Annotated in this window: 60 protein-coding genes and 1 pseudogene (2 of these 61 only partly in view); 11 read left to right on the forward strand and 50 right to left on the reverse strand. The window is 70.9% G+C overall.

All coding sequences use genetic code 11. The features are described 5' to 3' along the window. The 4 genes from ACZ6X9_RS20615 to ACZ6X9_RS20630 form a co-directional block, all read left to right on the forward strand. Positions 1-545 carry the 3' portion of a Uma2 family endonuclease gene (locus tag ACZ6X9_RS20615; protein ID WP_469779441.1) on the forward strand. Its footprint begins 88 nt before the window's first position, so the window shows 545 of its 633 coding nt (coding positions 89-633); its start codon lies off the left edge, out of view; its stop codon occupies positions 543-545. A gap of 147 nt (positions 546-692) precedes the next feature. After that, positions 693-5,327 carry an RHS repeat-associated core domain-containing protein gene (locus tag ACZ6X9_RS20620; protein ID WP_469779442.1) on the forward strand — a complete coding sequence of 1,545 codons (4,635 nt, stop codon included), beginning with the start codon at positions 693-695 and terminating at the stop codon, positions 5,325-5,327. Next, entirely contained in the window at positions 5,303-5,683 is a 381-nt protein-coding gene (locus ACZ6X9_RS20625; protein WP_469779443.1) for a hypothetical protein, read from the forward strand. The genes ACZ6X9_RS20620 and ACZ6X9_RS20625 overlap by 25 nt, the downstream gene beginning before the upstream one ends. Positions 5,684-5,897: 214 nt before the next feature. Continuing rightward, complete coding sequence (locus ACZ6X9_RS20630; protein WP_469779632.1) at positions 5,898-6,692, forward strand: DUF7919 family protein; 795 nt, start codon at positions 5,898-5,900, stop codon at positions 6,690-6,692. Between the two features lie 26 nt (positions 6,693-6,718). Here the strand turns inward: ACZ6X9_RS20630 and tsaD are convergent, their stop codons facing one another. From tsaD to tsaB, 3 genes are all read right to left on the reverse strand, one after another. Continuing rightward, a complete protein-coding gene (gene tsaD / locus ACZ6X9_RS20635; protein WP_469779633.1) occupies positions 6,719-7,870 on the reverse strand; it encodes a tRNA (adenosine(37)-N6)-threonylcarbamoyltransferase complex transferase subunit TsaD in 1,152 nt (383 codons plus the stop codon). Continuing rightward, a complete protein-coding gene (gene rimI, locus ACZ6X9_RS20640; protein ID WP_469779634.1) occupies positions 7,863-8,372 on the reverse strand; it encodes a ribosomal protein S18-alanine N-acetyltransferase in 510 nt (169 codons plus the stop codon). The genes tsaD and rimI overlap by 8 nt, the downstream gene beginning before the upstream one ends. A 65-nt stretch (positions 8,373-8,437) precedes the next feature. After that, complete coding sequence (tsaB, locus tag ACZ6X9_RS20645) at positions 8,438-9,151, reverse strand: tRNA (adenosine(37)-N6)-threonylcarbamoyltransferase complex dimerization subunit type 1 TsaB (protein WP_469779444.1); 714 nt, start codon at positions 9,149-9,151, stop codon at positions 8,438-8,440. A 178-nt stretch (positions 9,152-9,329) separates the two neighbouring features. Here tsaB and ACZ6X9_RS20650 point away from each other — a divergent pair, with 178 nt between their 5' ends. Next, on the forward strand, positions 9,330-9,917 hold the full coding sequence (locus tag ACZ6X9_RS20650) for a hypothetical protein (protein WP_469779445.1): 588 nt from the start codon (positions 9,330-9,332) through the stop codon (positions 9,915-9,917). Between the two features lie 46 nt (positions 9,918-9,963). Here the strand turns inward: ACZ6X9_RS20650 and ACZ6X9_RS20655 are convergent, their stop codons facing one another. From ACZ6X9_RS20655 to alr, 4 genes and pseudogenes are all read right to left on the reverse strand, one after another. Further along, positions 9,964-10,188 (reverse strand): hypothetical protein, encoded by a 225-nt coding sequence (locus ACZ6X9_RS20655; protein WP_469779446.1) that lies wholly within the window; start codon positions 10,186-10,188, stop codon positions 9,964-9,966. A 301-nt stretch (positions 10,189-10,489) separates the two neighbouring features. After that, the gene (gene tsaE / locus ACZ6X9_RS20660; protein ID WP_469779447.1) at positions 10,490-11,065 is read right to left on the reverse strand and encodes a tRNA (adenosine(37)-N6)-threonylcarbamoyltransferase complex ATPase subunit type 1 TsaE; all 576 of its coding nucleotides are present in this window, start codon (positions 11,063-11,065) and stop codon (positions 10,490-10,492) included. Positions 11,066-11,186: 121 nt separating this feature from the next. After that, on the reverse strand, positions 11,187-12,362 hold the full coding sequence (locus tag ACZ6X9_RS20665) for an alpha/beta fold hydrolase (protein WP_469779448.1): 1,176 nt from the start codon (positions 12,360-12,362) through the stop codon (positions 11,187-11,189). Positions 12,363-12,571: 209 nt separating this feature from the next. Continuing rightward, positions 12,572-13,738: pseudogene (gene alr, locus ACZ6X9_RS20670) on the reverse strand (alanine racemase); the annotation flags it as partial. Between the two features lie 204 nt (positions 13,739-13,942). Here alr and ACZ6X9_RS20675 point away from each other — a divergent pair. Next, complete coding sequence (locus ACZ6X9_RS20675) at positions 13,943-15,409, forward strand: NAD(P)H-hydrate dehydratase (RefSeq protein WP_469779449.1); 1,467 nt, start codon at positions 13,943-13,945, stop codon at positions 15,407-15,409. Positions 15,410-15,514: 105 nt separating this feature from the next. On the opposite strand, the gene ACZ6X9_RS20680 is transcribed toward ACZ6X9_RS20675, so the two are convergent. The 5 genes from ACZ6X9_RS20680 to ACZ6X9_RS20700 all read right to left on the reverse strand — a co-directional run bounded on the left by ACZ6X9_RS20680 (position 15,515) and on the right by ACZ6X9_RS20700 (position 22,161). Further along, positions 15,515-18,829, reverse strand: a complete 3,315-nt coding sequence (locus ACZ6X9_RS20680; RefSeq protein WP_469779450.1) for an NACHT domain-containing protein — start codon at positions 18,827-18,829, stop codon at positions 15,515-15,517. A gap of 275 nt (positions 18,830-19,104) precedes the next feature. After that, a complete protein-coding gene (locus ACZ6X9_RS20685) occupies positions 19,105-19,527 on the reverse strand; it encodes a RidA family protein (protein ID WP_469779451.1) in 423 nt (140 codons plus the stop codon). 51 nt (positions 19,528-19,578) lie between these two features. Beyond that, entirely contained in the window at positions 19,579-19,947 is a 369-nt protein-coding gene (locus tag ACZ6X9_RS20690; RefSeq protein ID WP_469779452.1) for a holo-ACP synthase, read from the reverse strand. Further along, positions 19,944-21,791, reverse strand: coding sequence for a glutamine--fructose-6-phosphate transaminase (isomerizing) (gene glmS / locus ACZ6X9_RS20695; protein WP_469779453.1), 1,848 nt, complete (start codon positions 21,789-21,791; stop codon positions 19,944-19,946). The genes ACZ6X9_RS20690 and glmS overlap by 4 nt, the downstream gene beginning before the upstream one ends. 58 nt (positions 21,792-21,849) lie before the next feature. Continuing rightward, on the reverse strand, positions 21,850-22,161 hold the full coding sequence (locus ACZ6X9_RS20700; RefSeq protein WP_469779454.1) for a hypothetical protein: 312 nt from the start codon (positions 22,159-22,161) through the stop codon (positions 21,850-21,852). 189 nt (positions 22,162-22,350) lie between these two features. Between ACZ6X9_RS20700 and coaA the strand changes: the two genes are divergently transcribed. Beyond that, positions 22,351-23,358, forward strand: a complete 1,008-nt coding sequence (gene coaA, locus ACZ6X9_RS20705; RefSeq protein WP_469779455.1) for a type I pantothenate kinase — start codon at positions 22,351-22,353, stop codon at positions 23,356-23,358. 14 nt (positions 23,359-23,372) lie between these two features. After that, positions 23,373-24,326 (forward strand): DUF389 domain-containing protein, encoded by a 954-nt coding sequence (locus tag ACZ6X9_RS20710; protein WP_469779456.1) that lies wholly within the window; start codon positions 23,373-23,375, stop codon positions 24,324-24,326. Between the two features lie 180 nt (positions 24,327-24,506). On the opposite strand, the gene glmM is transcribed toward ACZ6X9_RS20710, so the two are convergent. The 10 genes from glmM to ACZ6X9_RS20760 all read right to left on the reverse strand — a co-directional run bounded on the left by glmM (position 24,507) and on the right by ACZ6X9_RS20760 (position 33,761). Further along, the gene (gene glmM / locus ACZ6X9_RS20715; RefSeq protein ID WP_469779457.1) at positions 24,507-25,865 is read right to left on the reverse strand and encodes a phosphoglucosamine mutase; all 1,359 of its coding nucleotides are present in this window, start codon (positions 25,863-25,865) and stop codon (positions 24,507-24,509) included. 270 nt (positions 25,866-26,135) lie between these two features. Next, positions 26,136-26,639 (reverse strand): 30S ribosomal protein S9, encoded by a 504-nt coding sequence (gene rpsI, locus ACZ6X9_RS20720; RefSeq protein ID WP_223769818.1) that lies wholly within the window; start codon positions 26,637-26,639, stop codon positions 26,136-26,138. A gap of 39 nt (positions 26,640-26,678) precedes the next feature. Then, complete coding sequence (gene rplM, locus ACZ6X9_RS20725; protein WP_004951311.1) at positions 26,679-27,125, reverse strand: 50S ribosomal protein L13; 447 nt, start codon at positions 27,123-27,125, stop codon at positions 26,679-26,681. A gap of 438 nt (positions 27,126-27,563) precedes the next feature. Next, positions 27,564-29,183 carry an ABC-F family ATP-binding cassette domain-containing protein gene (locus ACZ6X9_RS20730; protein WP_469779458.1) on the reverse strand — a complete coding sequence of 540 codons (1,620 nt, stop codon included), beginning with the start codon at positions 29,181-29,183 and terminating at the stop codon, positions 27,564-27,566. 56 nt (positions 29,184-29,239) lie between these two features. Further along, positions 29,240-29,908, reverse strand: a complete 669-nt coding sequence (locus ACZ6X9_RS20735) for a contact-dependent growth inhibition system immunity protein (RefSeq protein WP_469779635.1) — start codon at positions 29,906-29,908, stop codon at positions 29,240-29,242. A gap of 14 nt (positions 29,909-29,922) precedes the next feature. Further along, complete coding sequence (locus ACZ6X9_RS20740; RefSeq protein WP_469779459.1) at positions 29,923-30,315, reverse strand: RNase A-like domain-containing protein; 393 nt, start codon at positions 30,313-30,315, stop codon at positions 29,923-29,925. Then, positions 30,248-31,297 carry a hypothetical protein gene (locus tag ACZ6X9_RS20745; protein ID WP_469779460.1) on the reverse strand — a complete coding sequence of 350 codons (1,050 nt, stop codon included), beginning with the start codon at positions 31,295-31,297 and terminating at the stop codon, positions 30,248-30,250. The genes ACZ6X9_RS20740 and ACZ6X9_RS20745 overlap by 68 nt, the downstream gene beginning before the upstream one ends. 48 nt (positions 31,298-31,345) lie before the next feature. Beyond that, complete coding sequence (locus ACZ6X9_RS20750) at positions 31,346-33,064, reverse strand: RNase A-like domain-containing protein (RefSeq protein ID WP_469779461.1); 1,719 nt, start codon at positions 33,062-33,064, stop codon at positions 31,346-31,348. Continuing rightward, positions 33,061-33,360 carry a WXG100 family type VII secretion target gene (locus tag ACZ6X9_RS20755; RefSeq protein WP_469779462.1) on the reverse strand — a complete coding sequence of 100 codons (300 nt, stop codon included), beginning with the start codon at positions 33,358-33,360 and terminating at the stop codon, positions 33,061-33,063. The genes ACZ6X9_RS20750 and ACZ6X9_RS20755 overlap by 4 nt, the downstream gene beginning before the upstream one ends. 11 nt (positions 33,361-33,371) lie before the next feature. Next, positions 33,372-33,761, reverse strand: coding sequence for a WXG100 family type VII secretion target (locus ACZ6X9_RS20760; protein ID WP_469779463.1), 390 nt, complete (start codon positions 33,759-33,761; stop codon positions 33,372-33,374). Positions 33,762-33,903: 142 nt separating this feature from the next. Between ACZ6X9_RS20760 and ACZ6X9_RS20765 the strand changes: the two genes are divergently transcribed. After that, positions 33,904-34,767, forward strand: a complete 864-nt coding sequence (locus tag ACZ6X9_RS20765) for a hypothetical protein (protein WP_469779464.1) — start codon at positions 33,904-33,906, stop codon at positions 34,765-34,767. A gap of 130 nt (positions 34,768-34,897) precedes the next feature. Here the strand turns inward: ACZ6X9_RS20765 and ACZ6X9_RS20770 are convergent, their stop codons facing one another. After that, entirely contained in the window at positions 34,898-35,692 is a 795-nt protein-coding gene (locus ACZ6X9_RS20770) for a helix-turn-helix domain-containing protein (protein ID WP_469779465.1), read from the reverse strand. A gap of 63 nt (positions 35,693-35,755) precedes the next feature. Here ACZ6X9_RS20770 and ACZ6X9_RS20775 point away from each other — a divergent pair, with 63 nt between their 5' ends. Then, the gene (locus ACZ6X9_RS20775) at positions 35,756-36,562 is read left to right on the forward strand and encodes an SDR family oxidoreductase (protein WP_469779466.1); all 807 of its coding nucleotides are present in this window, start codon (positions 35,756-35,758) and stop codon (positions 36,560-36,562) included. Between the two features lie 309 nt (positions 36,563-36,871). Here ACZ6X9_RS20775 and ACZ6X9_RS20780 read toward each other — a convergent pair whose 3' ends face one another. Then, a complete protein-coding gene (locus ACZ6X9_RS20780; RefSeq protein WP_469779467.1) occupies positions 36,872-37,714 on the reverse strand; it encodes a hypothetical protein in 843 nt (280 codons plus the stop codon). A gap of 465 nt (positions 37,715-38,179) precedes the next feature. On the opposite strand from ACZ6X9_RS20780, the gene ACZ6X9_RS20785 reads away from it, so the two are divergent. Beyond that, positions 38,180-40,282, forward strand: coding sequence for a glycosyltransferase (locus ACZ6X9_RS20785; protein WP_469779468.1), 2,103 nt, complete (start codon positions 38,180-38,182; stop codon positions 40,280-40,282). A gap of 21 nt (positions 40,283-40,303) precedes the next feature. Here the strand turns inward: ACZ6X9_RS20785 and truA are convergent, their stop codons facing one another. The 26 genes from truA to rpsS form a co-directional block, all read right to left on the reverse strand. Then, positions 40,304-41,164: a tRNA pseudouridine(38-40) synthase TruA gene (gene truA / locus ACZ6X9_RS20790; protein ID WP_469779469.1), complete on the reverse strand. Its 861-nt coding sequence runs from the start codon at positions 41,162-41,164 to the stop codon at positions 40,304-40,306. Positions 41,165-41,240: 76 nt separating this feature from the next. Then, entirely contained in the window at positions 41,241-41,705 is a 465-nt protein-coding gene (gene rplQ, locus ACZ6X9_RS20795) for a 50S ribosomal protein L17 (protein WP_223769824.1), read from the reverse strand. A gap of 177 nt (positions 41,706-41,882) precedes the next feature. Further along, a complete protein-coding gene (locus tag ACZ6X9_RS20800; protein ID WP_030209023.1) occupies positions 41,883-42,905 on the reverse strand; it encodes a DNA-directed RNA polymerase subunit alpha in 1,023 nt (340 codons plus the stop codon). Positions 42,906-43,048: 143 nt separating this feature from the next. Then, positions 43,049-43,453: a 30S ribosomal protein S11 gene (rpsK, locus tag ACZ6X9_RS20805; protein WP_003948617.1), complete on the reverse strand. Its 405-nt coding sequence runs from the start codon at positions 43,451-43,453 to the stop codon at positions 43,049-43,051. Positions 43,454-43,522: 69 nt separating this feature from the next. After that, positions 43,523-43,903 carry a 30S ribosomal protein S13 gene (rpsM, locus tag ACZ6X9_RS20810; RefSeq protein ID WP_004946638.1) on the reverse strand — a complete coding sequence of 127 codons (381 nt, stop codon included), beginning with the start codon at positions 43,901-43,903 and terminating at the stop codon, positions 43,523-43,525. A 203-nt stretch (positions 43,904-44,106) separates the two neighbouring features. Further along, positions 44,107-44,220, reverse strand: coding sequence for a 50S ribosomal protein L36 (gene rpmJ / locus ACZ6X9_RS20815; protein ID WP_003956441.1), 114 nt, complete (start codon positions 44,218-44,220; stop codon positions 44,107-44,109). 60 nt (positions 44,221-44,280) lie between these two features. Then, the gene (gene infA / locus ACZ6X9_RS20820) at positions 44,281-44,502 is read right to left on the reverse strand and encodes a translation initiation factor IF-1 (RefSeq protein ID WP_003956442.1); all 222 of its coding nucleotides are present in this window, start codon (positions 44,500-44,502) and stop codon (positions 44,281-44,283) included. Between the two features lie 279 nt (positions 44,503-44,781). Continuing rightward, on the reverse strand, positions 44,782-45,621 hold the full coding sequence (gene map, locus ACZ6X9_RS20825) for a type I methionyl aminopeptidase (RefSeq protein ID WP_469779470.1): 840 nt from the start codon (positions 45,619-45,621) through the stop codon (positions 44,782-44,784). A 127-nt stretch (positions 45,622-45,748) separates the two neighbouring features. Next, a complete protein-coding gene (locus ACZ6X9_RS20830; protein ID WP_469779471.1) occupies positions 45,749-46,408 on the reverse strand; it encodes an adenylate kinase in 660 nt (219 codons plus the stop codon). After that, entirely contained in the window at positions 46,408-47,724 is a 1,317-nt protein-coding gene (secY, locus tag ACZ6X9_RS20835) for a preprotein translocase subunit SecY (RefSeq protein WP_469779636.1), read from the reverse strand. Before secY ends, ACZ6X9_RS20830 begins: the two co-directional genes overlap by 1 nt. Before the next feature lie 227 nt (positions 47,725-47,951). After that, positions 47,952-48,407, reverse strand: a complete 456-nt coding sequence (rplO, locus tag ACZ6X9_RS20840; RefSeq protein ID WP_185943965.1) for a 50S ribosomal protein L15 — start codon at positions 48,405-48,407, stop codon at positions 47,952-47,954. Between the two features lies 1 nt (position 48,408). Then, entirely contained in the window at positions 48,409-48,591 is a 183-nt protein-coding gene (gene rpmD / locus ACZ6X9_RS20845; RefSeq protein ID WP_171169730.1) for a 50S ribosomal protein L30, read from the reverse strand. Beyond that, positions 48,591-49,193: a 30S ribosomal protein S5 gene (gene rpsE, locus ACZ6X9_RS20850; protein ID WP_190066381.1), complete on the reverse strand. Its 603-nt coding sequence runs from the start codon at positions 49,191-49,193 to the stop codon at positions 48,591-48,593. The genes rpmD and rpsE overlap by 1 nt, the downstream gene beginning before the upstream one ends. Positions 49,194-49,239: 46 nt before the next feature. Next, positions 49,240-49,623, reverse strand: a complete 384-nt coding sequence (gene rplR, locus ACZ6X9_RS20855; RefSeq protein ID WP_004946663.1) for a 50S ribosomal protein L18 — start codon at positions 49,621-49,623, stop codon at positions 49,240-49,242. A 3-nt stretch (positions 49,624-49,626) separates the two neighbouring features. After that, positions 49,627-50,166 carry a 50S ribosomal protein L6 gene (gene rplF, locus ACZ6X9_RS20860; protein WP_469779472.1) on the reverse strand — a complete coding sequence of 180 codons (540 nt, stop codon included), beginning with the start codon at positions 50,164-50,166 and terminating at the stop codon, positions 49,627-49,629. A 22-nt stretch (positions 50,167-50,188) separates the two neighbouring features. Continuing rightward, positions 50,189-50,587, reverse strand: coding sequence for a 30S ribosomal protein S8 (gene rpsH, locus ACZ6X9_RS20865; RefSeq protein WP_004946667.1), 399 nt, complete (start codon positions 50,585-50,587; stop codon positions 50,189-50,191). A gap of 245 nt (positions 50,588-50,832) precedes the next feature. Next, positions 50,833-51,018 (reverse strand): type Z 30S ribosomal protein S14, encoded by a 186-nt coding sequence (locus tag ACZ6X9_RS20870; protein ID WP_004946670.1) that lies wholly within the window; start codon positions 51,016-51,018, stop codon positions 50,833-50,835. A gap of 5 nt (positions 51,019-51,023) precedes the next feature. Beyond that, positions 51,024-51,584, reverse strand: a complete 561-nt coding sequence (rplE, locus tag ACZ6X9_RS20875) for a 50S ribosomal protein L5 (RefSeq protein WP_344031017.1) — start codon at positions 51,582-51,584, stop codon at positions 51,024-51,026. Further along, entirely contained in the window at positions 51,584-51,907 is a 324-nt protein-coding gene (rplX, locus tag ACZ6X9_RS20880) for a 50S ribosomal protein L24 (protein ID WP_004946679.1), read from the reverse strand. The genes rplE and rplX overlap by 1 nt, the downstream gene beginning before the upstream one ends. A gap of 2 nt (positions 51,908-51,909) precedes the next feature. Further along, entirely contained in the window at positions 51,910-52,278 is a 369-nt protein-coding gene (gene rplN / locus ACZ6X9_RS20885) for a 50S ribosomal protein L14 (RefSeq protein ID WP_004946682.1), read from the reverse strand. Between the two features lie 115 nt (positions 52,279-52,393). After that, positions 52,394-52,675, reverse strand: coding sequence for a 30S ribosomal protein S17 (gene rpsQ / locus ACZ6X9_RS20890; protein ID WP_004950457.1), 282 nt, complete (start codon positions 52,673-52,675; stop codon positions 52,394-52,396). After that, positions 52,675-52,899: a 50S ribosomal protein L29 gene (gene rpmC, locus ACZ6X9_RS20895; RefSeq protein WP_030368408.1), complete on the reverse strand. Its 225-nt coding sequence runs from the start codon at positions 52,897-52,899 to the stop codon at positions 52,675-52,677. Before rpmC ends, rpsQ begins: the two co-directional genes overlap by 1 nt. Beyond that, a complete protein-coding gene (rplP, locus tag ACZ6X9_RS20900; protein ID WP_106677952.1) occupies positions 52,899-53,318 on the reverse strand; it encodes a 50S ribosomal protein L16 in 420 nt (139 codons plus the stop codon). Before rplP ends, rpmC begins: the two co-directional genes overlap by 1 nt. A 5-nt stretch (positions 53,319-53,323) precedes the next feature. Then, positions 53,324-54,139: a 30S ribosomal protein S3 gene (rpsC, locus tag ACZ6X9_RS20905; protein ID WP_469779473.1), complete on the reverse strand. Its 816-nt coding sequence runs from the start codon at positions 54,137-54,139 to the stop codon at positions 53,324-53,326. Then, a complete protein-coding gene (gene rplV / locus ACZ6X9_RS20910; protein ID WP_004950444.1) occupies positions 54,139-54,486 on the reverse strand; it encodes a 50S ribosomal protein L22 in 348 nt (115 codons plus the stop codon). The genes rpsC and rplV overlap by 1 nt, the downstream gene beginning before the upstream one ends. Positions 54,487-54,528: 42 nt before the next feature. Continuing rightward, a protein-coding gene (rpsS, locus tag ACZ6X9_RS20915) for a 30S ribosomal protein S19 (RefSeq protein WP_004950443.1) crosses the window boundary here: on the reverse strand, positions 54,529-54,691 show its 3' portion. Its footprint extends 119 nt past the window's final position; the window shows 163 of its 282 coding nt (coding positions 120-282); its start codon lies off the right edge, out of view; its stop codon occupies positions 54,529-54,531.

Raw genomic sequence — 54,691 nt, forward strand, 5'->3', positions numbered from 1 at the left:
AGGCGCCGATCCGGCCGGAGTACGTCGAGGGGATGGTGATCGTGCCGCCTCGGCCGGACTACGCCCACGGCGTGGTGCGGCTCGGCATCTCCTGCCGGTTGCGCTCCGCGGGGGTTCGGTGGGCGGGGATGGGAATGGGCTTCCGCGCGGCCGCGGGCAAGGATGATGACGGCGGTACCCGCACCCTGGTCATCCCCGACTTCCACGTCCTCAAGCACCGGCCCACCGAGCGGGACGAGGCGTACTACGCGACCCACAAGGGCTGGTACCCGATGGGTCTGCTCGCCCTCGTCGGCGAGGTGACGTCCGACGGCCACGAGATGGACGCCGGCCCCAAGCACCGGGCCTACGCCGCCTCGGAGATCCCCGTCTACGTCCTCGTCAACCGGGAGGACGAGCGGGTGTACGTCCACTCGGAGCCCGGCGAGGACCCGCGGCGCCCGGGCCGGAGCCGCTACCGGACCACCACGAGCACCGAACTCGGCGGAAGGGTCGCCCTCCCGGACCCCTACCCCGTGCTGGACACCTCCGGCCTGCTTCCCTGACCTCAGCGGCCCCCGGCGCGGAAGCGGGCCCCGGTCACCCCAAACTCCCCCGCCTGCAAGCCGGTTGATGTGACGCCCACCCATCCCTAGAGTCGACCCGCTCGCCTGATACAGCAGAGGTGCCCGTATCCGTAGGGGGGTTCCGGGATGGGTGTCGTCCTGCCCGACAAGCTGGCGTTCGTCCTCGATCTGATCGGTGTCACCTGGCCGAACGTCGACGAGGACGACTACCGGGACATGGCCCGGTCGTTACGGAGCTTCGCCACCGACGTCGACACCGGGCGCGGGAACGCCCAAGTGGCGCTGAACCGCCTCCTGTCGACCAACAAGGGGCAGATGACGGAGGCGATCGACGCACACGTCCGCAAGCTCAACGGCAAGCACCTGCACAACCTCGCGGAGGCCGGACGGCTGCTGGCCGGTGGGCTGGACGCGGCGGCGGTGGTCGTGGCGGGCGCCAAGGGTGCGGCGATCGCGCAGTTGGTGGCGCTGGCGGCCGAGGTCGCCGCCGCGCAGGCGGCGGCACCGTTCACGCTCGGCTTCTCCGAACTCGGCGCGGTGAGCGGCGTGGCCGCCACCCGCACGGTGGTGAAGCGCCTGCTGAAGGAGGCCGCGGAAGCGGCGGCGCGGGAAGTCCTGTCGGTGGTCACCGGGCCGGTCTTCGCGGCGCTCGACGCGATGGCCACGGACCTCGTCGTCCAGGTGGTCTCCGACGGGCTGGGCGCGCGGGACGGCGTGGACCTCCGGCAGACCGCCCGGGCGGGCCGGGAGAACCTGCGCCTCGCGAGCGCCGACGGGCCCGGCGGCGGGCCCGGCGGCGGGCCCGGCGGCGGGCTCGTTCTGGCGAGCGCCGGGGGCGGCGCGGGCGGAGGCGGCGACCTTGTCTTCGACGAACACGAGCACAACACCTTCACCGGCAGCGTCCACGACCACTCCCGTCACCTGGGGGAGAAGGGCGGACACCACCTCGGCACCACCCGTCACCACTTCAACCGCACCCGGGGCCGCGGCTCTCTCGCCAAGGCGATCGAGGAGGCCGCCGAGAAGGCGCTGCGGTCCCTCGGCACGGCCCACGGCCAACTGCGGACGCACCTGGACGATGTCGGCAAGGGGCTGGCCGAGGCGGGACGGGCGCAGCGGAAGCAGGACCGGCACGTCCACGACACGTTCGCCCGGACGCACGGTCGTCCGGATGTCATCGGCTCGCCCACCGGGACCTCGGGGAGCACCGCCCGCACCCGCCCCACCGGCGCGGCCCGCGCCCAGACGGCGGAGCACCCGCGCCACAACTCCCGTTCCGAGCACGCCCGGTGCGTCAACGGCGACCCGGTCGACATGGCGACCGGCAGGATGGTGCTGCGTCAGACGGACGCCACGCTGCCCGCGTCCCCGCCGCTGGTCTTCCGGCGGACGACGGAGTCCGGTTACCGGGCGGGCCGGTGGTTCGGCCCGTCCTGGGCGAGCACGGTCGACCAGCGGCTGGAGACCGACGCCGCCGGGCTCGTCCTCGTCCTCGACGACGGTCTGCTGCTCGACTACCCGCACCCCGGCCCGGGCGGGCGCTCGCTGCCCGTCGAAGGCCCCCGGTGGCCGCTGGAGGAGCGGCCCGGGGAAGACGGCTACGTCGTCTCGGACCCGCTCACCGGCCGCACCTGGCACTTCACCCGCTTCGGCACCGGCCTCGCCCTGCTCCGCCGCCTCACCGACCGCAACGGCAACGGCGTCACCTTCGAGTACACGCAGGACGGCGCCCCGGCCGCGATCACCCACGACGGTGGCCCCCGTGTCCGCGTCACCGTCTCCGGCGGCCGCGTCACGGCTCTGCATCTGGGCGAGGCGGAACTCGTCCGCTACGGCTACCGCGACGGTGATCTCACGGAGGTGGTCAACTCCTCCGGCCTCCCCCTCCGGTTCGCCTACGACGACCGCGGGCGCGTCACCTCCTGGACCGACCGCAACGACCACGCCTACGCGTTCGCCTACGACGCTCACGACCGCTGCGTCCACCAGGCGGGGGCCGAGGGGCACATGGGGTTCTCGTTTACGTACGGCGCCCCGGATCCCGAGACGGGATCGCGTCTCACCACGGCGACCGACTCCCTCGGCGCCACCACGCGCTACCTGGTCGACGCCGCGTTACGGGTCGTCGAGGAGACCGGCCCCACCGGCGCGGTGACCCGCTCCTCCTGGGACCGGTACGACCGGCTGCTGTCCCGGACGGACCCGCTCGGCCGGACGACGTCCTTCCGCTACGACGCGCACGGCGATCTCGTCGGGGTCGTCCGCCCGGACGGCGGCGAGCTGACCGCCCGGTACGCGGCACCGGGGCTGCCGGAGACGATCACCCGGCCGGACGGCACGGTCGTACGGCAGGAGTACGACGCGTCCGGCAACCTCATCCGCCACACCGATCCCACGGGTGCCACGACTTCGTACACCTACGACACCGCGGGCCGGCTCACCTCCGTCACCGACCCGCTCGGTGCGGTGACACGCGTCCGCTGCGACGCGGCCGGGCTGCCGGCGGAGATCACCGATCCGCTGGGCGCCGTCACCCGGTACGAGCGGGACGCCTTCGGCCGGGTCACCGCCGTCACCGACCCGCTCGGCGCGACCACCCGCCTCACCTGGACCGTCGAGGGCCTCCTCGCCTCGCGCACGGCACCGGACGGAGCGCGGGAGAGCCGGGAGTACGACGGCGAGGGAAACCTCGTCGCCCTCACCGACCCGCTGGGCGCGGTGACCCGCTGGACGTACACGGCGTTCGACCGGCCGGCGAGCCGCACCGACCCCGACGGCACCCGCCACGAGCTCACCTGGGACACCGCCCTCCGCCTCCGCCGCGTCACCAACCCACAAGGTCTGACCTGGACGTACGACTACGACCCGGCCGGCCTGCTCGTCGCGGAGACCGACTTCGACGGCCGCGCGCTCCACTACGCGTACGACGCGGCGGGCCGGCTCGTCTCCCGCGTCAACGGCCTCGGCGAGACGATCGCCTACACCCACGACGTGCTCGACCGCGTCGTCGCGCGGGACGCGGCGGGGCGGGTCACGACGTACACCTACGACGCCGCGGACCGGCTGCTCACGGCGACGGGACCGGACACCGCCCTGACGTTCGCGTACGACGCGGCGGGCCGCGTGCTGGCCGAGACGGTGGACGGCCGCACGCTCCGCTCGGCGTACGACGCGGCGGGCCGGCGGACCGGCCGGACGACGCCGGCGGGCGCGGTCAGCACCTGGACCCACGACGCCGCGGGCCGCCCGACGGCCCTGACCGCCTCCGGCCACACCGTCACCCTCGACCACGACGCGGCGGGCCGCGAGACCGCCCGCCGCTTCGGCGCGGACGTCACCCTCGCCCGGGACTGGGACCCGGCCGGGCGCCTCCTCGCCCAGACCCTGACCGCCCCGCCCGCCCGGCTCCACCGCACGTCCTACACCTACCGCCCGGACGGCCACCTCACCGGCATCACGGACACCTCCGGTGGCTCCCGCACCTTCGACCTGGACGCGGCGGGCCGCGTGACCGCCGTCCACGCGGCCGACTGGACGGAGCGGTACGCGTACGACGCGGCGGGCAACCAGACGGAGGCGCACTGGCCCGACGGCCATCCCGGCGCGGAGGCCCGCGGCGACCGCGCTTACACCGGCACCCGCATCCGCCGCGCGGGCTCGGTCACATACGAACACGACGCCGCGGGCCGCGTCGTCCTCCGCCGCAAGAAGCGCCTCTCCCGCGGACCGGACACCTGGCGGTACGAGTGGGACGCCGAGGACCGCCTGACCGGGGTGACCACCCCCGACGGCACCCGCTGGCGCTACCTGTACGACCCCCTGGGACGCCGCACGGCGAAACAGCGCCTGGGCCCCTCGGGGGAGGTCAGCGAACAGGTGGACTTCACCTGGGACGGCCCCACCCTCGCCGAGCAGACCACCCGCTCCCCCGCCCTCCCCCACCCCGTCACCCTCACCTGGGACCACCGGGGCCTCCACCCCCTCACCCAGACCGAACGCGTCACCCCCTCCACCCCCCAGCCCGAGATCGACCACCGCTTCTTCGCCATCGTCACCGACCTCGTCGGCACCCCCACCGAACTCCTCGACGAAAACGGCACCACCACCTGGCACACCCGCACCACCCTCTGGGGCACCACGACCTGGTCGACAACCAGCACGACCTACACCCCCCTCCGCTTCCCGGGCCAATACTTCGACCCCGAATCCGGCCTCCACTACAACGTCCACCGCCACTACGACCCGGAAACGGCGCGGTACGTGTCCCCGGACCCACTGGGGCTGACGGCGGGGCCGAATCCGGTGGGGTACGTGGCGAACCCTCATCACTGGACCGACCCGCTGGGTCTCACGTCGTGCGAGAACGAAGACGGACCCACGCATCTGGACTTCGCCCATGGAACGTCCCTCAGACACGCTCAGAACATCCTCGCCAACGGATTGGACGAGGAGGCGGCCCGGACCGCCACGCATGGAGGCTCCATGAGCCGACCGGGTTCGTTCTTCACACACCAAGTGGACGGCCCTAGCCATCCCGGGATTCAGTCGGCCTACGAGTGGGGACTGCGTGTGGACCGGAACTCGCCGTCATCCGTTCTGGTGGGGCGACTCCCCGCCAAAACCTTCCAGAAGCTGAAGGACGCCGGCCTGGTCACCGTGCGAGAGGTGGGCGAGGGCGTGCCGGATGAAACCATCTTCCATCCGGGAGCGTTCAAGACACTGAATCAGGAGATGAAATGGTTTCCCCCGATAACTCCATGACGCCTGGGCTTCCCGAATACGATGCCTCGGCGATCCGCAAGACGAGATGGGGAACCGTCACAGAATTGGATGACGGGACGTGGGAAACGGTATGGACGATGTCGGTCTCGGCTCCGTCCGCGAAGGAACCCGTCACCGTCTTGCAGGACGCCGAGGCCGGTTTCCGGGCGATCCTCGATCTCACCGATCCCCGGGAGGCCCGCCTCCGGGTGGTCACCCGAGAACATGCCATGTCCGCGATCCACTACCCCCTGACCTATACGACGTTCCGTCTCGTCAACGATGAGGTAGGGGAAATCGGAGAGATCGAGGGTCTACCGAGGGACTGGTACGCCCCGTTCCGTGATCGGCGATGAGGTGGGCGAGCGCGATCGCGGGCAGGCACGGGCAGCTCTTCGCATTCAGTTCGTCGGGGACGTGCAAGGTGACGGGGTGATCTACACCGTCCGATGTGTCGACGGGGAGGTCTGGCCCGGAGCGCGCCTCCGCATTGTGATCGGCACCGAGGGCGACGCCGGCCGGACGCGGCCTTTACGGTGCGGTGGATCGAGCGCTTCGGCCAGCAGGTGGATGTGCTCGTCCCGCCGCACAGGGCGAGAGCCGGACCGGCCTCCGAGGGGCCGGCGAGCCAGCCGGAAGGCTCGATGCTCAGAGAGACCGACCGGCCGTACTGGTCACCGGACAGCGAGGTACCAGGTGACTGAATACCCGGATCGATCCCCCTATGCCGACGAGCAATACCCGTTGGCCATGAGGAACGTCGGCTGGTTGGGGCCGGAGAGAGAACTGCGAGGGACTCCCTCCGAACCGTCCGCGTCTCTCCTCGACGCCTTGCGTGGTGAAGTCCGCAAGGTGCGGAGCATGACGCTGGGCCTGCACGCATGCGAGCTCTGCGCGCCGGAGGAACCGGAGGTCGGGAACGGCGAGATTCACGTCTACGCCCGGACAGGGCTTACCTACGCGGCGCCTTCACTCCTGCTCCATTACGTCGAGCGTCACCATTACGCCCCGCCGGAGGAATTCGTCTCCGCTGTCACGGACGGACGGCCGCTTCCGTGGGATGAGCGCGCGCAGTTCCTGCACGACACTCTCGTGGACGCGGGGGCGGACCCCGTGTGGCGTGTCAACGCCCTGCTCGATCTTCCCCGGTGGGATGACGAGCGGGTCGAACGGGCCCTTGGGGAAGCGGCCCGTGACGAGGAACTGGGGCTGGTCGCGGATCAGGAGCTGGCCGTCGCGCTGGCCGGTTGCTGGCTGCGCTCGGGTTGCTTCGACAGGGAGTTGTTCGGGCTGGTCGGCCCCGCCGTGCGGGAGGGTGTCCGGGGCGAGTACCGCAGGCGTGGGGTTCCCTTCCCGCCGCGGTGAGCGGGGAGGGGACCCCACGTGAACCCCTACGCGTCGTACAGGTTCTGCTTGCTCAGCTCGTGTACGTGGTCGTGGTCGTGGCCATGCCCGTGGGAGTGGCCGTGGCCGTGGGAGTGGCCGGTGGGCTCCTCGGGTGTGCCCGGCACGTGTGGTTCCGTGACCGGGAGGGACGAGTCCGCCGGCAGGTCCCAGGAGGAGGCGGAGCGGCCACGGGCGACCATTTCGGCGCCGAGGGCCGCGACCATGGCGCCGTTGTCGGTGCAGAGCTTGGGGCGGGGGACGCGGAGGGTGATGCCGGCGTCCTCGCAGCGGCGTTCGGCCATGGCGCGGAGGCGGGTGTTGGCGGCGACGCCGCCGCCGATCATGAGGTGGTCGACGCCGTGGTCCTTACAGGCGCGGACGGCCTTGCGGGTGAGGACGTCCACGACCGCCTCCTGGAAGGAGGCCGCGACGTCGGCGACGGGCACCGTCTCGCCCGCGGCGCGCTTCGCCTCGATCCAGCGGGCGACGGCGGTCTTGAGGCCGGAGAAGGAGAAGTCGTAGATGGGGTCGCGGGGACCGGTGAGGCCGCGGGGGAAGCGGATGGCCTCGGGGTCGCCCTCGCGGGCGTAGCGGTCGATGACCGGGCCGCCCGGGAAGCCCAGGTTGAGCACGCGGGCGACCTTGTCGAACGCCTCGCCCGCCGCGTCGTCGATGGTCGAGCCGAGCGGGCGGACGTCGGAGGTGATGTCCGGGGCGAGGAGCAGCGAGGAGTGGCCGCCGCTGACCAGGAGGGCCATGGTCGGCTCGGGCAGGGCGCCGTGCTCCAGTTGGTCGACGCAGATGTGCGAGGCGAGGTGGTTGACGCCGTAGAGCGGCTTGCCGAGTGCGTAGGCGTACGCCTTCGCCGCCGAGACTCCGACGAGCAGGGCGCCGGCGAGGCCGGGGCCGGCGGTGACGGCGATGCCGTCGAGGTCCTTGGCGGTGACGCCGGCTTCCTTCAGCGCCCGCTGGATGGTGGGGACCATCGCCTCGAGGTGGGCGCGGGAGGCGACCTCGGGGACGACGCCGCCGAAGCGGGCGTGCTCGTCGACGCTGGAGGCGACCGCGTCGGCGAGCAGGGTGTGGCCGCGGACGATCCCGACGCCCGTCTCGTCGCACGAGGTCTCGATGCCGAGGACGAGCGGTTCGTCAGTCAGTGGAGCCATGGGTCATTCCCTCTTGCACTGCGTTGATGTCCGCGGCGGGGCCGCTGTCGGATTCCGTGGGCAGGCGCATCACGAGCGCGTCGACGTTGCCCGGTTGGTAGTAGCCGCGCCGGATGCCGACGGGCTCGAAGCCGAAGCGCTCGTAGAGGCGCTGGGCGCGGGTGTTGTCCACCCGGACCTCCAGCAGCACCTCGCGGCACTCGAAGGCGGTGGCGGCGGCGAGCAGTTCGCGGAGCAGCCGGGAGCCGAGGCCGGTGCTCCAGTGGTCGGTGGCGACGGCGATGGTCTGTACGTCGCCCGTGCCGTCGACGGCGGCGAGGCCCGCGTAGCCGACGACGCGCCGGTCACGGGTCTCGGCGACGACGTAGCGGCGGTTGGCGCCGGCGCCGCGCGCGTGTGCCAGCTCGGACCAGAACAGGCCCTTGGACCAGGCGTCGTGCGGGAACAGCGCGCGCTCCAGCTCCAGCACGGCCGGGATGTCCCACCAGCGCATCTCCCGGACGCGCACGGTCTCCGCCCCGGGTTCCGAGGGGCCTGCCGACGGGCTCGCTGAAGGACTCACTTCGGTGTGACCACCTTGTAGTTGGCCGGTACCTGGGCGTCCGGGCGGCGCAGGTACAGCGGCTGGACGGGCAGGAAGCCCGCGTCGGCACCTGCCGCGCCCCCCAGGCCTTCCGCGTCCCCCGCGGCCCCCGCGCGCAGCTTCTCCGCGGCGAGCGCGGCGAGCGCCGCCGCCGACTGGTGCTGCGGCAGGTCGGACCGGACGTCCGTGAAGGCGTCGGCGTACAGGACGGCGCCCGCGCCGACGGCCGTCAGCCCGGCCAGCGGCTCGGTCAGCTCTGCGGGCCGGTCGACGGCGGGCTCGGTGACGCGGGTCCGGGCGTCGGCGTAGCGCGCCCAGTAGACCTCCTTGCGGCGCGCGTCCGTGGCCACCACGAACTCGCCGGCCAGCCCGGCGGCGCCGGCCGCGTAGGCGATGCCGTCCAGCGTGCACAGGCCGTGCACGGGCACGGAGAGCGCCGCGCCGAAGGTCAGGGCGGTGACGATGCCGACGCGCAGACCGGTGTAGGGGCCGGGGCCGACGCCGACCACGATGCCGGTCAGCTCGTCCAGCGTGCGACCGGCCTCGGCGAGCACCCGGTCGACGGCCGGCAACAGGAGCTCGCCGTGCCGGCGGGCGTCCACCTGGTGGGACTCGGCGACGACGGAGTCACCGTCGTGGAGGGCTACGGTGACGGCGGGCGTGGCGGTATCAAGAGCGAGCAGCAGCACAATGACAAGCCTACGGCGCGCCGTGGGGCCGCCGGTGCCCGCGGGGGCCGGGTTCAGGGGTATCCCAGGGGCGCCCCGGAGGCGCCTCGGGGGCGCGTCGGTGGTGCGCCCGAGTGCTACGGTCGGGGCGGATGACCGTACGCCGCATGGCCGTACGGGGGACGAAAGGGTGCGCAGGGTGGCACGCAGCAGCTCCGGGGTCTTCGTGACCGGGCTCACCGCGGCGGCACTGGCCGTGGTGGGTTACCTCGCCTACGAGGCGTCGGCCGCGCCCCACCGCGTCCACCGTTCGTCCGCCGCCGCCTCCGCGACGCCCGGCGACGCCAAGGGCTCCGGCAAGGACGACAAGGGCAAGGGCGGCGGCGCGCACAAGGACGCCCCGCCGGCCGTGCCGGGCGGCTCGGGCACGGGCAAGCGGGTCGTCTACTCGGTGGGCCAGAAGCGGGTGTGGCTGGTGGGCGCCGACAACAAGGACCTCCGGTCCTTCGAGGTCACGCCCAGCACCGTGAACCCGCAGCCGGGAACGTACTCGGTGACCTCCCGCGACCTCAACGGCCCGGGGTCGGACGGCGTGCGCCTGGAGCACATCGTCCGGTTCCTCACCGACGCCAAGGGGGTCGTCTTCGGCTTCAGTGCCGCCGTGGACGGTTCCCCGCCGCAACCGGACCCGGCGAAGAAGACGGGCGGCATCCGCGAGAAGCCCGCGGACGGGCTGGCCCTGTGGGAGTTCGCGCCCAAGGGCAGCAAGGTGGTCGTGGTTCCGTAGGTTCCGCGGCGACGGCAGGTTCCGCGGCGACGGCGGCGGACGGCGGTCAGGCCGCGGCCCGGCGGTCCGGGCCGCCCGGCTCCTCCCCGTCGTCCGCCTCCGTGACGGGCGCGGGTGCCCGCGGCGGTGTGGAGACCGCGTCGGCGGCGGCGCAGGCGGCCAGCAGGTCGCGCACCGAAGGCGTGCGTTCGTCGGTGCCGCCCTCCGCGCGGGGCGTACCGGCCGAACGCGCACCATGGTCCACGGCTGCTGCGGGCTCTTGGGCCGACATGAACGCCTCCTAGGGCAGCCGGTCAAGGTCAGGCATGCCTAACCATGTCTCTCTCCCCATGTCACCACGCCCGGCGGCAACATCGCAACATCTTCCCGACACCTTGTCGGTTACTTCTCGCGGGAGGGCTTTGACGGGCGATGCGGAGGCGACAATTCCGGCTCGCGGGCGAGTGCGGGCACGGGCATCCGCCCTGCCGTCCCGGTGAACGGACCGTGGCCATCCGGCCGGGCGATGCGGGCCCGGCCGTCCCGGTGTGCGGCCGTGGGCGGGAGAAGGAGCGTGACGGGTACGGGCGCGATCAGCCCGCCGTCAGCGGGGACAGGTCCGCCGCCGCCCAGCGCTCGCCCACGCCGCTGACCGTCACCGTCCGGACGTCGTCCGCGGCCTCGTCGTCGCCCGGCGCCGGCGCCTCCGCGCCCACCGCGCGCTCGATGACGACGCGCAGCCGGTCCTCCGACAGGTCCTCGACCTTGCCGTCGCCCCACTCCACCACGGTCACCGACTCCGGCAGCGAGACGTCGAGGTCCAGGTCCTCCATCTCGTCGAGCCCGCCGGACAGCCGGTAGGCGTCGACGTGGACGAGGGCGGGGCCGCCGGACAGCGACGGGTGGACGCGGGCGATCACGAAGGTCGGGGACGTGACGGCGCCCCGGACCCCGAGCCCCTCGCCGAGCCCGCGCGTCAGCGTCGTCTTGCCCGCGCCCAGCTCGCCCGAGAGCAGCACCAGGTCACCGGCGCGCAGCAGCCGGGCGAGTCTGCGGCCCAGCTCCCGCATGTCCTCGGACGTCCGGACGGTGAGCTGCGCGGCGGCCGTGCGGGGGGCGTCGGAAGTACCGGGGACGGGCACGGCGGAGGAGTCGAGCGGGACGTTCATACCGCCCGATGGTACGGGGGGTGAGGCCGCGGGCCGAAGCGGCGGCGCGGGCCGGGCCGCGCCCCGGATACGGCGGGGCACCCCGCCCCCGCCCTCAGCCCTCCCCCCCCACCTGTCCCCCTCAGCTCTCGCCCCGCGCCCCCGCCGCGTCCCGGCGGACCGCGTCGCCCGCGCCCGCCGTCGTGAGGAGGTCGGCCAGGCGGGCGTCGACCGTCGCGGGCTGTTCGAGCATCACCAGGTGGCCCGCCCCGGGGACGAGGACCAGCTCGGCGTCGGGGAGGGCGGCGGCCATGGCCTCGCTGTGGGAGGCGGGGGTGATCAGGTCCTTCTCACCGGCGAGTACCAGTACCGGCAGGCCCCGGAAGACCTCGAGGGCCGCCGTCTTGTCGTGCTCGGCGAAGGCCGGGTAGAACTCGGCGACGACGTCGACCGGCGTGCTCTCCAGCAGCCGCTCGGCGAACCGGGCGACGGCGGGATCGACGTCCCTGGCGCCGAACGAGTAGCGCCGGTAGACCCCGGCGAGCAGGTCGGCGCTGAGCCGGCGGCCCTTCTCGATCAGGTCCGTCTGGGCGGCCATCAGCCGGAAGGCGCCCGGCAGTACGCGCCGCACCATGGTGATGCCCAGGGCGGGCAGCCCGAACGTCACCTCGGCGAGCCGGCCAGACGACGTACCGACGAAGGCCGCGCCGGTCACCCGGTCCCGGATCAGGCCCGGGTACTGGGCGGCCAGCGCCATCTGGGTCATCCCGCCCATCGAGTGCCCCACCAGCACCAGCGGCCCCTCGGGCGCCGCCGCGTCGATGACGGCCTTGAGGTCGCGGCCCAGCAGGTCGATGGAGACCGTCCCGGTGCCCTCGCGCTGGCCTCGGCCCCGCTCGGAGCGGCCGTGGCTGCGCTGGTCCCAGTAGACGGCCCGGACGGCGCCGCGCAGGGCGGCGCGCTGGAAGTGCCAGGAGTCCTGGTTGAGGCAGTAGCCGTGGCTGAAGACGACCGTGACGGGCGGACGCCCGGAGCGCGCGGCCGGGCCCGCCGCCTCCTCGACCTCGTAGTGGAGCTCGGTTCCGTCCTCCGCGACCGCCGTTCCCGCGGTGCCCCGCAGCGTCCCGTAGGGGCCCGTCGCGTCCAGCGCCAGCCGCGCCTTGCGGCGCATGCCGCGGCCGACGGTCAGCCGCTCGACGGCGACGCCCGCCGCCGCGCCGGCCGCGAGGACGCCCACGGCCGCACCGGCGACCCCCGCGCCGCGCAGCCAGCCCGACGCGCCGCTCCGGCCCGGGACACCGCCGCCGGCCTCGCTCATCCGGCGGCTCCCGGCTCGGCGCTTCCGGCGGCACGCGGCTCCGGCTTCTCCGGCGCCCCCGAGACCTCCGGCTCCCGCGAAATTCCCGGCTCCCCCGGCCGGTCCGGGTGGCTGCCGGGCCTTCCGCCGCCGCCACCGCCACCGTCGCCGGCCGGCACGGCGTCGCTGGGGGCCGCACCCAGGGCGGCGGCGGCCGCAGCCGCCTCCCCCACCCCGGCGACCCCGGCGACCTCGTCTTCGTATGCCCCCACGTACACCCGCGGCACCCGCTGCGTGATCCGTGTGATGACCTCGTACCCGATCGTCCCGGTCGCCTGTCCCCACTCCTCCGCCGTGGGCTCGCCCCGGTCGCCGGGGCCGAAGAGGACGGCCTCGTCACCGGTCTCGGCCGTGTCGTCGCCCAGGTCCACGACGAACTGGTCCATCGCGACGCGCCCCGCGATCCGCCGCCGCCGGCCGCCGATCAGCACCTCGCCGGTGCCGGAGGCGGCGCGCGGGATGCCGTCCGCGTAGCCGAGGGGGACGAGGGCGAGGGTCGTCTCGCCGGGTGTCGTGTACCGGTGCCCGTACGACACGCCCAGCCCGCCGGGCACCCGCTTCACCGACGCCAGGGAGGCGGTCAGGGTCATCACGGGACGCAGCCCGAAGTCCGCCGGGGTGCCGAGCTCCGGACTCGGGGATATCCCGTAGACGGCCACCCCGGTGCGCACCAGGTCGAAGTGGCTCTCGGGGAGGGTGAGGGTCGCGGGCGAGTTGGCGATGTGCCGGACCTCGGGGGCCAGGCCCTGGGCCTCGGCGTACGCCACCGCGTCCCGGAAGACGTCGAGCTGGGCCCGGATGGACGGGTGTCCCGGCTCGTCGGCGCACGCGAAGTGCGACCAGATCCCGGTGACGCCGAGGGCGCCGCCGGCCTCCGCCTCGCGGGCCGCCGCGACGAGCTTCTCCCAGTCGCCGGGGGTGCAGCCGTTGCGGCCGAGGCCCGTGTCGATCTTGAGCTGGATCCTGGCCGGGCGGCCGGCGGCGCGGACCGCCGTCAGCACCTCCTCCAGGGCCCACAGCCCGCTCACCGAGATGTCGACGTCCGCTTCGACGGCTTCCCGGAAGGGCCCGCCCGGCGTCCACAGCCAGCACAGCAGCCGGCCCCTGTCGCCCGCCGCGCGCAGCGCCAGCGCCTCCGAGGGCAGCGCGGTACCGATCCAGGCCGCCCCGGCCCGGCGGGCCGCCCGCGCGCAGGGCACCATGCCGTGCCCGTAGGCGTTCGCCTTGACCACTGCCATTAGCTGCGCCTTGGGGGCACGGGCCCGCAGAACGCGCACATTGGCCCGCAACGCGGCCAGGTCGACCACGGCACGGGCGCGCATCGGTGTCTCGTTCATCCCGGCCAGTGTCTCAGGCCACGGCCCCGGCGGGCGCGGTCCGGGGCGCGCGGGGCCGGGGACGGCAGCGGGCGGAACGCTTCCCACCGCTCCCCGCGTCACCGCGCGGCCGTCTCCGCAGCGGCCGGGAGGGGACCCCTCGCCGGTCCCTCGGGGCCTGCCCCGGATGGCCGGGGCAGGCCCCGGCCGAGGACACTGGACGGCATGAGAACCGGCTACCGCGTGGACACCGTACGGGCCGCCGAGCGCGCGCTCATGGCCGAACTTCCCGAGGGCGCGCTCATGCGGCGGGCCGCCGCCGGGCTCGCCGCCGCGTGCGCGGGGCTGCTGGGCCGGGTGTCAGGGGCACGCATCGCGCTGCTGGTGGGCAGCGGGGACAACGGGGGCGACGCCCTGTACGCCGGTGCCTCCCTCGCCCGGCGCGGGGCCGGGGTGACCGCCGTGCTCCTCGCGCCGGAGCGCGCGCACGCGGGCGGCATACGGGCGCTGCTCGCCGCCGGAGGACGTACGCGGGATGCCGGTCCGGCGGGCATCCGGGCCGTCGAGCGGGCCGACCTCGTCCTCGACGGCATCGTCGGCATCGGCGGCAAGGGCGGCCTCCGCCCGGACGCGCTGCCGCTGGTGCGCGCGGCGGAGGGCGCCCTCGTCGTCGCGGTCGACCTGCCCAGCGGGGTGGACGCGGACACCGGCGAGGTGCGCGGCGACGCGGTGCGGGCCGACGCGACGGTCACCTTCGGCACGTACAAGCCCGGCCTGCTCGTCGACCCCGCCCGCGAGCACGCGGGGGCGCTGCGCCTGGTCGACATCGGCCTCGGCCCCCACCTGCCCGCCGCCCCGGACGTCGAGGCGCTGCAGCACGCGGACGTCGCCCGACTGCTGCCGCGCCCCGCCGCGGAGAGCGACAAGTACCGGCGGGGTGTGGTGGGCGTGGTCGCCGGGTCGGCCCGCTACCCGGGTGCGGCGGTCATGTGTGTCGCGGGCGCGCTGCACGGCGGCGCGGGGGCGGTGCGCTACGCCGGTCCGGCGGCCGACGCGGTGATCGCCCGCTTCCCCGAGACGCTGGTCTCGTCCGGCCGGCCCGCCGACGCGGGCCGGGTCCAGGCGTGGGTCGTCGGCCCGGGCCTGGGCGACGGAGCGGAGGCCCGCCGGGCCCTCGACGACGTGCTGTCCTCCGACGTGCCGGTCCTGGTGGACGCGGACGGCCTGCACCTGCTCTCCCCCGACACGGTCCGCGCCCGCCGGGCCCCGACGGTCCTCACCCCGCACGCGGGCGAGGCGGCGGCGCTCCTCGGCACGGCCCGCGAGGAGGTCGAGGGCGCCCGCCTGTCCGCCGTCCGCGCCCTGGCCGAGCGCTATGGCGCGACGGCGCTCCTCAAGGGCTCGACCACCGTCATCGCCTCCCCTGACGCCTCGCGTGGCGGCGCCCCGGCCGTCGGCCCGGCCCGGGTCAATCCCACCGGTACTCCTTGGCTCGCCACCGCCGGCAGCGGCGACGTCCTCAGCGGCCTGACCGGCTCCCTCCTCGCCGCGGGGCTCCCCGGCCACGACGCGGCGGCGGTGGGCGCGTACCTCCACGGCCTGGCGGCCCGCGCCCTGGGCGAGGCGCCGATCACGGCGATGGGGGTGGCGGAGGCGCTGCGGGGGGTGTGGGAGGACGTGGCGTCGGGCTGAGGCGGCGCCCCGCTCCCTGTGGCCGGCCGCCACCGCCCCCGCCCGCCGGGCGGACAAGCCGGCCCGCCTGTACGACGTCAGTCGCCGAGCCGCCCGCCCCGCTCCTCACTCCCCCCGGTAGGTGAGGAACCGCCCCCGCATCGTCTCCTGGCATCCCGTCAGCAGATGCGCGTTCGTCACCGGCCCCGAGTGCTTGATGTACACCTCCACCCCGCGCAGGTCCCGCAGGAACGCCAGGTCCATGAGTTCGGCCGTGCCGTCGGGGGTGTGCAGGGTGAGCACCTTGAGGCGGGGATAGGCGGACGGCAGGTGGGAGAGGCCGGTGAGGGAGTCGAGGCCGAGGGAGAGGTGACGGACCCGGGGCAGGGGTTCGGCGCGTTCCAGGAACCGGGGGTCCTCGCCCATGATGCTCAGCGTGTGCAGCCCCGGCAGGGTGGCGAGGGCGGCGCGGGCGTCCGCCGGGAAGAGGGAGTGCTCGAAGGAGAGCCGGCGCAGGGCGGGGTGGCCTTCCAGCCGGATCGACTCCGGTTCCCAGGCGGAGGCCCAGCGGCCGAGGACCAGCTCCTCCAGGCCGTCCGGCAGCCGCAGGGCGGGCGGGTCGGTCACCGGCTGCATCCAGTCGAGGTGGAGGGAGCGCAGCCGCGTCATGGCGGGCAGCCGCTCCAGCCCGTCCGGGCGTCTGCGCAGGGAGAGCCGGAGGCGTTCGAGGGCGCCGCTGGGCACGGACGCCAGGCGCGCGACGCGCCGGGTGTCGGCGATCCGCAGGGACCGCAGCGGCGGGGCGTCGCGGAGGAAGCCGAGGTCGATCTCCTCGGGGCTCTCCCGGAGCGACAGGTCCCGCAGCACCGGCGTCACCGCCTCCCGCAGGTCCTCGTCCCGCCACACCCCGCGGCACCACACCTCGGGCCGCCCGCCGAGCCGGGCCAGCTCCCGCAGGTGCGCGACGCTCTTGGCGACGAACGCCAGCCCGTCGTCGTGGGAGAGCTCGCCAATCACCGCGTCGGCGTAGTGCCGGGTGTCGAAGTTGTCCCAGGACCAGGCGAGCTGGGCCCGCACCTGGCGGAACGGGTGCCGGGCGTAGCGGGCCAGCAGCGGGATGGCCCGGTCGTCGGCGACCGCCGTCGCGGTGACGACGACCGCGTGCGCCACCCGGTCGTCCAGCCCCGCCGGCCCGGGCAGCAGGTCGAGGACGACCTGGCCCGCCTCGGCGAGCGCCTTCGCCGCCTCGGTGTCGCGCGGCGGCACCAGTTCGGCGGCGGCCCGCTCGACGCGGTCCCGTACCTCCGGGGCGACCTCCGTCGCGTGCTCCAGGCAGGCGGCGGCGAGCAGCCGCAGCCGGTGCCGGTGGTGCTCCTCGCGTTCGCCGCGGTCCAGGAGCATGCGCAGCAGCTCGCCCCGGGCCCGGGGCGGTGCGTGGCCGACGGCCATCCGGAGGACGTCCTCCCACTGGTCGTCGTGGGCGTGGTTGACGAGCAGGTCGAAGTCCCAGTCGTCGACGGCGGCCTGGGCGCCCAGGAAGTCCTGGAAGGTGCGGTGGATGAAGTCCAGCGTCTCGGTGGTGGGCTGCCGCAGCAGGCCGCTGCGCAGCACCAGGTGGCGGAGGATCTGTTCGGCGCTGCCGCGCGCCGCGACGGCGGGCATGGCGGGCAGCGCCCGCTCCAGGATCTCGACGGCCTTGTGCCACTCGATCTGGGAACGGCCGTTGCGGATCAGCCAGTACGCGATCTTCTGGAGCAGCGCGGGCTGCGCCTGTTCCAGTTCGGGGCCCTCCAGCCCGACCGCGATCTCCCGCTCGCGGTCGCGGCGGATCAGCAGCAGATCCAGCGCGGCGCGGTACAACTCCATCCGCCCGTGCGGGAGGTAGCCGCGCCGGGACCGGTTGAGGGCGCAGATGAGGGCGCACATCAGGGGGTTGGTGGCCAGCCGGCCGAGATCGCGCTTGGCGACGACGGCGGCGGCCAGCGCGTCCCGGAAACCGCGCAGCCGCTCGTCGCGGTGCTGTCCGGCGGCCGTGTGCCAGCGGTCGATGAAGGCCAGGACGTCGGCGCGGCCCATGGGCAGCAGCTCCAGCTCGACGAAGCCGGCGTCGGCGAGCCATCCCTCGCGGACCGCCGACGGCCGCGTGGTGATCACGTAGCGGGCCTCGGGGTAAGCCGCGAGAAGGTCCTTCACCCAGGTCAGGGTGCGTCTGCGGTCCGCCTCCTGGACCTCGTCCACCCCGTCGATCAGCAGCAGCACCGTGCCCTCGGTGAGCCGGCGGGTCACCCAGCCCCGCGCGGCCGGCAGCCCGGCCAGCGGGCGGGCCGCGGCGGCCAGGAACTCCTCCGGCTGCGGCGGCTCGCCGCCGCGGACGAGGTTCCGCAACGGCAGCAGCAGCGGTAAGCAGCCGCTCAAATGCCCCAGGCCCGGCGGCAGATCACCGCGCGCGGTGACGGTCGCGAGCCACTGGAGCAGCGTCGTCTTGCCCGAACCGGCCGCGCCGCGCAGCAGCACCCGCCGGTGCCCGGCCAGCGCCTCCTCGGCGCGCCGGGGCGTCGGCTCCGCGCGGTCCGGCGGCTCGACGGCCGTCCGCAGCCCGAACCCGTCGTGGCGCGCGTCCCGCGCCCGGCCGACGAGCTCCAGGCTGAGGTACGCGGTGTCGAGCGGCCAGGTCTCGGCCTCGCCGTCGGACAGGGTCAGCCCGATGATCGTCAGTTCGCCGGACTTCTCGATCACGTAGTCGCGCAGCCGCCGCTCGAACTCCTCGGTCTCCAGTTGCCGCGGCGTGGCCAGCGACCGCGACTCCGGCTTGTGCCCGGCCAGCAGGCACTCGCTCAGGAACCGGAAGTCCGCCCACAGCGTCGCCGACGGCGTCACCGTCAGCCGCCCGTGCCGCCAGCCCGCCGGGTCCGCGCACACCACGCCCGCGAGCAGCCCGTCCACGAACACGGCCGCGCCGGACATGCCGGCCCACGGCGAACCGCCGCCGCCCGGCGGCTCGGGCGCGCCGTACGCGCAGTCCAGGACGTGCCGCCCGCTGAGCAGATTGCTGCCCGGCTTGAGCGTGCCGAGCAACTGCTCGGTGTCCAACTCGCCCTGCCCGTCCCGCTGGACCTGCGGAAACCCGATCGCCTGCGCACCCGCCCAGGCCCGCAGGTCGTACGCCCGCCCCCAGACCAGCGGCTCGAAGGCGACCGCCGCCTCCTCCGGGACGACGTCCCGCTCCGCGACGAGCAGCGCCGCGTCACACCGCCGGCTGTCGTCCCGCGCCCACACCACCCGGCAGGCCACCTGCCCGACGCCACCCGGCACGATCACCCGCGGCGCGTCGCAGTCACCGGCCACATGGGCGGCGGTGAGGACCACCCGGGGGGTCAGCAGGTATCCGCTGCCCTGGGTTTCCCCGAACACGGCCGCGATGCGTTCCTTTGCGGGATGCACGTCCGTCCCTTTCCCTGCCTGAGCGTCAAGGCCGACGATACGCGCGGGAGATGGGCGCGGGACGCGAACGCGCGGATCGGGTGGGGTGCCCCGGTCCCTCCCTCAGAGGGGGCACCCCCAATCCTCAAACGCCGGACGGGCCGGGGGTCGCGCCCGGGCGCACTTCAGCCCGTCTGGGGGTGCCCCCTCTGGGGGAGTTTGAGGACGAGCGGCGAAGCCGCGAAAAGGGTCTGGGGCGCAGCCCCAGGAAACGGTGAAAGGGAGGGACCGGGGCATCACCCCCCGACCACCGCGAACGCCTCCACCTCCACCAGCAACTCCGGCCGGAACAGGGCCACGACCTGCACGGCGGAACTCGCCGGCAACCGCCCCGCGTCCACGAACTCGTCCCGCACCTCCCGGATCACCGGCAGATGCCCCACGTCCGTCAGGAAATAAGTCAGCTTCACGACGTCGTCGAAGGAAGCCCCCGCCGCCCCCAGACACCGCCGCAGATTCTCGAACACCTGCCGCGTCTGGGCCCGGATGTCGCCCTCTCCGACGACGTGCCCGTCCTCGTCGAGGGCGACCTGCCCGGAGACGGCGACCAGCCGCCCGGTCGCGGTCACGACGTGGCTGTAGCCGCCGGCGGGCGCGACCCCTTCGGGGGCCGGGATGTGGGTCAGGTGAGCACCGGTACCGTCCGTCATGCGCCGCATCCTGCCCCGCCCCCGGCCGCCCCCGCCAGCGCCAAGATCACAGCAGCGGAATCACGCCTCCGCGATCACCACCGCCGACGCCACCCCCGCGTCATGGCTGAGCGACACGTGCCACGACCGCACCCCGAGCAGCTCCGCCCGCGCCGCGACCGTCCCGGTGACGGTGAGCCCCGGGCGGCCGTGCTCACCGGTGGTCACCTCAGCGTCCGTCCACAGCAGCCCGGGCGGCGCGCCCAGAGCCTTGGCAAGGGCTTCCTTGGCGGCGAACCGCGCTGCCAGGGAGGCGATGCCGCGCCGCTCGCCGCTCGGCAGGTACAGCTCGCGCTCGACGAAGAGGCGGCCGGCCATCCCGGGCGTGCGCCGCAGCGCCGCGTCGAAGCGGTCGATCTCGGCGACGTCGATGCCCACGCCCACGATCATTCGACGGTCACCGACTTCGCGAGGTTGCGCGGCTGGTCGACCTCGTTGCCGCGGGCGGTGGCCAGTTCGCAGGCGAAGACCTGCAGGGGCACGGTGGCGACGAGCGGCTGGAGGAGGACCGGGGTGGCGGGGATCTCGATCAGGTGGTCGGCGTACGGCCGGACCGCCTCGTCGCCGCGCTCGGCGATGACGATCGTCCGGGCGCCCCGGGCCCGGATCTCCTGGATGTTGGAGACGATCTTGTCGTGCAGGACGGACCGGCCGCGCGGCGACGGGACGACGACGACCACCGGCAGGTCGTCCTCGATCAGCGCGATCGGCCCGTGCTTGAGCTCGCCGGCCGCGAAGCCCTCGGCGTGCATGTAGGCGAGCTCCTTGAGCTTCAGCGCGCCCTCCAGGGCCACCGGGTAGCCGACGTGCCGGCCGAGGAAGAGGACGGTGTTCTTGCCGGCCAGCGAGCGCGCCAGCTCGCGCACCGGCTCCATGGTCTCCAGGACCTCCTCGACCTGCGTCCCGATGCCGTCCAGCTCCCGGATCACCGACTGGATCTCGTCGCCCCACTTCGTCCCGCGTACCTGGCCCAGGTACAGGGCGACCAGGTAGCAGGCCACCAACTGCGTGAGGAACGCCTTCGTGGACGCGACCGCGACCTCGGGACCGGCGTGCGTGTAGAGCACGGCGTCCGACTCCCGGGGGATCGTCGAGCCGTTGGTGTTGCAGATGGCGAGCACCTTCGCGCCCTGCTCGCGGGCGTGCCGCAGGGCCATCAGCGTGTCCATCGTCTCGCCGGACTGCGAGATGGCGATCACCAGCGTGCGCTGGTCGAGGATCGGGTCGCGGTAGCGGAACTCGCTGGCCAGCTCGGTCTCGCAGGGGATGCGGGTCCAGTGCTCGATCGCGTACTTGGCGATCATCCCCGCGTGGTACGCCGTCCCGCACGCGACGATGACGACCTTGTCGACCTCACGCAGCACGGACGCCGGGATGCGGACCTCGTCCAGCGTCAGCGACCCGGAGGCGTCGATGCGCCCCAGCAGGGTGTCGGCGACGGCCTTGGGCTGCTCGGCGATCTCCTTGAGCATGAAGTAGTCGTAGCCGCCCTTCTCGGCGGCGGACGCGTCCCAGTCCACGTGGTACGCCCGGACGTCCGCCGGCGCGCCGTCGAAGTCCGTCACGGTGACGGCGTCCCGGCGCAGCTCGACGACCTGGTCCTGGCCGAGCTCGACGGCCTCGCGGGTGTGGGCGATGAACGCGGCGACGTCGGAGGCGAGGAACGCCTCGCCGTCGCCGACCCCGACCACCAGCGGCGAGTTGCGGCGGGCGCCCACGACCACGTCGGGGTCGTCGGCGTGCACCGCGACGAGCGTGAACGCGCCCTCCAGACGGCGGCAGACCTGCCGCATGGCCTCGGCGAGGTCGCCGCAGGAGGAGAACGACTCGGACAGCAGGTGCGAGACGACCTCGGTGTCCGTCTCGGAGGCCAGCGCGTGCCCGCGCTCGGCGAGCTCGGCGCGCAGGGCGGCGAAGTTCTCGATGATGCCGTTGTGGACGACGGCGACCCGCCCGGGGTTGTCGAGGTGCGGGTGGGCGTTGGCGTCGGTGGGACCGCCGTGGGTGGCCCAGCGGGTGTGGCCGATGCCGGTGGTGCCGGAGGGCAGCGGCCGGTCGGCGAGCTCCTTCTCCAGGTTGGCGAGCTTGCCCGCCTTCTTGGCCGCGGCGAGCCCCCCGTCGGCGAGCACGGCGACCCCGGCCGAGTCGTAGCCGCGGTACTCCAGCCGGCGCAGCCCGGCCAAGACGACGTCGAGGGCGGACCGCCCTCCCACATAACCCACGATTCCGCACATGGAGTGCAGCGTACGGCCCCGGTGTCACCGCCCGCCGGTCAATGTCCGCGCCCGCCGGTCAACGTCCGCGCTCGATGCGGTCGATGGCCTCCTGGACGAGCTCCAGGTACTCGACCTCCTCGCAGCGCGGCTTGCTGCCGAAGTGGTACTGGTCGAGACAGTCCCCCAGGTCCTGCCCGAGGTCCTCGTCCGGCAGGTCGTCGCAGAGCTCGGCCCGCACCCGGTCGGCGAAGGCGTCACCCGTGTCACACGCCCCGGCGTACGTCCCGGCGTGTGCGACGGAGCGTGCGCCGGGGGCGCCGGCGCGCGGGTGTGCGAGGCGGTGGAGGGTCTTGCGGATGAGCCGGAGCACGAGCCGGAGAACGAACACGGGGGTCCCTCGCAGGAAGCCGGGGCGGCCGAAGGGTGGGACCGTATTCCCGACCCGTGAGTAGGTACAGAGCCCGCGCCGGAACTTCACTCCCCCGCGCCGCCAGGTCCCCTACGGATGCCCCGCAGACCACACTCGACGCCCCGAACCTCACACCCCGCAGTGATCGCCCCGCGCCACCCACGCACAATGGGCCCCGTGCCGACCACCCCAGAGCAGCCGCAGCAACGACGCCGCACGGCTCACCCGCCCACGCACCAGTCGTCGCTCTTCGTCGACCTGACCCGCGCCGAGTGGAGCGCGCTGCGCGAGAACACGCCCCTCCCGCTCACCGCGGAGGAGGTCGAGCGCCTGCGCGGACTCGGCGACGTCGTCGACCTGGACGAGGTCCGCGACGTCTACCTGCCGCTCTCCCGGCTGCTCAACCTCTACGTGGGCGCCAGCGGCAGCCTGCGCGGCGCGCTCAACACCTTCCTCGGCGAGAAGGGCGCCCAGCGCGGCACCCCGTTCGTCATCGGCGTCGCCGGCAGCGTCGCGGTCGGCAAGTCGACCACGGCCCGGCTGCTGCGCGCCCTGCTGGCCCGCTGGCCCGAGCACCCGCGCGTCGAGCTCGTCACCACGGACGGCTTCCTGCTGCCCAACGCGGAGCTCCAGCGACGCGGCCTGATGTCCCGTAAGGGTTTCCCGGAGTCGTACGACCGGCGCGCGCTGACGCGCTTCGTGGCGGACGTGAAGGCCGGGAAGGACGAGGTGTCCGCACCCGTCTACTCCCACCTGATCTACGACATCGTCCCCGGCGAGCGGCTCACCGTGCACCGCCCGGACATCCTGATCATCGAGGGACTCAACGTCCTCCAGCCCGCCCTGCCCGGCCGCGACGGCCGGACCCGGGTCGGGCTCGCGGACTTCTTCGACTTCAGCATCTACGTGGACGCGCGGGCCGAGGACATCGAGCGCTGGTACTACTCACGGTTCAAAAAGCTCCGCGAGACGGCCTTCCACGACCCCGACTCGTTCTTCCGCCGCTACACCCAGGTCTCGGAGGAGGAGGCCCTGGCCTTCGCCCGCCGCAACTGGCGCACCATCAACAAGCCCAACCTCATGGAGAACGTCGCCCCCACCCGCGGCCGCTCCAGCCTCATCCTCCGCAAGGGCCCCGATCACAAGGTCCAACGCCTCTCGCTGCGCAAGCTCTGACCCCGGGACGCCGCATGCTGCACGTACGGATGCTCACCCCCGCCGACCGCACCGAGGAGGTCGTCACCCTCGTCGAGAGCGTCACCGGAACCACCCACCTCGCCGTCCTCACCGGTGCCGCCCGCGATCCGCGCGGCGACGTCGTGCTGTGCGACGTGGCCCGGGAGGCGGCCGACGAGCTGCTGGAGGCGCTGCGCACGGCGGGCGTCCCCGAGTGGGGCGCCGTCTCCGTCGACGACGTCGGCCTCACCCTCTCCCGCCGCGCCGACGTGGCGGAGGAGGAGGCACCCGGCGAGGGCGCGGACGCGATCGTCTGGGAGTCGCTGGTCGAGGAGACCCACGAGGAGTCCACCCTGACCTTCACCTTCCTCGCCTTCCTCACCCTGGCCACGATGCTCGCCGCCTGCGGCGTGATCATCGACAGCGCCATCCTCATCGTGGGCGCGATGGCGGTGGGCCCGGAGTTCGGCCCCCTGGCCGGCCTCTGCACGGCGATCGTGCGCCGTGCCCCGCGCCTGGCCCGGCAGTCGCTCATGGCGCTGCTGGTGGGCTTCCCGGTGGCGATGGCGGTGACCGGCGGTTTCAGCCTGCTGATGGACTGGCTGGGCCTCTTCCACGAGGCGCGGTTCCTCGCGGACCGCCCGCAGACCTCGTTCATCTGGCAGCCGGACGCCTTCTCCTTCATCGTGGCGTTCCTCGCCGGCGCCGCCGGCATCCTCTCCCTGACCTCCGCCAAGTCCGGCGCCCTCATCGGCGTCGCGATCTCCGTCACCACGGTCCCGGCCGCCGCCAACGCGGCCGTGGCCCTCTCCTACGGCAACTGGACGGAAACCCGCGGCTCGGCGGTCCAGCTCGGCCTGAACCTGCTGGGCATCGTGGCGGCGGGCACGCTGACGCTGCTGGGCCAGAGGTGGTACTGGCGACGGCAACGCAGGAACAGCCCACCCACCAGCCCGTCCGGCGCCTGAGGACGGCGCGCGAAGCGCTCACCCACCCACCCCCGCCCCCACCAGCCCGTCCGGCGTTTGAGGACGAGCGGCGAAGCCGCGATCAGCGGGGTCTGGGGCGTCAGCCCCAGGAAACGGCGAAGTGGGGGTGCCCCCTCTGGGGGAGGGACAGGGGCACCCCCCATCCCGCCCCACCCGGCGCTACCCGAGCGCCGACTTCACCACATCGGCGAGCCGCTGAGCCACAGCCCGAGCCTGCTCGATGTCAGCGGCCTCCACCATCACCCGCACGAGCGGCTCCGTCCCGGAAGACCGCAGCAACACCCGCCCGGTGGCACCAAGCTCCCGCTCCGCGTCCGCCACAGCCTCGGCGAGCTCCTGCGAAGACCCCACCCGCGACTTGTCGACGTCCCGGACGTTGATGAGCACCTGCGGCAGCCGCTCCATGACCCCGGCCAGCTCCCGCAGCGGACGGCCGGTCGCCGCGACCCGAGCGGCCAGCATCAGCCCGGTCAGCGTCCCGTCACCGGTCGTCGCGTGGTCGAGGGCGATGACGTGCCCGGACTGCTCGCCGCCGAGGGCGAAGCCGTTGGCCTTCATCTCCTCCAGGACGTAGCGGTCGCCGACCGCGGTCTGGACGAGCCGGACGCCTTCCCGCTCCATGGCCAGCTTGAAGCCCAGGTTGGACATGACGGTGGCGACGACGGTGTTCTTCCGCAGCGAGCCCGCCTCCCGCATGGCGAGCGCGAGGACGGCGAGGATCTGGTCCCCGTCGACCTCGGCACCGGTCGCGTCCACGGCGAGGCACCGGTCGGCGTCACCGTCGTGGGCGACACCGAGGTCCGCGCCGTGCTCGACGACCGCGGCCCGCAGCTTGTCGAGGTGCGTGGAGCCGCACTCGTGGTTGATGTTCAGCCCGTCGGGGTCGGTGCCGATGGTGACGACCTCGGCGCCGGCCCGCGAGAACGCCTCGGGCGAGACGCGGGACGCCGCGCCGTGCGCGCCGTCGATGACGACCTTGAGGCCGTCGAGGCGGTTCGGCAGGACGCCGATCAGGTGGGCGACGTAGTTGTCGAAGCCCTGGTCGTAGTCGCGGACGCGGCCGACGCCGGCGCCGGTGGGCCGGTCCCAGGGCTCGCCGGTGGAGTGCGCCCGGTAGGTCCGCTCGATGCGGTCCTCCAGCTCGTCGGCGAGCTTGTGGCCGCCGCGGGCGAAGAACTTGATCCCGTTGTCGGGCATGGCGTTGTGGCTCGCGGAGAGCATGACGCCCAGGTCGGCGCCGAGGGCGCCGGTGAGGTACGCGACGGCGGGCGTCGGCAGCACGCCGACCCGCAGCACGTCCACGCCCGCGCTGGCCAGTCCGGCCACCACGGCGGCCTCCAGGAACTCCCCGGACGCCCGCGGATCACGACCCACCACCGCCACCGGGCGATGGCCCTCGAACGTCCCCGCCTCGGCGAGCACGTGCGCCGCGGCGACCGACAGGCCGAGCGCGAGCTCGGCCGTCAGATCGGCGTTCGCGACGCCGCGCACACCGTCCGTACCGAAGAGTCGTCCCACTGGTGTCCTCCGAAAAACGCGGGAGTGCGGGGCCCTGGAGGGAGCCCCTTGTACTTGAGCCTTGTACTTGAGGTGTCGAGCCCTGGGCCAAAGCGTTGCCGCCAGGTGACCGAAGTCTCCCAGGTATACGGGGTACCCGCCCCGAGTGGCCCGTACGAGTGACCCCTGACCCGTACGGGTGACGCATCACGGGGGTGCTGCATAGCCGAACGCCCCGGCAGCACGGATCGTGCCGCCGGGGCGTTCGAGCAGAAGCAGCGAACCGCCGGATTAGCGCTTGCTGTACTGCGGAGCCTTGCGGGCCTTCTTGAGACCGGCCTTCTTGCGCTCGACCGCACGGTCGTCGCGCTTGAGGAAGCCGGCCTTCTTCAGGGCGCCGCGGTTGTTGTCCACGTCGGCCTCGTTGAGCGCACGGGCCACGCCGAGGCGCAGGGCGCCGGCCTGGCCGGAGACGCCGCCACCCGAGATGCGGGCGATGACGTCGTAGCGGTCGTCGAGCTCGAGCACCTTGAAGGGCTCGTTGACTTCCTGCTGGTGCACCTTGTTGGGGAAGTAGTCCTCAAGGGTGCGACCGTTGATCTTCCACTTGCCGGAGCCCGGAACGATCCGGACACGGGCGATGGCGTTCTTGCGACGGCCCAGGCCGGCGGCCGGCTGCGGGTCGCCAAAGCGGGACGCGAGGGACTCGGAGGTGTACTCCGACTCCACGACCTCGGTCTCGGTGGTGTACTCCTCGACGCCCTCGACCGGCATCTCGGCGGTGGTCTCAGCCACGATTCTCCTCAGACTTTCTGGTTCGGCGGTGGCCGGGACTTAGCCCTGCTTGACCTGGGTGATCTCGAACGGCTGCGGCTGCTGGGCGGCGTGCGGGTGCTGGTCGCCCGAGTAGACCTTCAGCTTCGAGAGCATCTGACGGCCGAGGGAGTTCTTGGGCAGCATGCCCTTGATCGCCTTCTCGACGGCCTTCTCGGGGTTCTTGTCGAGCAGCTCGTCGTAACGGACGGAGCGCAGACCACCCGGGAAGCCAGAGTGGCGGTACGCCATCTTCTGGGTCTTCTTGTTGCCGGACAGGTGCACCTTGTCGGCGTTGATGATGACGACGAAGTCACCCATGTCCATGTGCGGGGCGTACACGGGCTTGTGCTTGCCGCGCAGCAGGGATGCGGCCTGGGAGGCCAGACGGCCCAGGACGACGTCCTGCGCGTCGATGATGTGCCACTGGCGCTGGACATCGCCGGGCTTGGGGCTGAACGTACGCACGGTCGTAGCCTTCGCTTCTTCAGTGAGTGTGGGTCCTGACACGGTCCGCATGGGACGATCGCGCGAGCTTGGCCGCACAACGGGGACGCAACCCGTGTGCCGACCGCCGGCGATCGGCCTGACGGACAAGCGTAAGGGCCCCTCGCGTGAGAACGACCAAGCCAATACGCATAACGAACTCGTAGAGTACCGGGCGCCCACCCACGGGGTCAAAACACATGGTCCCACCGGGGGCGGCCCCCAGGCCCCCCACCGTCCTCACCGCACCCGCGCGACCCGCCCCTCGTCCGCCGCGCCTTCCCGGGGACACCCCCCGGCCCTCCGGGCGAGCACCCCCGCCGCACCGGTCACCGCACCCGCGCGACTCGCCCCTCGTCCGCCGCGTCTTCCCGGGGACAACCCCCGGACCCCCGGCCGAGCACCCCCGCGCCGCACCGGTCACCGCACCCGCGCGACCCGCCCCTCGTCCCACACCGGCTCGGACGCCTCGCGCACCCGCCCGTCCGCCCCGAAGACCAGGTAGCGGTCGAACGAGCGAGCGAACCAGCGGTCGTGAGTGACGGCGAGCACCGTCCCCTCGTACGCCTCCAGCCCCTTCTGCAACGCCTCCGCGCTCTCCAGGTCCAGGTTGTCCGTGGGCTCGTCCAGCAGCAGCGCCGTCGTGCCCGCCAGCTCCAGCAGCAGGATCTGGAAGCGGGCCTGCTGCCCGCCGGAGAGCCGCTCGAACCGCTGGTCGCCCTGGCGCTCCAGCTCGTACCGGCGCAGCGCGGACATCGCCCCGCCCCGATCCTTGGCGTACTCCGTCCACAGGATGTCGACGAGGGTGCGGCCGAGCAGCTCGGGGTGGGCGTGGGTCTGGGCGAAGTGCCCGGGGACGACCCGCGCCCCCAGCTTCCACTCGCCCTGGTGCGCCACCGGCTCACCGGCCAGCAGCCGCAGGAAGTGGGACTTCCCGGAGCCGTTCGACCCGAGCACGGCGACCCGCTCCCCGTAGAAGACCTCCAGGTCGAACGGCTTCATCAGCCCGGTGAGCTCCAGCCGCTTGCAGGTGACGGCCCGCAGGCCGGTGCGCCCGCCGGCCAGCCGCATCCGGATGTCCTGCCGGCGCGGCGGCTCCGGCGGCGGCCCGGCCTCCTCGAACTTCCGCAGCCGGGTCTTGGCCGCCTGGTAGCGGGAGGCCATCTCGTCGCTGCGGGCCGCGTACTGCTGCATGTCCCGGACGAGCTTCTTCAACTGGGCGTGCTTCTCGTCCCAGCGCCTGCGCAGCTCCTCGAACCGCTCGAACCGCTCCGCGCGGGCCTCGTGGTACGTGGCGAAGCCGCCGCCGTGCACCCACACCTCGGACCCCGCGGGGCTGGGCTCGACACTGATGATCTTCTCGGCGGCGCGGGCGAGCAGCTCCCGGTCGTGGGAGACGAACAGCACGGTCTTCCGCGTCTCGCGGAGCCGCTCCTCCAGCCAGCGCTTGCCGGGGACGTCCAGGTAGTTGTCCGGCTCGTCCAGCAGCAGCACCTCGTCGGTGCCGCGCAGCAGCGACTCCAGCACCAGGCGCTTCTGCTCACCCCCGGAGAGCGTGCGCACCTGCCGCCACTGCGCCTTCTCGTAGGGGATGCCGAGCGCGGCCATCGTGCACATGTCCCAGACGGTCTCGGCCTCGTAGCCGCGCGCCTCGGCCCAGTCGGACAGCGCCTGCGCGTACGCCACCTGCGCGGCCTCGTCGTCCCGCTCCATGATCGCGAGCTCGGCCCGGTCCACGGCCGCGGCGGCCTCCCGGATACGCGGCGGCGCCACCGAGACCAGCAGGTCGCGCACGGTCCGCTCATCCCGTACGGACCCCACGAACTGCGGCATCACCCCCAGCCCGCCACCGACGGCGACCGTCCCCCCGTGCGGCCTGATCTCCCCCGAGATCAGCCGCAGCAACGTCGTCTTCCCGGCCCCGTTGGCCCCGACGAGCGCCACGGCGGCCCCTTCACCGACCCGGAAGGACACGTCCCCCAGCAACGGCCGCCCATCAGGCAGGAAGTACTCGACGTGCGCCACCTCGACGTGTCCCATGCGAGGCATTGTGTCGGCTTTCCGAAGCTCCACCAACCGTTTAACGCGGTGAGGCCTCAGGCGTCGAGGCGCCCCGTCCGCAGGCTCTCGGCCACGGACGCCAACCAGCTTCGGTAGGAGTGCGGTTCGGGGGGCTCGACCTCCATCCCGAGCTCCGCCAGCCCGAGAGCGCAGTCGTCCTCCGCCACCGGCAGCGTCAACAGTTCACTCACCTCCCCGACCAGACGCGCCGCCAGCGCACCGTCCGTGGTCGTGACGTAATCGGCGAGGGCGGCTTCGTGACTGCCGAACTCCTCGGGCATGTCCTGAGAGAACCAACCGCCAAGGAACTGCCCGAGTTCCGGGAACCGGGCATGCCATTCCCAATGAGTTTCCGGAATCCCGGGAGGTGGCGCGTCGCCCGTTTCCACGCTGTGGCGGAGCGAGTCGGCGATCAGCAGGAGCCAGGACTGGATGTCCTCCTCCGGGTGGCCCACGTCAGGGAGGGGAAAGGCCTCCCCGAGCCGTTGCCTCAGGTACCCCGGTAGGTTCTCCGCGTACTCGCGCAACTGCCGCTCGGCCACGGCAAGGGCCCACGGCCTGCTGTGCCAAGTGTGGCGTAGGTATGCATCGAGGGCCGTGCTGCGGATACCTTCCGCGTCATTGGCAGGCTGTCCGAGGTAGGCGCGTACGACGTGGTCCAGCTCACCATATTTACGGTCGTACTCGATGGGCGTCAGGGGCACAACGCTACCCGTCTTCACAGATAGATGGGAAAGGTGGACTGCACGCTAAAGCCGTTGGCATGCGAGGGGTCCCTTTTGAGGATGACGCGCGCAGCACGCACGTCCACCGCATCCCGCCCGGCGAGCATCATCGCGCGCAACATCACACGCCCGACCGGGTCGGGCCGGGAAGGCCATGCAGCCTCGATCGTGAGGCGCTGCCTGGTGTTCTGGGCCAGCCAGCGATGGATAATCTGTTCATTTCTGGTGACAACCTGCTGGGTGCACCATTGCGCCGTCGCCATGTCGGGGTAGGTGGCGGATCTGGTGAGCATGACCTTCCTTTCTGTCCGCAATAACTCAATCGGTTCTGTCGAAACCCCAGAACACACCCACTTCACTGTCGGAAACCGCCACCAGGCCGACATCGCAAATGAAATCCGTGAACCGTACTTCTGTCATATGAAAAGATGCCGGAGCGTAGCGAGAGAGCAGAACGTCAGCATCCTTCATCAGTTCACTTTTGCGTGACTCGTAGTTCGGGATTCGCTCTATGTCGAGATAGTCGTCCACCATCTGCACCAGAGCGCGCACGGCGGCATCGTGTTCCACTTCCCTGAAGTGACCGGTTGCCTCTTCAGGCTGCCGGAACGGGAAAAAATACGGCGATTCTCCCCGTTCGCCGGTCGGCTCAAACCAGTCGGCAGTGAGCCATGCACGAGGATCCTCCACCGTGCGCCCAAGAATCGCCATGAGGTCTTCTGTCCAGTCCCGGTGCCATCGCGGACCCGTCCGAACAAACGCGTCCTCGTAGAGCAGGCGCACCAGGGAGGCGTTCCAACGGTCGCGATTCGTCACACCGCCTTTCTCGGAAACCGGGTTGTAGGACCAGAACACTCCCACCTCGTCCTCCGAGACAGCGACCAGACCCGCGTCGCCCACACAAGAGGTCAATCCGTTGCTATAAAAGGAGCTGCCGCTCCAAAAATCGGGGGATTCATCCAAATAAGCAGCCGGAGAGGATGTGTACAGCTCGGCGTCGGGCCCGAACCGATGAAGTAGCGTGTAAGCATCCGCCAGCCACTGCTTCCAGTGCACGTCGAAGTCCGGGATCGCTTTTGCCGTGAACCACTCGTCTCGAATACTGACGAGAAACCGGGCAGCCGAGTCAGGAACAACCCTGTGCATATACCGGTCCAAGCGCTCCTTGGCCGGAAAAATGAAGGGAAATCTCCCATTCTGGGCCGCGAGCTCTTCCCCGGCATGCGCGGCAGCCCAGTCGACACTGCCCCATGACCGGGGGTCCGGGGATTTGCGCTCGAACGCCTTCTCGACATCTCTACGCCATTCTCCATGCTCTCGGGGCACCACCCTGACGAGAGCGTATGCGTTGCCGAAAAGACGCGTCAACGCCGCATTCCACTGACTACCGCACGGAATGAACACGGCTCCCCCTGGTCACGGTGCGTTGAAGTCGGGCATAGACGTCAGGACAACGAAAGGCGGCGTCAAACTCCTATCGTACTTCAGTACAGTTCTGATCCTTTGCACGGGAACGACGCGCGCGTTCATTCCATCTCTTTGCCAGGCCGACCCGGTTTGAGAATTCGGCTTTTTTGCAGCGCTGCGCCCGCTGTCCTCCCCGTTAGGGGCCATGCTGAAAAAGGGTTTGCTCGTGTCCCTCCCCGAAGGCTCGGGCGGCCCCAACCACGCCTTTATGTCGGCTGCATTCCTGTTGATATTGTATTGGGTGAGTCGCTGCGCGGTCTCCATGTCCTTGAACGTCGAGGCTGCCGAGGGTATCGGCTTACCATGGGGCCAGCCCGGCGGCGTCCTCCCGTCCTGCTGATCCCTCAAACGCTGCAATAGCTGCTCATCGGTCTTTCCCACATGCTTGTCCACCGAGTGCCCGCCATTGAGGTACTCATTGCTCGCCAGATCAATACGATAACGCCCCTGGCCCACGTCTGCCGGGTCCGCCCACTTGTGCTCGTGGCGGAAATCGTTCAGCGATCGCGCCCCGAATGCCTCGGCTCGAGCTTCTTCCGACTGGTACGTCGGGAGACTCATAAGCGCCTCGTCCAGAGGACCTTCATGCGCCTCGATCTTCGGCACCAGCTCCCGCAACGCCGCCTCGTATTTTTTCACCGCAGCGTTCAGGGCGGATTCATCGAGGTTGATCGTCATTTCTATACCCAATGCCCGCCCGGCCTTGCCCAGCCCCTTCGCCACGCCTTTGAAGCCACCCGTGAAACCACTGAGGTCCAGTTTCGGCAAAGCATCTCTCACTGCTTTATGGAATATGCTTCTAACTTCCTTGTGCATCTCCCAGGCCGCAACCGCGAACTTCTGCAGTGCGTCACTCATCGTGTCACATGTATCGAAAAGCACAGCCAAGGCCGGGTGACTGGACCCGCCAGCCGACGCACTGTCGTGTTTCCACTGGTAGTTCTCCCTGGAGTTACCCCAAGGAGATGTGCCCCAGATCGCGCTACAGAAGGAGCGCATAGCCCCGTACCATTCAGTATTCGACTGGACGGTGATACTGCTCATAAGTCCTGTAAGAGCGGAGTCGACGTTGGCGAGCGCCTTCCCCGGCTCGAGCCATGCCGCAGAGACCTTTTCCAGTTTCTCGGTGTCGGGCATCGGAAGCACGTCCGCCGCCTTACCCCAGCGCAGCGCGTGATGAGCTATCGGACGCAGTATGGCTTCTGCTACGTGGTCGATTCCGTCGAAGATGTCGGCCAGCAGCCCATCCGAGTCGTCGTCTACCACCCCGTCCCACTTCAGTACCGGAAGGCTTCCATAGTCAGGAACCTGACTGACCACCTGAGGGAGCGGCTTGGTCTGCGGACTTCCTTTGTGAGCGGGGTTCGAGGCGGCGTCCGCCACTGCGTAGTGATTTGCCGTGGCAGTGAAACCGACCGCGGCACCACCCACACTCACAACGCTTTTCGCCCAGACCTTGAGGACCTTTTCACCGATTTTCAGGTAGGCGGCGTTGAACTCGTCAACCGCCTTTCCCGCCCCTCCGACATTCGATTTTCCGTCCAACTCCCTCAGGAACAGCCCCAGTCCTTTCTCCAGTTGCCGTTGCTGGTGGGCCACCTGATCGGATACGCGATACAGATCGGAAGGCTTGACGTGAATTCCCCCGGTCGACGACGGCGAGGTCACCGAGCCCCCCAACCACGGAGAACAGAATGGTGAGCCGAGGAATAGTTAACGTGCCCGGATACGACCACGCCATGCAACCACTTCTGCCTGGCCTGCAAATCTCGCATTGAATCGCTCCATTTATCGAGAGCCTCCACGAAGGCCTCGCGCGTTTCTCCTTCCCAGTTCACGACTACCTTCTCCGTCCGGGCATACAGGGTCTCGAGCTTGCCGTTCATCTCCTTGAGCAAAGCTTCCAGCTCCGCCGATGCGGCGCTCAGGGAGGCGAAATCAACGGATATCGAGTCGTCTTTCACGATCGTCTCCCTCAAGAGAATCTTTTCAGTATGCTCTCACTCGACCGGGAATGCACGCCTTCTGCCATGTCGAGAATACTCCGCTCCCCTTCAGTGGATTTCTGCAGCCGATGCAGCCCACGCAGGGCAGTCAATTCCTGGGCGTTGAATCCGCCCCGGCTCATTTCAACAGCCTTCTCGATGAGGAACAACATCTCCCGAATGCGGTCGACGTCTTCGTTCAGATGCGTCTGGAGATTTTTGTAAGTGCTGCCCGCAGGGCTCCGCCAGCCGGTGCCCATCGAGTCGACCAGCTCATTGAGCCGGGCCCTCTTCTGCTTGAGATACCGCCCCATCTCGGCCAGGTCTGCGCCCAAGTCGGACAGCGCCTCGTCCGATACCGAAAGCCGATCACCACTCACGTCGCGTGCTTCCCTCCTGGCCTCGGATCGAGACCAACCCCTATTGCTGACGTGTACATCCTCATGCCGAGCCCAGAGTCGCTTCTACCACGCGCCGGCGCACCGGGCGACACCCGGCGGTCGCCGGTCTACGATGCGCCCCATGAGCTTTGGGCAGGGGGAGCCGGGCGGGCAGGGGTCCTGGGGGGCCGGGCCGGGTGGGGGGACGCCGGACTGGGCGGCGCTCGCCGCGGACACGGCGGCGCGCGACCGCCGGCGGAAGATGCTGATGATCGGTGGCGGGGTGCTGGCCGCCGGCGGGGTGGCGGCGATCGTGGCCACGGCGATCGTGCGGTCGGACGGCGACGGCGGGAGTGGCGGGGGCGGCCCGAAGAACGCCGCCGGGGCCTCCGCCCCGCCGAGTTCCCCGGGGACGCCCGAGCCCACCTTCGCCCCGGTCGCCCCGCCCCCGCCGCAGGACCCGCGGGCCTTCATCTCCAGTGCGGAGAAGGACAAGGCCCCGCTGACCACCGGCACGCTGTTCCCGGACGCGAAGGCCGTGCTGTCCGGCCGGACGTACCGGCGGACGGCCACCGCGGCCACCGCGGACTGTGCGTCCGTGACCCAGGGCGCCCTGGGGTCCGTCCTGTCGTCCAACGGCTGCCGCCAGGTGCTGCGCGCCACGTACGTGCGTGACGGCGTGGCCGTCACGGTCGGCGTCGCCGTGTTCGACACCAAGGCCGCGGCGGACAAGGCCAAGGCGCAGTCGGCGGGCAACGTCGCCGCGCTGCCGGGCGACGGCGCCGCCGCCTTCTGCCGGGCCACGGCCTGCCGGCTGACCGCCAACGCGGAGGGCCGGTACGCCTACTTCACGGTCGCGGGGAATGCCGACAACCGGCCGGTGTCCGGCGACGACACGGAGTCGCTGGCCGCCGGCCGGGACATCTCGACGTACGCCTTCGGGCGCATCCTGGCCCGGGGGCGGGCCGCGGCGGCCTCCGCGGCGGCTTCCGCCATCACGCACTGACGACGGCCGCCGCGCCATGGGGCCGCCCCGGCCCCTCACCCGGCAGGGGCCCCCGAACGACGGACGGGACCCCCGGCCGACCGCGGACGGAGGCCCGGTGCGTCACACCCGGCGCGTCACACCCGGCGCGTCACAGAAGGCGCGCCAGGGCCGCCTCGGACGGGCTCCCGGCCGGCGCCTGGTACACGATGATCACCTGTTGCCCGGTGCCGCCGACGGTGAGCGCCTGCCTGCGCAGGGCGAGTCCGCCGACGACCGGGTGCGTGAAGCGCTTGAGCTCGTCCCGCGCGGGCCGCGTCTCGTGCCGCGTCCACACACGGCGGAACTCCTCGTCCGCCTCCAGTTCGGCGACCAGGCGGACGGTCCTGGGGTCGCGCGGGTCGGCTTCGGCGCGCAGGGCCGCCGCGGTCTGCGCCGCCACCTCCGCCCAGTCGGGGAAGAGCCGCCGGGACGCCGGGTCGAGGAAGACCGCCCGGACCAGATTCCCACCGGGCTCGTACATCGGGGCGAGCGCGCGGGCCGGTTTGTTCGCCGCCAGCACGTCGAAGTACCGGTTCCGCACGTACGCGGGGCGGTCCGTCCACGCGTCGAGCAGCCGGTGCACGTCCGCCGAGACCTCGGAGGCCCCGGTCCGTGACGGCGGCACGGGAGCGGGAGCGGCGAGGGCGTGCAGGTGGGCGGAGGCGTCGGCGTCCAGCCTCAGCGCCCGCGCGAGGGCGTCCAGCACCTGGGGCGAGGGGTGCCGGTCGACGCCCTGTTCGAGCCGGACCAGGTACGGCTCGCTGATGCCGGCGAGCCGGGCCAGTTCCTCCCGGCGCAGTCCCGGCACCCGGCGTCGTCCGCCCCCGGACACCGCCGTGTCCGCCGGAGCGACCCGTCCGCGCCGGGCCTTGAGGAAATCTCCCAGAAGGTTGTCGGCCGCCATGCCGCGAGGGTAACCCTGTGGGGATGCTGGCTGCCGGGGCGCGGGCGGCGCAGGCTCGAGGTCATGAAGACCTGGTTCATCACCGGCGCGTCCCGCGGCTTCGGCCGTATCTGGGCCGAAGCCGCTCTCGACCGCGGCGACCGCGTCGCCGCCACCGCCCGTGACCCCGAGACCCTGCGGCCTCTCCTGGACGCCCACGGGGACGCTGTCCTCCCCATACGACTCGACGTGACCGACCGCACCGCCGTCACCGCCGCGGTGCGCCGGGCCGCCGGCGCCTTCGGCCGCCTGGACGTGGTCGTCAACAACGCGGGCTACGGCCTGTTCGGCATGGTCGAGGAGACCACCGAGGAGCAGGCCCGCGCCCAGCTCGACACCAACCTGTTCGGCCCGCTGTGGGTGACGCAGGCGGCCCTGCCGTACCTGCGGGCCCAGGGCGGCGGGCACATCCTGCAGGTCTCCAGCCTCGGCGGCCTCGCCGCCTTCCCCACGCTCGGGCTGTACAACGCCTCCAAGTGGGCCCTGGAGGGGATGAGCGAGGCCCTGGCCCAGGAGGTCGCCCCCTTCGGCATCCACGTGACCCTGGTCGAACCCGGCCCCTACGGCACCGACTGGTCGGGGGCCTCCGCGGTGCACACCGAGCCGCTCCCCGCGTACGAACCCGTCCGCGCCGCGCGCCGGGCCGGCGCGTCGGCCCGTACGCCGCAGGACGCGCGAGCCACCGCCGCCGTCGTCCTCGAACTCGTCGACACCGACGCCCCACCCCTGCGGCTCTTCCTCGGCACCTACCCCTATCCGGTCGTCGAGGCGGCCTACCGGAAGCGGCTCGACACGTGGAACGACTGGCGGCACCTCGCGTCCCGTGCGTGACCGGCACGGAGCACCCCGCGGCACCCCGCAGCACCCCGCGGCACCCCGCAGCACCCCGCAGCACCCGGAGTCTCCGCGTGGCACCCGCCGCACGCTGTCACCGGCGTCAGGAACCGCCGCAACGGCTGCAACCGCTGCAACGGCTGGTACAGGACGCCGTGACCACGTGTTCCCAACCCGTCCTTCGTGGACGGGCGGCGAAGCCACGGTCAGGGGGGCTGGGGACGCGATCCCCGGAAACCGGCGAGCGAAGCGAGGGCCGGCCCTCTGGGGGACAGGCCGGGGGCACCCCCTGTCCGGGCGGCCCGCCTACCCCTCGTCCCCCTGCGGCAGCACCCCGGGCCCCCCGCCCTTGTCGTCCCCGTCCCCCGGCCGATGCCCGGCCGCCTCGACCTTGCGCACCTGCGCGGCGACCAGTCGTTCCGGAATCTCCGCCCGTCCGGGGTCGCCCAAGCTGCCGGCGAAGAACATGGACAGCACTTCCCCCGACCGCACCACGGTCATCAGCGTGGGCGCCTCCTCCACCGCGTTGCTGAGCCGGTAGGCCACCGCCTCGTCACCCATCCGGGGCGCCCGTACGGTCTCGACCGCGTCGAACACCTGCCGTTCGCCCTCACCGGTCCGCATCGTGAAGCCGCCCGCGCAGGCCGCCGCCGCGTCCCGCAGCCCGTCGAGGGTGGCGGCCGCCTCGCCGGGCCGGTACTCGGCGACCCGGACGGTGCCGAGCAGGCCCTCGTCGGGGCCCTCCTGTTCGCCGGCGAACGTGGTCACCACCGAGCCGAGCGGCTGCGGCTGCGGGCGGGAGCCGAGGGCCGTGGCCAGCGGCCGGCAGGCGGCGTCGGTGGTGGTGGGTGTGCCGCGGCCGGCCGCCCCCGGCGGCGCCTGCTCGAGCACCAGCCCGGACACCTCGTCCTTCGCCAGCTCGACGCCCCGGAGCCGCTCCGGCCGCCGGTCGCCACCGGCCGTCGCCGGGCCCCCGGTCTCCTCCGTCTCGCCGGGGTCCCCCGGCGCGGGGCCCCGCGCGTCCGCGGACCCCACCGCGCGCTTCCCGTCGTTCCCGTGACCGGCTCCGCCCCCCGCGCAGCCGGTCACCGGCACCAGCATTCCCACCGTCACGACCGCACACAGCGCGGCCGCCGTTCTCGCCTTCACAACCCCCACCCTTCCAGTCGTCCGGGGCCCGGACCCGTCACGCCACACCGGCGTCCCCCCGGTCCGCCGCCCCGCACCCGGCCGCCGGCGGTCCTTCCGGCGTCGGGCCCCCGCGCGGGACGCCACGATCTCTTCGAGCTTCCAGGATGAGCGGACGCCGCCACGATTGACGCACGGGGACATCACAGCGCGAATACGAAATACGAACGGGCGTTCGCATGCGTGCGCCCCGAGGTCACCCCGCGCGCCCCCGGTTCACTCCCGGCACGGCTCCCGCCCGCCACCGCCCGCCGCGTGACAGAGGCCACAATGTAGGCTGCCCAGGCAACCGAACCCCCTGTCAGCGGTCTCAACCGATAGAGACCGGTCGCCCACGACCGGTCCGGCAGGGGACGGACCCCGAGTACCCAGGCCAGGGGGAAGGACGGACGCGACGCCGCCACAGCGCGCCGCGCACACACCGCCATGAAGATCTCTTTCCTGTTGCAGAACGCGTACGGCATCGGCGGCACCATCCGCTCCACGTTCAACGTCGCCAGTGCGCTCGCCGCCCGGCACGACGTGGAGATCGTGTCGACCCTGCGGACCGGCAAGGTCCCCCGGCTGCCGCTCCACCCCAAGGTCAAGCTGGTCAACCTCATCGACACCCGCGAGGACCACGGGGCCGACCGCGACGACCCGCTTCTGTCGCAGGACAGCGCCTACATCCCGCCCAAGGAGGCGAAGGGCGCCCACTTCAGCGCCCTCACCGACCGCCGGGTGGCCGACCACCTCGCCGAGACGGACGCCGACGTCGTCGTCGCCACCCGCCCCGGACTGGTGATGTACCTGGCCGGCTTCGGCCAGGACCGCTACCTGAAGATCGGCCAGGAGCACCGGATCTACGGCACCCACGAGCCGAACATCCGCGCCGCCCAGGACCGCGCCATCCCGCACCTGGACGCCCACACCACCGTCTCCGAGGCGGACGCCCGCACCCACCGCGAGCAGTTCCCCGACGTCAAGACGAAGATCATCTGCATTCCCAACGGCTGCCCGCCCTCCGAGGTCGAGCCCGCCGACCCGGCCACCAAGCTCGTCGTCGCCGCCGGCCGCCTCATCCCGGTCAAGCGCTACGACCTGCTGGTCGCCGCCTGGGCCACCGTGCACGCCAAGCGCCCCGACTGGAACCTGCGGATCTACGGCCGCGGTCCCGAACTGGCCAAGCTCCGTGCCCAGATCGAGCGCCTGGACCTCACGGAAACGATCACCTTGATGGGTGCCCACTCCCCCATCGAGACCGAGTGGGCCAAGGGCTCCATCGCCGCCGTCACCTCCCGCGAGGAGTCGTTCGGCATGACGATCGTGGAGGCCATGAACTGCGGCGTCCCCGTCGTCGCCACCGACTGCCCGCACGGCCCCGGCGAGATCATCACCGACGGCAAGGACGGCCTCCTCGTCCCCGTCGGCGACAGCGAGGGCATCGCCAAGGGCCTGCTCCGGCTGATCGAGGACGACGAGCTGCGCGCCACCATGGGCGCCGCGGCCAGGATTTCGGCCCAGCGCTACGCCCCCGAGCAGATCGCCGACGCCTACGAGAACCTGATCCGCAGCCTCGGCGGCGACACCAGCCCGCGCGCCGCCACCGCGGCCGCCGCGGACAAGAGCGCCCCGCTCGGCCAGAGCCTGCGCCGCACGATCGGCAAGGTCATCCGGCCGCTGCGGCACCGCCCGGTCGCCCAGCCGGCCCGCAAGCCGGTCTCCGAGGCGCTGAAGGAGATAGTCCGCCGACCCCTGAAGGCCACCGCCTCCACCCGCGTCGACGCCGACGGCAACATCGTCGTCTCCGTCGACGGCAAGGGCCTGGCCGGCGACGACCTCTCACTGACCGTCACCCGCCGCAAGGAGGGCAAGCCGGTCAGCGTCCCCCTCGCCACCCCCGCCACTCCGGGCGCGCCCTACACCGCCGTCCTGGACCGCGCCACGCTGCGGCTGGCCGAGGGCCGTTGGGACCTGCACGTCGTCCGCGACGAGGACAAGGCGCGCCGCCGCGTCGTCTCCCACCTCGCCGAGGGCAAGAATCTGCTCGGCCTGGAGCCGCTGCCCGGCTCCCCGTTCACCTGGATGATCGCCTACCCGACGGTCGACGGGTACCTGGCGCTGCGCGCCTGGCACCGCGACGCGCACGCCGAGGCGCTGTCGATCCGGCAGACCGAGACGTCGTTCACCGTCCAAGGCCGCCTGTACGGCACCTCGTTCACCGAGGACACCAAGCCGTTCGTCATCGGCACCCCGCGCTCCGAGTCCGCGGCCGACATCTCGGCCGAGGTCACCGTCCTGGACCCGACGTCCTTCCGCTTCACCCTGCGCCATTCGCAGCTCAAGGCGGCCCGCGGCGACGAGGGCGCGATCTGGGACCTGGCGCTGCGGCTGGCCGGCGACGCCGAGCCGGTGCGGATCGGGCGGATCGTCGGCGACATCGTCGACCGCAACAAGACCGACATCTACCCGACGGTCGGCGGCGTCCGCCCGTACCTCACCGTCAACAGCGACCTGGCCGTCAACTGCCCGGCCGCTGAAGCCAAGTGACGATCTGAAGGCAGCGACGGGCTAGCAGCAACCGGACGGCGAACCGGGGAGCGTGCGCTTGTTGCGCGCTTCCCGGTTGCGGGCCGCGAGCTCGGAGTCGGCCGGGTAGCCGACCTCCTCCAGGGTCAGCCCGTGCGGCTTGACGACGTGCACCGCCGAGTCCCGCACTCCGGCCGCCAGCACCTTCCCCGGCCAGTCCACCGGCCGGTGCCCGTCGCCGACGAACAGCAGCGCGCCGACCAGCGACCGCACCATGTTGTGGCAGAACGCGTCGGCCTTCACGGTCGCGGTGATGACGCCGGACGCGTCCCGCTCCCAGTCGAGCCGCTGGAGCGTACGGATGGTCGTGGCACCCTCGCGCTTCTTGCAGTACGCCGCGAAGTCGTGCTCCCCGACGAGCCGTTCGGCCGCCGCGTTCATCGCGTCGACGTCCAGCGGCCAGTCGTGCCACAGCACGTGCCCGCGCAGCAGCGGGTCCACCCCGGCCGGGTGGTCCACGACGCGGTAGGCGTACCGCCGCCAGATCGCGGAGAAGCGGGCGTTGAACCCGGCGGGCGCCTCCGCGACGCGCCACACCCGCACGTCGTGCGGCAGCCGGCCGGCCAGCCGGCGCAGCAGCTTGTCCTCGTGCTCGGCCCACACCTCGACGGGCACATCGACGTGCGCGACCTGGCCGCGGGCGTGCACCCCGGCGTCCGTGCGGCCGGCGACCGTCAGCTCGTACGTCTCCTTGGACCGCGTCACGGTCCGGATCGCGTCCTCCAGCTCGCCCTGCACCGTGCGCTGACCCTCACGCTGCTTGGCCCAGCCGGAGAAGTCCCTGCCGTCGTACGACAGGTCCAGCCGCACCCGGACACGGCCGGGCTCCACCTCGTCACTCACCGGGTGTTTCCTCTCAGAATGCGGGACGGGCCCGCCCCCGGAAAGGGGCGGGCCCGTCACTGACACGTCAGACGCGTCAGGCGTCCTTCGACTCCTCGGCCGGAGCCTCGGCGGCGGCCTCGGACTCCTTGACCGCACGCTTGGTGGCGGCCTCGGCCTCGGCGACGGTCGCCTTCTTGGCGATCTCGCCCTCGACCAGCTCGATCACGGCCATGGGCGCGTTGTCGCCACGGCGGTTACCGATCTTGGTGATCCGGGTGTAGCCACCCGGACGCTCGGCGTAGCGCGGAGCGATCTCGGTGAAGAGGGTGTGGACGATGCCCTTGTCGGTGATCGTCTGCAGCACCTGGCGACGGTTGTGGATGTCGCCCTTCTTCGCCTTGGTGATCAGGCGCTCCGCGACCGGGCGCAGACGGCGCGCCTTGGCCTCGGTGGTGGTGATGCGGCCGTGCTCGAAGAGCGAGCGGGCGAGGTTCGCCAGCATCAGCTTCTCGTGCGCGGCACCGCCGCCCAGACGGGCACCCTTGGTGGGACGCGGCATGGTGTTTCTCCTTGGTGTCTGCCCCGGCCGTATCAGGTACCGGGGTCAGTATCCGAGCGGGCGGATGCCCGTCGGAGATCCGGGACGCCTCGAAGAGGCGCCCGGAAGGGGCGCGGGGAACTGCGCGACAAGCCACAGCGCGCCCGCACCCAAGATCCGTCCGTCGGACCCGAGCTCTTAGTACTGCTCGGTCTCGACGAAACCCGCATCCGCGTCGTCATCGGCGCCAAAAGCGTCGGCGGCGGCGGTCGGGTCGAAGCCGGGAGGCGAGTCCTTCAGCGCGAGGCCCATACCGGCCAGCTTCGCCTTGACCTCGTCGATCGACTTCGCACCGAAGTTGCGGATGTCGAGCAGGTCGGCCTCGGAGCGGGCGACGAGCTCACCCACGGAGTGGATGCCCTCGCGCTTGAGGCAGTTGTACGACCGAACGGTGAGCTCCAGCTCCTCGATCGGCAGCGCCAGGTCGGCGGCCAGGGCGGCGTCCGTCGGGGACGGGCCCATGTCGATGCCCTCGGCGTCGATGTTGAGCTCGCGGGCCAGACCGAACAGCTCGACCAGGGTCTTGCCGGCGGACGCCATGGCGTCACGCGGGCGCATGGCCTGCTTGGTCTCGACGTCGACGATCAGCTTGTCGAAGTCGGTGCGCTGCTCGACTCGGGTCGCCTCGACCTTGTAGGTGACCTTCAGAACCGGCGAGTAGATGGAGTCGACCGGGATCCGGCCGATCTCCTGGCCCGCCTGCTTGTTCTGGACGGCGGAGACGTAGCCGCGACCGCGCTCGACGGTCAGCTCCATCTCCAGCTTGCCCTTGGCGTTCAGCGTCGCCAGGACCAGGTCGGGGTTGTGCACCTCGACACCGGCCGGCGGGGCGATGTCCGCGGCGGTGACCAGGCCGGGGCCCTGCTTGCGCAGGTACATCACGACCGGCTCGTCGTGCTCCGAGGAGACCACGAGCTGCTTGATGTTGAGGATGAGGTCGGTGACGTCCTCCTTGACGCCCGGCACGGTGGTGAACTCGTGCAGGACACCGTCGATGCGGATGGACGTGACCGCCGCACCCGGGATCGAGGAGAGGAGCGTACGGCGCAGGGAGTTGCCGAGGGTGTAGCCGAAGCCCGGCTCCAGCGGCTCGATCACGAACCGCGAGCGGAACTCGTCGACGACCTCTTCGGTCAGCGAGGGACGCTGAGCGATCAGCATGCGATGAATCCTTCAGTCATGGACACCCACTATTTGATGTCCTGAGGTACTGCAAGGGTACGGGCGGCACGGCCCCGAGGAGCCGTACCGCCCGAACGCCGTGTCAAGCGGCGCGATCACACCAGGGCCCGAAGGCCCCAGGATCAGACGCGGCGACGCTTGGGGGGACGGCAGCCGTTGTGCGGGGTCGGGGTGACGTCCTGGATGGAGCCCACCTCGAGACCGGTCGCCTGGAGCGAACGGATGGCGGTCTCACGGCCGGAGCCCGGACCCTTGACGAAGACGTCGACCTTGCGCATGCCGTGCTCCTGCGCGCGGCGAGCGGCCGACTCGGCGGCCATCTGCGCGGCGAACGGGGTGGACTTGCGCGAGCCCTTGAAGCCGACGTGGCCGGCGGAGGCCCAGGAGATCACGTTGCCGGTCGGGTCCGTGATGGACACGATCGTGTTGTTGAACGTGCTCTTGATGTGCGCGTGGCCGTGAGCGACGTTCTTCTTTTCCTTGCGGCGCACCTTCTTGGCAGCGCCCTGACGACCCTTGGGGGGCATCTCTTACTCCTACAGGGGGAGGTGGTCGGTCCTACAGCGAAGACCGCGTGGTCAAGCGTCCGCTGAGGACTACTTCTTGCCCGGCTTCTTCTTGCCGGCGATGGCGCGACGCGGGCCCTTGCGGGTACGAGCGTTCGTGCTGGTGCGCTGACCGTGGACCGGCAGGCCACGACGGTGACGCAGACCCTGGTAGCAGCCGATCTCGACCTTGCGGCGGATGTCGGCCTGGATCTCGCGACGGAGGTCACCCTCGGTCTTGAGGTTGGCGTCCACGTACTCGCGGATCTTGACCAGGTCCTCTTCGGCCAGGTCACGAACGCGGGTGTTCGGGTTCACACCGGTCGCGGCGAGGGTCGCCTTCGACTGGGTGCGGCCGATACCGAAGACGTAGGTGAGTGCGACCTCCACGCGCTTGTCACGCGGGATGTCGACACCGGAAACGCGTGCCATTGAATGGCTCCAGATGTTCGTCGGAGGTCTTCCACAGGACCGCTCCCAGCCGCCGTCCCCTCCGCCGTGGCGAAGAGTTGGTACGGACTGGGTCCCCGGCCTCCGAAACCGGGGGTGTCGCCCTCCTTGCAGAGAGGGACGGGCCCTGCGTATGTACGTTGCTCGCGTCGCGCGAAGAACTGCGGAGTGCGGTTCGGTGTGCGTCAGCCCTGGCGCTGCTTGTGGCGCAGGTTGTCGCAGATGACCATGACCCGGCCGTGGCGGCGGATCACCTTGCACTTGTCGCAGATCTTCTTGACGCTCGGCTTGACCTTCATGGGATGTGAGGTTCTCCGGGTCAGTGCCACCACCCCGCCGAGGCGGGATGCCGACAAGATCTACTTGTAGCGGTAGACGATCCGTCCGCGCGTCAGGTCGTACGGAGAGAGCTCCACTACGACCCGGTCGTCGGGAAGGATACGGATGTAGTGCATCCGCATCTTGCCGCTGATGTGCGCGAGGACCTTGTGACCGTTCTGGAGCTCCACCTTGAACATGGCGTTCGGCAGAGACTCGATCACGGTGCCCTCAATCTCGATGGCACCTTGCTTCTTGGCCACGCTTCGCCTTTCGAATCGGCTACCTTGATCGACTCCGTGATTCGTACCCCCGCGCGAACGCGGGCATGCGGATACACGAGAGCCGACGCATCAGTCTACGTCAGGGCAACCGGAAAGACTAATCCAGGGGTGCTTGCCCAGCCGCAGTGATCCTTAAGCGGCGGCTACCGCCCCGGAAGCCCCGCCACGGGCCGGGCCCCGGCCCGCCGGGCGGGGTTCCTCCCGACGCTGCGGACCCGACGCCGGCCGCCACCCCGCGGACCGCGCGGCGGCCGCCGCTCAGCCCAGCGGATCCGGCGCCGCCGTCACGCCCAGCTCCGCCAGCTTCGCCTTGCCGCCGTCCACGGCGGTGAGCACCAGCGGCCCGTCCTCCGTCAGGGCGACGGAGTGCTCCCAGTGCGAGGACCAGGTCAGGTCGTCGGTGAGGACCGTCCAGTCGTCCTCCAGGACGTGCGTCCGCGGCGTGCCGAGCGAGACCATCGGCTCGATCGCGATGCAGAAGCCGGGGACCAGCCTCGGCCCGCGGCCCCGCTTGCGGGAGACGTAGTTCAGCAGGTGGGGGTCCATGTGCATCTCGGAGCCGATGCCGTGCCCGCCGTAGTCCTCGATGATCCCGTACTTGCCGGTGGCCGGGCGGGGCTGGCGGCGGATGTACGTCTCGATGGCCCGGGAGACGTCCACCAGCCGGTTGCCGTTCCTCACGGCCGCGATGCCGGCCCACATGGACTCCTCGGTCACCCGGGAGAGCTCCACCAGCTCCGGGGCGTGCCCGGTGCCCACGAAGGCCGTGAAGGCCGCGTCGCCGTGCCAGCCGTCCACGATGGCGCCGGCGTCGATCGAGATGATGTCGCCGTCCTTCAGGACGGTGTCCGCGCTCGGGATGCCGTGCACGACGACCTCGTTCACCGAGGTGCAGATCGTCGCGGGGAAGCCGCCGTAACCGAGGAAGTTCGACTTGGCGCCGTGCTCGGCCAGCACCTTGCGGGCGACGTCGTCCAGGTCCTTGGTGGTCGCGCCGGGGACCGCCGCCTCCCGGGTGGCGGCGTGGATGGCGGCGACGACCAGCCCCGCCTCGCGCATCTTCGCGATCTGGTCCGGGGTCTTGATCTCTACCGCCATGGGGGCCTTCCTCGGCTCGACGACATGTCCTCGAAAACGCGCGGGGAGAGCCGCGCGGAAAAACTGGTCCGGACAACACTACGGCCGCGATACCCGGAGGGCATCGCGGCCGTGCGCCACGGGTGGGTCAGGCGACGTCCCGCGCGGGGAGCGCCTCCATGGCCCGCTGGGTCACCTCGGCGACCTTGCCGAGCGCGGAGATCGTCACCACCAGGCCCTGGGCCTTGTAGTAGTCGATGATCGGCTCGGTCTCGCTGTGGTAGACCTCCAGCCGCTTGCGGACCGTGTCCTCACGGTCGTCGTCGCGCTGGTAGAGCTCGCCGCCGCAGACGTCGCAGACGCCCTCGGTCTGCGAGCGGTTGTAGATCACGTGGAACACATGGCTGCTGTCCGCGCGGCAGATCCGGCGGCCGGCGATCCGCTTGACCACCTCGTCCTCGGGGACCTCCAGGTCCAGGACGGCGTCCAGCTTCAGGCCCTTGCCCTGCAGATACGCGTCCAGCGCCTCGGCCTGGCCGATGTTGCGCGGGAAGCCGTCCAGCAGGAAGCCGCCCGCCGCGTCGTCCTGGTCCATCCGGTCCTCGGCCATCCCGACGGTCACCGAGTCCGGGACCAACTGACCGGCACGCATGTACTCCTGGGCCTCGACACCCAGCGGGGTGCCCTGGCTGATGTTCGCCCGGAAAAGGTCGCCCGTCGAGATGTGCGGGATCGCGAGATTCTTGGCGAGGTACGCGGCCTGCGTACCCTTGCCGGCGCCGGGCGGCCCGACGAGGACGATTCGCATCAGCGGAGGAACCCTTCGTAGTTGCGCTGCTGAAGCTGGCTCTCGATCTGCTTCACCGTCTCCAGACCGACACCCACGATGATCAGGATGCTGGTTCCCCCGAATGGGAAGTTCTGGTTCGCGTTGAGTGTGACCAGCGCCACGGTGGGCACCAGGGCGATCAGGCCCAGGTAGAGAGAGCCCGGCCACGTGATGCGGTTCAGCACGTAGCTCAGGTACTCCGCGGTGGGACGTCCCGCCCGGATGCCCGGGATGAACCCACCATACTTCTTCATGTTGTCTGCAACTTCTTCGGGGTTGAAGGAGATCGCGACGTAGAAGAAGGCGAAGAAAACGATCAGCAGGAAGTAAGTGACCATGTAGATCGGGTGGTCGCCCTTGACCAGGTTCGCCTGGACCCACTGCGCCCAGCCCGAGTCCTTGGAGTCGGTGAACTGCACCAGCAGGGCCGGGATGTAGAGCAGGGACGAGGCGAAAATCACGGGGATGACGCCCGCCTGGTTCACCTTGAGCGGGATGTAGGTCGACGTCCCGCCGTAGGAGCGGCGGCCGATCATGCGCTTCGCGTACTGCACGGGCACGCGGCGCTGTGCCTGCTCGACGAAGACCACGAGGCCGACCATGGCCAGGCCGCAGAGGATGACCAGGCCGAACTCCAGCCAGCCGCCCATCAGCTTGCCCTGGAGCTTGATCGCCCACAGCGCGCTCGGGAACTGCGCGGCGATCGAGGTGAACATCAGGATCGACATGCCGTTGCCGATGCCGCGGTCGGTGACGAGCTCACCGAGCCACATGATCAGCGCGGTGCCGGCGGTCATGGTGATGACCATCGTGATGGTCGTGAAGATCGAGTGGTTGGGCACGATGTCGGACGCGACCGGGCAGTTGCCGAAGAGCGCGCCGTTGCGCGCGACGGCGACCAGGCCGGTGCCCTGGAGCACGGCGAGCGCGATGGTCAGGTAACGCGTGTACTGCGTGATCTTCGCCTGGCCGGACTGCCCTTCCTTCTTCAGGGCTTCCAGCCGGGGGATCACGACCGTGAGGAGCTGCAGGATGATGCTCGCCGTGATGTACGGCATGACCCCCAGCGCGAAGATCGTGATCTGCAGCAGCGCGCCACCACTGAACATGTTCACGAGGCCGAACAGACCCTGACCACTCTTGGCCTGGTCGACGCACGTCTGGACGTTCTGGTAATTGACCCCCGGGATCGGGACCTGCGACCCGAGCCGGTAGAGCACCATGATGCCCAGCGTGAACAGCAGCTTCTTGCGCAGGTCGGGCGTCTTGAACGCCCGGGCGAACGCGGTGAGCACGGTGCCTCCTGCGCCTCTCACGCACCCACGTGAGAGGTAACGGTCTTGAGGATCGACGAATACATATCAGTCATGGCCGTACGGGCACAGTCCGCACGACCCGGGGGTTGGTCGCCCCCATGGGTACAGCAACAGTCCACGCCACCTTACCGGCGACCGTGCCCGGCTAGGAACGACCAACCGGGGATGCCCCTGATGGGACATCCCCGGTTGTCGGATCAACGAACTCAGATGAGTTCGGTGACGGTGCCGCCGGCGGCGGCGATCTTCTCCTTGGCGGAACCGGAGACGGCGTCGACCGTCACCTGGATCGCCACGGAGATCTCGCCCTGGCCCAGGACCTTGACGAGCTCGTTCTTGCGCACCGCGCCCTTGGCGACCAGGTCGGCCACCGTGACCTCGCCACCCTGCGGGTAAAGCGCGGCCAGCTTGTCCAGGTTCACGACCTGGAACTGCTTGTGGGCGGGGTTCTTGAAGCCCTTCAGCTTCGGGAGGCGCATGTGGAGGGGCATCTGCCCGCCCTCGAAGCGCTCCGGAACCTGGTAACGGGCCTTGGTGCCCTTGGTACCACGGCCGGCCGTCTTACCCTTCGACGCCTCACCACGACCGACACGGGTCTTGGCGGTCTTGGCACCGGGGGCCGGACGGAGGTTGTGGACCTTCAGCGGGTTCTGCTCCGCCATGTCAGTCGACCTCCTCGACCGTGACGAGGTGGCGGACGGTCTGCACCATGCCGCGGATCTCGGGACGGTCTTCCTTGACAACCACGTCGTTGATCTTCTTCAGACCGAGCGAACGCAGGGTGTCGCGGTGGTTCTGCTTGCTGCCGATGTAGGACTTGGTCTGCGTGACCTTGAGACGAGCCATTACGCACCCGCCCCCGCACGCGCACGCAGCAGGGCGGCGGGCGCGACGTCCTCGAGCGGCAGACCACGACGGGCGGCGATCTCCTCGGGACGCTGCAGTCCCTTGAGGGCCTCCACCGTGGCGTGCACGATGTTGATCGGGTTCGACGAACCGAGCGACTTCGACAGGATGTCGTGGATGCCGGCGCACTCGAGCACCGCGCGCACCGGGCCACCGGCGATAACACCGGTACCGGGGGACGCGGGCTTGAGCAGGACGACACCGGCCGCCTTCTCGCCCGTGATCGGGTGCGGGACGGTGCCCTGGATCCGGGGGACCTTGAAGAAGTTCTTCTTGGCCTCTTCCACGCCCTTGGCGATGGCAGCCGGAACTTCCTTGGCCTTGCCGTAACCGACACCGACCGTGCCGTCACCGTCGCCCACCACGACCAGCGCGGTGAAGCTGAAGCGGCGACCACCCTTGACAACCTTGGCGACGCGGTTGATCGCGACTACGCGCTCAACGTACGCGGTCTTCTCGGCGGCAGCGCCACCGTCGCGACCCTTCCGGTCCCGCCGCTCGCCGCCACCGGCACCGCTTCCGCGGCGCTGGGGTCCAGCCATTGGAATTACCTCTCTCTGTTACGTCCGCTAGCTCCGGAACCGGGGCTTAGAACTTCAGCCCGGCTTCGCGGGCGGCGTCCGCCAGAGCGGCAATGCGCCCGGCGTACTGGTTGCCACCGCGGTCGAACACGACGGCCTCGACACCGGCGGCCTTGGCACGCTCGGCGACCAGGGCGCCAACCTTCTTGGCCTGGGCGCTCTTGTCACCCTCGCCACCGCGGATCGACGCGTCCAGGGTCGACGCCGACGCCAGGGTGTGACCCTTGATGTCGTCGATGACCTGGGCGGTGATGCCACGGTTGGAGCGCGTGACGACCAGGCGGGGGCGCTCGGCCGTACCGGAGATCCGCTTACGGATGCGGATGTGGCGGCGCTTCGCGGCGGCGCGCTTGTAGGCGTCGCCCTTCGCGATCTTCACACCGTATGCCATGGCTTACTTACCCGCCTTTCCGACCTTGCGGCGGATGACTTCGCCCTCGTACTTGACACCCTTGGCCTTGTACGGGTCGGGCTTCCGCAGCTTGCGGATGTTCGCGGCGACCTCGCCGACCTTCTGCTTGTCGATGCCCTCGACCGTCAGCTTGGTCGGGGACTCCACCTTGAAGGTGATGCCCTCGGGCGCCTCGATCAGGATCGGGTGGCTGTAGCCCAGGGCGAACTCCAGGTTGGAGCCCTTCGCCTGGACGCGGTAACCGACACCGCTGATCTCGAGCTTCTTGCTGTAGCCCTGGGTCACGCCGGTGATCATGTTCGCCACCAGCGTGCGCGACAGACCGTGCAGGGCCTTGTTCTGACGCTCGTCGTTGGGACGGGTGACGTTCAGAACGCCGTCCTCGCCCTTAGCGATCTCGATGGGCGCCGAGATGTCGAGGGAAAGGGAGCCCTTGGGGCCCTTCACCTGGACCGAGCGGCCATCGATGGTGACGTCCACACCAGCGGGAACCTGGATGGGCAGCTTGCCAATACGCGACATTAGCTATTCCTCCGTTCCCGGGTTACCAGACGTAGGCGAGGACTTCCCCACCCACGCCCTTCTTGCTGGCCTGCTGGCCGGTCAGGAGACCGTGGGACGTGGAGATGATCGCCACGCCCAGGCCGCCGAGGACCTTCGGCAGGTTGGTGGACTTTGCGTAGACCCGCAGGCCCGGCTTCGAAATCCGCTTGATGCCCGCGATGGAGCGCTCACGGTTCGGGCCGAACTTCAGCTCGAGGATCAGGGACTTGCCGACCTCGGCGTCCTCGACCTTCCAGCCGGTGATGTAGCCCTCCTGCTGCAGGATCTCGGCGATGTGCGCCTTGATCTTGCTGTGGGGCATGGCCACGGTGTCGTGGTAAGCCGAGTTCGCGTTCCGCAGACGGGTCAGCATGTCTGCGATCGGATCGGTCATGGTCATGTTTGGCCTTCGGCCTCTCTCGCCGGGGTTTCCTATCTGCGCCATCCCTCTCCCCGAGCTTGTCGGAGCGGGTGCGGTGCGGGGACCTACGGCGTAGTAAGCGACGTTATGCGGCCTGCACGTCAGGTGCAGGGCGCGTGCGGTCATGGGCGGCGGGCGCCCAACCCCTCAACTCTACGGGAGAGCCGGGGCGGGTGCCCGCCGTCCACAGGCTTACCGAGAGCCCTGGTTACCCAAGTGGGTAATTACCAGGAGCTCTTGGTCACGCCCGGCAGCTCGCCACGGTGAGCCATCTCACGAAGGCACACGCGGCAGAGGCCGAACTTGCGGTAAACGGAGTGCGGCCGGCCGCAGCGGTTGCAGCGGGTGTACGCGCGGACCGAGAACTTCGGCTTGCGTGCGGCCTTCGCGATCAGAGACTTCTTCGCCATCTCGGTCACGCCTCCTTGAAGGGGAAGCCGAGGTGACGAAGGAGGGCGCGGCCCTCGTCGTCGTTGGTCGCCGTGGTGACCACGGTGATGTCCATACCCCGGACGCGGTCGATCTTGTCCTGGTCGATCTCGTGGAACATGACCTGCTCCGTGAGACCGAAGGTGTAGTTGCCCCGGCCGTCGAACTGCTTCGGGGACAGACCACGGAAGTCGCGGATGCGCGGGAGCGCCAGCGACAGGGTGCGGTCCAGGAACTCCCACATGCGGTCGCCGCGGAGGGTGACGTGGGCACCGATCGGCTGGCCCTCACGCAGCTTGAACTGCGCGATGGACTTGCGGGCCTTGGTCACGGCGGGCTTCTGGCCGGTGATCGTGGTGAGGTCGCGGATGGCGCCCTCGATCAGCTTGGAGTCGCGGGCGGCGTCGCCCACACCCATGTTGACCACGATCTTGGTCAGACCCGGAACCTGCATGATGTTCTCGTACGAGAACTCCTCACGCAGCTTGCCGACGATCTCTTCGCGGTAGCGCTGCTTGAGGCGCGGTGCGTTGGTGGTGGCAGTCATCAGATGTCCTCACCGGTCCGCTTGGCAACGCGGATCTTGTTGCCGTCCTCGTCGAAGCGGTAGCCGACGCGGGTGACGACCTTCTTGCCGTCCTTCTCCACGACGAGCTGAACGTTGCTCACGTGGATGGGGGCCTCGGTCGTGACGATGCCGCCGGTCTTCGAACCACGGGCGGTCTGGCCGGCCTTGGTGTGCTTCTTGACCCGGTTGACACCCTCGACCAGGACGCGGTCCTCGGCGGGCATGGCCTGGATGACCTTGCCCGTCTTGCCCTTGTCCTTGCCGGTGATGACCTGTACCAGGTCGCCCTTCTTGATCTTCATGCTTACAGCACCTCCGGCGCGAGCGAGACGATCTTCATGAACTTCTTCTCGCGCAGCTCTCGGCCCACCGGGCCGAAGATACGGGTGCCGCGGGGGTCACCGTCGTTCTTGAGGATGACGGCCGCGTTCTCGTCGAAGCGGATGTACGAGCCGTCGGGACGGCGGCGCTCCTTGACGGTGCGAACGACGACGGCCTTGACGACGTCGCCCTTCTTCACGTTGCCACCGGGGATCGCGTCCTTGACGGTGGCGACGATGACGTCACCGATGCCCGCGTAGCGGCGACCCGAGCCACCGAGAACACGGATGCAAAGGATCTCCTTGGCACCAGTGTTGTCGGCGACGCGAAGTCGCGACTCCTGCTGGATCACGTCTATCTCCTGATCGTCTGCCGGTTCCCGGCGGGGGCCTCGTCTACGGGGTGCGTATCCGAGGCCCACCGCCGAGCCTGGCGGAACTTACCTGGGGGCTAATGCCCTCAGGTGATTACTTGGCCTTCTCGAGGATCTCGACGACGCGCCAGCGCTTCGTCGCGGACAGCGGCCGGGTCTCCATCAGGAGGACGCGGTCGCCGACACCCGCGGCGTTCTGCTCGTCGTGCGCCTTGAGCTTGTTGGTACGGCGGATGACCTTGCCGTACAGCGCGTGCTTGACGCGGTCCTCGACAGCGACGACGACGGTCTTGTCCATCTTGTCGCTGACGACGAGGCCCTCACGGGTCTTGCGGAAACCGCGCTCGTTCGTCTCAGTCATGTTCTTCTCGCTCATCAGGCGCTCTCCACCGTCTCGATGCCGAGCTCGCGCTCCCGCATCAGGGTGTAGATCCGGGCGATGTCCTTACGGACGGACTTGAGCCGACCGTGGTTCTCAAGCTGCCCGGTCGCCGCCTGGAAGCGGAGGTTGAACAGCTCTTCCTTGGCCTCACGGAGCTTCGCGACGAGGTCCTCGTCGTTCAGCTCACGCAGCTCGGTCGCCTTGATACCAGCGGCCATCACGACTCACCTGCCTCGCGCCGAACAATGCGGCACTTCATCGGAAGCTTGTGAGCGGCGCGGGTCAGCGCCTCACGAGCGACCTTTTCGTTCGGGAAGGACAGCTCGAACATCACCCGACCGGGCTTGACGTTCGCGATCCACCACTCCGGAGAACCCTTACCGGAACCCATGCGGGTCTCGGCCGGCTTCTTCGTCAGCGGACGGTCCGGGTAGATGTTGATCCACACCTTGCCGCCACGCTTGATGTGACGGGTCATGGCGATACGAGCGGACTCGATCTGCCGGTTCGTCACGTAGGCCGGGGTCAGGGCCTGGATGCCGTACTCACCGAACGCGAGCTCGGTGCCACCCTTGGCCATGCCGTTCCGCTTGGGGTGGTGCTGCTTGCGGTGCTTGACCCTGCGAGGGATCAGCATGTCGGTCAGGCCTCCGTTCCGGTGGACTCAGCCGGAGCAGCGGTGGCCTCGGCCTTGGGGGCCTCGGCAGCCTGCTGCGGCTTGCGGCCGCGGCCGCCACGCTCGCCGCCACGGCCACGGGCCGGGCGGTCGCCGGCGCCACGCGACGGGCGGTTGCCCGCACGGGCGGCGGCGTTCTCGGCGCGGACCTCGGCGATGTTCTTGACGTCGCCCTTGTAGATCCAGACCTTCACGCCGATGCGGCCGAAGGTGGTCTTGGCCTCGAAGAAGCCGTAGTCGACGTTCGCGCGGAGCGTGTGCAGGGGCACACGGCCCTCGCGGTAGAACTCCGAGCGGGACATCTCGGCGCCGCCGAGACGGCCACCGCACTGGATCTTGATGCCCTTGGCGCCGGCCTTCATCGTCGACTGCATGCTCTTGCGCATGGCGCGACGGAAGGAGACGCGGGAGGAGAGCTGCTCGGCGACGGCCTGGGCCACGAGCTGAGCGTCCACCTCGGGGTTCTTGACCTCGAGGATGTTGAGCTGGACCTGCTTGCCGGTCAGCTTCTCCAGCTCGCCGCGGATGCGGTCGGCCTCGGCGCCGCGGCGGCCGATGACGATGCCCGGACGAGCGGTGTGGATGTCGACGCGGACGCGGTCGCGGGTGCGCTCGATCTCGACCTTCGAGATACCGGCGCGCTCCATGCCCTTCGTCATCATGCGACGAATGGCGACGTCTTCCTTGACGTAGTCCTTGTACAGCTTGTCGGCGTACCAGCGGGACTTGAAGTCCGTGGTGATGCCGAGGCGGAACCCGTGCGGGTTAACCTTCTGGCCCATTACCGGGTTCCTTCCTTGCTGCTGACGACCACGGTGATGTGGCTGGTCCGCTTGCGGATCCGGTAGGCGCGGCCCTGGGCGCGCGGACGGAACCGCTTCAGGGTCGGGCCCTCGTCGACGTAGGCCTCGGAGATGTAGAGGCTGTCGACGTCAGAGTGGTCGTAGTTGTGCGCGGCGTTGGCAATGGCGCTGTCCAGCACCTTGCCGACCGGCACGCTCGCGGCCTGCGGGGCGAAACGCAGGACCGCCTGAGCCTCCGTGGCGTCCATGCCACGGATGAGGTCCACCACGCGGCGGGCCTTCATGGGCGTGACGCGGATGTACCGCGCCTGGGCCCTGGCTTCCATGGTTGTCCCTTCGGTGTCAGTCATAGTCGTTCACACCCCGCCTTAGCGGCGCTTCGACTTGCGGTCGTCCTTGACGTGGCCGCGGAAGGTGCGGGTCGGCGAGAACTCGCCGAGCTTGTGGCCGACCATCGACTCGGTGACGAACACCGGGACGTGCGTCTTGCCGTTGTGCACCGCGAGCGTGTGGCCGAGCATGGCCGGCACG

Source organism: Streptomyces sp. NPDC052910, assembly GCF_055585605.1.

What these genes read in the sequence shown, in the direction of transcription:
- ACZ6X9_RS20620 (WP_469779442.1), top strand. Translation starts at nt 693, where the DNA reads ATGGGTGTCGTCCTGCCCGACAAGCTGGCGTTCGTCCTCGATCTGATC.
- ACZ6X9_RS20625 (WP_469779443.1), top strand. Translation starts at nt 5,303, where the DNA reads ATGGTTTCCCCCGATAACTCCATGACGCCTGGGCTTCCCGAATACGAT.
- ACZ6X9_RS20630 (WP_469779632.1), top strand. Translation starts at nt 5,898, where the DNA reads ATGTGCTCGTCCCGCCGCACAGGGCGAGAGCCGGACCGGCCTCCGAGG.
- rimI (WP_469779634.1), bottom strand. Translation starts at nt 8,372, where the DNA reads ATGCGCTGGTGGGACATCCCGGCCGTGCTGGAGCTGGAGCGCGCGCTG.
- ACZ6X9_RS20655 (WP_469779446.1), bottom strand. Translation starts at nt 10,188, where the DNA reads ATGTCGGCCCAAGAGCCCGCAGCAGCCGTGGACCATGGTGCGCGTTCG.
- tsaE (WP_469779447.1), bottom strand. Translation starts at nt 11,065, where the DNA reads ATGAACGTCCCGCTCGACTCCTCCGCCGTGCCCGTCCCCGGTACTTCC.
- ACZ6X9_RS20665 (WP_469779448.1), bottom strand. Translation starts at nt 12,362, where the DNA reads ATGAGCGAGGCCGGCGGCGGTGTCCCGGGCCGGAGCGGCGCGTCGGGC.
- ACZ6X9_RS20675 (WP_469779449.1), top strand. Translation starts at nt 13,943, where the DNA reads ATGAGAACCGGCTACCGCGTGGACACCGTACGGGCCGCCGAGCGCGCG.
- ACZ6X9_RS20685 (WP_469779451.1), bottom strand. Translation starts at nt 19,527, where the DNA reads ATGCGGCGCATGACGGACGGTACCGGTGCTCACCTGACCCACATCCCG.
- ACZ6X9_RS20690 (WP_469779452.1), bottom strand. Translation starts at nt 19,947, where the DNA reads ATGATCGTGGGCGTGGGCATCGACGTCGCCGAGATCGACCGCTTCGAC.
- glmS (WP_469779453.1), bottom strand. Translation starts at nt 21,791, where the DNA reads ATGTGCGGAATCGTGGGTTATGTGGGAGGGCGGTCCGCCCTCGACGTC.
- coaA (WP_469779455.1), top strand. Translation starts at nt 22,351, where the DNA reads ATGGGCCCCGTGCCGACCACCCCAGAGCAGCCGCAGCAACGACGCCGC.
- ACZ6X9_RS20710 (WP_469779456.1), top strand. Translation starts at nt 23,373, where the DNA reads ATGCTGCACGTACGGATGCTCACCCCCGCCGACCGCACCGAGGAGGTC.
- ACZ6X9_RS20730 (WP_469779458.1), bottom strand. Translation starts at nt 29,183, where the DNA reads ATGGGACACGTCGAGGTGGCGCACGTCGAGTACTTCCTGCCTGATGGG.
- ACZ6X9_RS20740 (WP_469779459.1), bottom strand. Translation starts at nt 30,315, where the DNA reads ATGTCGGCCTGGTGGCGGTTTCCGACAGTGAAGTGGGTGTGTTCTGGG.
- ACZ6X9_RS20765 (WP_469779464.1), top strand. Translation starts at nt 33,904, where the DNA reads ATGAGCTTTGGGCAGGGGGAGCCGGGCGGGCAGGGGTCCTGGGGGGCC.
- ACZ6X9_RS20770 (WP_469779465.1), bottom strand. Translation starts at nt 35,692, where the DNA reads ATGGCGGCCGACAACCTTCTGGGAGATTTCCTCAAGGCCCGGCGCGGA.
- ACZ6X9_RS20775 (WP_469779466.1), top strand. Translation starts at nt 35,756, where the DNA reads ATGAAGACCTGGTTCATCACCGGCGCGTCCCGCGGCTTCGGCCGTATC.
- ACZ6X9_RS20785 (WP_469779468.1), top strand. Translation starts at nt 38,180, where the DNA reads ATGAAGATCTCTTTCCTGTTGCAGAACGCGTACGGCATCGGCGGCACC.
- rplQ (WP_223769824.1), bottom strand. Translation starts at nt 41,705, where the DNA reads ATGCCGCGTCCCACCAAGGGTGCCCGTCTGGGCGGCGGTGCCGCGCAC.
- ACZ6X9_RS20800 (WP_030209023.1), bottom strand. Translation starts at nt 42,905, where the DNA reads ATGCTGATCGCTCAGCGTCCCTCGCTGACCGAAGAGGTCGTCGACGAG.
- rpsK (WP_003948617.1), bottom strand. Translation starts at nt 43,453, where the DNA reads ATGCCCCCCAAGGGTCGTCAGGGCGCTGCCAAGAAGGTGCGCCGCAAG.
- rpsM (WP_004946638.1), bottom strand. Translation starts at nt 43,903, where the DNA reads ATGGCACGCGTTTCCGGTGTCGACATCCCGCGTGACAAGCGCGTGGAG.
- rpmJ (WP_003956441.1), bottom strand. Translation starts at nt 44,220, where the DNA reads ATGAAGGTCAAGCCGAGCGTCAAGAAGATCTGCGACAAGTGCAAGGTG.
- map (WP_469779470.1), bottom strand. Translation starts at nt 45,621, where the DNA reads ATGGCGGTAGAGATCAAGACCCCGGACCAGATCGCGAAGATGCGCGAG.
- ACZ6X9_RS20830 (WP_469779471.1), bottom strand. Translation starts at nt 46,408, where the DNA reads ATGCGAATCGTCCTCGTCGGGCCGCCCGGCGCCGGCAAGGGTACGCAG.
- rplO (WP_185943965.1), bottom strand. Translation starts at nt 48,407, where the DNA reads ATGGCGGAGCAGAACCCGCTGAAGGTCCACAACCTCCGTCCGGCCCCC.
- rpmD (WP_171169730.1), bottom strand. Translation starts at nt 48,591, where the DNA reads ATGGCTCGTCTCAAGGTCACGCAGACCAAGTCCTACATCGGCAGCAAG.
- rpsE (WP_190066381.1), bottom strand. Translation starts at nt 49,193, where the DNA reads ATGGCTGGACCCCAGCGCCGCGGAAGCGGTGCCGGTGGCGGCGAGCGG.
- rplR (WP_004946663.1), bottom strand. Translation starts at nt 49,623, where the DNA reads ATGGCATACGGTGTGAAGATCGCGAAGGGCGACGCCTACAAGCGCGCC.
- rplF (WP_469779472.1), bottom strand. Translation starts at nt 50,166, where the DNA reads ATGTCGCGTATTGGCAAGCTGCCCATCCAGGTTCCCGCTGGTGTGGAC.
- rpsH (WP_004946667.1), bottom strand. Translation starts at nt 50,587, where the DNA reads ATGACCATGACCGATCCGATCGCAGACATGCTGACCCGTCTGCGGAAC.
- ACZ6X9_RS20870 (WP_004946670.1), bottom strand. Translation starts at nt 51,018, where the DNA reads ATGGCGAAGAAGTCTCTGATCGCGAAGGCCGCACGCAAGCCGAAGTTC.
- rplE (WP_344031017.1), bottom strand. Translation starts at nt 51,584, where the DNA reads ATGACTGCCACCACCAACGCACCGCGCCTCAAGCAGCGCTACCGCGAA.
- rplX (WP_004946679.1), bottom strand. Translation starts at nt 51,907, where the DNA reads ATGAAGATCAAGAAGGGCGACCTGGTACAGGTCATCACCGGCAAGGAC.
- rpsQ (WP_004950457.1), bottom strand. Translation starts at nt 52,675, where the DNA reads ATGAGCGAGAAGAACATGACTGAGACGAACGAGCGCGGTTTCCGCAAG.
- rpmC (WP_030368408.1), bottom strand. Translation starts at nt 52,899, where the DNA reads ATGGCCGCTGGTATCAAGGCGACCGAGCTGCGTGAGCTGAACGACGAG.
- rplP (WP_106677952.1), bottom strand. Translation starts at nt 53,318, where the DNA reads ATGCTGATCCCTCGCAGGGTCAAGCACCGCAAGCAGCACCACCCCAAG.
- rpsC (WP_469779473.1), bottom strand. Translation starts at nt 54,139, where the DNA reads ATGGGCCAGAAGGTTAACCCGCACGGGTTCCGCCTCGGCATCACCACG.
- rplV (WP_004950444.1), bottom strand. Translation starts at nt 54,486, where the DNA reads ATGGAAGCCAGGGCCCAGGCGCGGTACATCCGCGTCACGCCCATGAAG.